A 44,803-nucleotide genomic window follows, 5' to 3' on the forward strand; every position below is an offset into this window, starting at 1 on the left:
AGTTCGATGATGCCCATCGTGAAGCGCGGCGCACCGGTGACCAGGTCGAGCCCGATGGCGCCCACGAACAGCCCCAGCAGCGCCGACACCAGGCCCTTGACCACCGACCTGCCCGCCAGCCCGATGACCAGGCCGAGCGCCAGCAGGCTGAGCGCGAAGAGTTCGGGCGGGCCCAGCGCCAGCGCCAGGTCGGCGAGCTGGCTGGCGAAGACCATGCCGACCAGCGCGACCATGCCGCCGATGAACGACCCGATCGCGGCGATCGACAGCGCTTTGCCCGCCTGGCCGCGTCTGGTCATCTCGTAGCCGTCCAGGCAGGTCGCCACGGAGGCGACCTCGCCGGGCACCCGCAGCAGCACGGAAGTGATCGTGCCGCCGTACATGGAGCCGTAGTAGATGGCCGAGATCATCACGATCGAGGCGGTGGGACCGACGACGAAGGCCAGCGGCAGCAGCAGCGTGGTGGCCGCGGACGGGCCGAAACCCGGCAGCACGCCGGTGATCATGCCCAGTGCGCAGCCGAGCACCGCGTAGCTGAGGTTCTGCGGGGTCAGGACGTGGGAGAAACCCAACGCCAGATCGCTGATGATGTCCATCGGCCTCACAGCCCCAGCAACTGGATGATGTTCAGCGGGTCCGGCAGCACGATGCCGAGCGCGTTCGCGCCGTAGGCGGTGCCGAGCACGCCGACCGCGGTCGCGGGCAACGCGATCCAGATCCGACTGCGGGCGATGAAGATCAGCAGCCCGGCGACGTAGACCGTCAACGAGATCAGGTAGCCGACCGTTTCCAACAGCAGCAGCGGGACCAGGGTCCAGGCGACGACGAACGCGATGCGCCGGAACCCGGCGGAGTCGATGGGCGGCTGCTCGTCGATCGGTGCGTCCGCATCTTCGGGGTCGTCCGCGGGCGTCGCATTCTCTTGCTGGGCTTGGCTTTCCGCTCCGGTGATCAGCCAGGTCAGCGAGACGAGCAGCAGCCCACCGGAGATGATCGCCGGATACATGCCCGGTCCCGGCCGGTTCCCGTCGAAGAATCCATAACCGAGCGAAACGGTCAGCAGCAGCACCGACAGTGCGAGCAGCACGCCTGCCGCGATCCGTTCGGCGATGGGGCGTTTTCCGCGTACGGCGACCGGCATCACGGCTCCTGTGGACGGAAGAACGCGCGGTGGTCCGCACGAAGATTCCTAAATGGACGTCCGAGATTCGTCCGGGCAACCGAGAAGTCCGGGCTATGCGGGGGAATTGGACAGATCAAGGCTGCTCGCATCTCCTCTCCGTTGAGAGACGCATGGCGTTCACACGGACGGACCCAGGTCATCGGCTCGGTGTCGCCATTGGTGGGAGCCAGGCGGTGGCTCGGCAAACGCTAAGCCATGACTCTCAATATGAACAACACATTCTTGTAGAGTGAGAGGATGGCGACGAGTGCTGATCGGGCGTTGGACCTGCTCGACGAGATCGCGGCCCGGCCCGCGCCGACCGGCTTGATGGAGTTGGCCACTGCGGCGGGTTTGGACAAGAGCACGGCGTCTCGGCTGCTCGCGGTGCTGTGCGGCCGGGGATTGGTGACGCGCGACCCGGACACCCGCCGGTACGAACCCGGTCCCGCGCTGCTGCTGTTGGCCACCCGCGTGCTGGACAACTCGCCGCTGCGGGCCACGGCGCACAGCCACCTGCAACGGCTGCGGGATGCCAGCGGCGAGACGGTGACGCTGCAACTGCGGGTCGGCCTGCAACGGGTGTGCGTCGATGGCGCGGACAGCTCGCAGCCGGTGCGCCGCGTCGCGCACATCGGCGAGGCCAACCCGCTCTACGTGGGCGTCACCGGCAAGGTCATCACCGCGTTCCTGCCGTCGGAACAGGTCGCCTCGGTGCTTGCCGACGGTGCCTCAGCCGGACGGGACATGAGCCGCCTGCCGCGCGAGCTGGAGCTGATCCGCCGCCGCGGTTACCACGCGAGCATCGGCGACAAGGGCGTGGGCATCGCCGGGATCTCCGCGCCGGTGCTGACTTCTCGCGGGGTGATCGCGGGTCTGACGGTCAGCGGACCGCACGACCGCTGGACCGTGCCGCGGATGGAGGAGTTCGCCCCGACGCTGCTCGCCGCGGCCCGCGAAGTCAGCACCGCGCTGGGCGGCCGGTAGCGCGGTTCCTGGTCAGCGCGGCGAACGCGAGTGCCGCACCTACTCCGGACACCGCCAGCACGATGATCGGGATCGACATCCCGAACCGCTCGTAGAGCCAGCCGAGCAACACCGGACCCAGCACCGTCGCCAGATCGCCGCAGGTGCGGAAGATGCCGGTGGCCACGCCGATGCGGTTCGGCGGCGCGTGGTCGGCCAGCATCGCCGCTGGCAGCGGCCCGCTGATCGCGGTCAGGGCGCCGACCACCAGCAGCACGCCGAGCAAGCCCATCGGTTCGTCGACCGCCAGGTACAACCCGGTGGCAGCGCCGCTGGCCAGCAGCGACGCCGCGAGCACCGGCCGTCGGCCGAACCGCTCGGCCAGTTGCACGGTCAGCGGCAGCAGCAACAGCGACAAGCCGGTCACCACGCCCAACCCCAGCCCGAACAATTGCGGCGAAACACCGATCCGCTCGTAGGCGATCAGCGGAACCAGCGACTGCTGGCCGCCGAACCGGGCGAAGAAGACCGCGAAACCCACGATGTTCACCGCCAGCAACGCGTTGCTGGCCAACGACCGGGGTGGCGGCGCGTCGTCGAAATCCGGCGGCGTGGCGCCATCCTGCGCCGTCGGCCCGTCGTCGGGTCGGATCAGCGCCCAGCAGACGAAAATCGCGGCGGCCCCGCCCGCGAGGCCGAATACCAGCGTCGGACCGCCGAGCGCCATCGCCAGACCGCCGAGTGCGGGCCCGCCCGCCCCGCCGACCAGCTGCATCGCCTGCAACGTCGCCATGTCGCGACCACGCCGCCACTTCGGCGTGCGCTGCGCCAACAAGGTCTGTCCGCTGGTGATCGCCACCGCGCCGAGCACCCCGTTGACCACGCGCGCTGCGACCAGCTGCGCCAGCGAGGTGACGAAGCCGGTCGCGACGGTCACGACCACCACACCAGCAACCGAGATCAGCAGCAGGTGCCGCGCTGGCACTCGGGCCAACAGCAGCCCCGCTGGCAGGTTCGCCAGCAGCCGACCGACCCCGAAGATCCCGACCACCAGGCCGAGCATCGCCGGTCCGGCACCGAAGGACGCCGCGTACACCGGCAGCACCGGGACGACCGAGCCCCAGGTCATCTGGGTAGCCGCGACGAGCCCGCAGCAGATGACCAACTGCTCCCGCCGAAGCCCGACCGGCAGCAGCCGTTGTTGCGTTGTGCTCATCGGCCGAGGACTACTTCGGGGCGGCGGCCCGGACGAACTCCGGGTCGACGACATCCGCGTAGGTCACCGGCTTGTCGCCGTCCTTGAGCACACCCGCGCGGCGCACCACGTTCAACGCCGTGGCCACGGCCGGTTCGGTGATGTCGCCGGAGTACTCCCACAACTGGTCGGCGTAGGCCCGTTCCAGGGTGGCCTCGACGACCTCCGGCGGCAGGTTGCTGAACTGCTTCTTGGCGACCTCGGTCGCGGCCTGCCGATCGTCGCGGACCACCGCGAGCGCCTCCAGCATGCCCTGCACGAACTTCCGGGTGGTCTCCGCGCCGTCGCCGGTCGCGGTGTCCATCCGGACGTTGACGGTCGAATAGGCGTAAGGGCCGAGCCCATTCGGCGGGCTGAAGAACGGTTCCTGCCAAACACCCTGCCGCACGCCCTGCGCCAACACCGGATCGGCGACCACCGCGACGTCGGCTTGGCCCTGCGCCACGATGCTCATCGGTGCGGCGGCGTCCACCGCCTCGATGAGCTTCACATCGGATGCCTGCAACCCGCCCTCGGCCAGCACGTAGCGCAGGATCGAGTTCGGGGTACCGCCGTAGGCACCGGTCACCACGCGCTTGCCGCGCAGGTAGCTCGCGACCGACCGCACGTCGGTCATCGGCGGCGCGGGTTGCCCGGCAGCCGCGGTGAAGTACACGTTGCCCCGGTTGACCACGTTGACCACTGCCTTGATCGCCGCGCTCTGCGACGGGTTCTGCGCCTGCACGAAGCCGTTGTGCTCGGGACCGCCGATGAAGCCCCAAGCCTGCCTGCTGAGCACGGCGTTGGTGTGCGCGGCGCCGCCCTGCAAGGTCAGCGCGCGCACGTTGAGGCCGTGCTTGGCGAAGATGCCCCGGTCGATGCCGACGTACAGGGGCAGGTAGCCCAGGCTGTGCGCGGGCTCGGCGATGACCAGCTCACCGGAGTCGCCGCCCGAAGCCGCACCGCAGCCGGTCAGCACCAACGCCGCGGCGGCGCTGGCCGCCGCGAGCCGCAGTACCGCGCGGCGCGAGCCGTACCACATAGGCCGCATGTCAATTGCCTCCGTGCAGTAGTTGGGCGCGCAGTCGGCGCTCCACGAGTCCGACGACCAGGTACAACACCAGCGAGAGCAGTGCGAGGATGACCACGCCGACCCAGATCAGCGAGATGTCGTACACCGTGCCCGCGTAGACGACCAGTCGCCCGAGCCCGCGCTCGGAGCCGATGTACTCGCCGACGATCGCGCCAGCGAGCGCGAGCCCGATGGTGACCCGCAGCCCGGAGATGATCCACGGCATCGTGCCGGGCACCACGACGCTGCGGAACACCTTCCACCTGCTCGCCCCGAGGCTGTTGAGCATCCTGGTCAGGTCGGGGTCGATGGCGCGCACCCCGGCGGCGGCGTTGAGCGCCTGCACCGCGACCACCAGCGCGGTGGCCATCGCGATCTTCGAAGAGATCCCGATGCCTAGCACCAGCACCACGATCGGCGCCAACGCGAGTTTCGGAATCGCCTCCAGCGCCACCACGAACGGCTCGGCGACCTTGGCGTAGGTCCGCGACCACCAGAAGGACAGGCCGATGGCCACGCCGAGCACGGTGCCGAGCGCGAATCCGGCGATGGCGCTGCCGAAGGTGTAGGCGGTGTCGCTGATCAGCGTGGCCGACGAGAACTGCTGCACGGCCTTGGCCCAGATCTCGCTCGGCATGGACCAGAAGAACGGATCGACCACGCCCAACCGCGCGCACCACTCCCAGCCGCCGACGGCGGCCGCGATCACCACCACGCGCAGCAGGATCACCACCGCCCGGTTGGGTGGCGCGGCACGGCGTTCCTTGCGCGGTCGAACCTTGTCCCTGGAGCCGAGCAGTTCGTCCAGAGTGGACAGCACCTGGGAAGGTGTGCTGGCGGTCATCGCGGTTCCTCTGCTCGCTTGGCTTCCCGCAGCAGCGCGCGCACCCGCGCCCGGATCGCGGTGAACTCCGGCGTGCTGGAGAGGTCCGGATGGTGCTGCCGGGGCTTGGGCAGATCGACCGGCACGGTGTCGATCACCCGGCCGGGCCGACCGGAGAGCACGTAGATGGTGTCGGACAGGTAGACGGCCTCGTCGATGTCGTGCGTGACGAACACGATCGTCTTGCCGAAGTCGGCCTGGATGTCCAGCAACCAGTTCTGCATCTGCTCCCTGGTCTGCGCGTCCAGCGCGGCGAACGGCTCGTCGAGCAGCATCACGTCCCGGTGGAACAGCAGGGTGCGCAGCAGCGCGGCGCGCTGCCGCATGCCACCGGAGAGCTGCGCGGGATAGGAGTCGACGAACTCGCCCAACCCGTAGTGCCCCAGCAGCGGGCGGGCCAACTCCGCGGCCTGCTTCCTGGGAACTCCGCAGACCTCCGCGGCGAGCACCACGTTGTCCAGCACGGTGCGCCAGGGCAGCAGCATGTCCTTCTGCAGCATGAACCCGACCAGGCCGGTCTTGCCCGTGGTGTCCTGCCCGCCGATGAGCACCGAGCCACCGCTGGGCCGCTCCAACCCGGCGATGATGGAGAACAGGGTGCTCTTGCCGCACCCCGAGGGGCCGACCACCGAGACGAAGCCGCCAGCGGGCACGTGCAGGTCGATCGGCGCCAGCGCCGGGACCTCCTCGACGCGCTTGCGCGCGACCTGCCGCTGGTAGACCTTGCTGACGCCGTCGATCCGCAGGTCGGCGCCTCGGGAAGTGGTTGCGCGCGTGGGAGTTTCGGTCAGCGCGGTCATGGTGCGGCGACCAGTTCGGCGTCCTTCGCGGGCGTGGCGGGCGCGATCCGACCGGCGAAGAGGTCCGAGGGCAGCCCGGCGAGGTAGGCCAGGCCGGTTTCCAGGTTGATCACGTCCGCGTACTTGGCGTTCATGTCGAAGAGATTGATCGCGTGCGAGGCTTCGCCGCGGTCGAAGGTGCCTTCCTCGACGATGCTGACCCGCAGGTTGTTGGAGAACGCGTCGATGACGCTGGCCCGCACGCAGCCGCTGGTGGTGGTGCCGACCACCAGCAGCGAGTCGACGGCCAGTTCGGTGAGGTAGCTCATCAGCGCGGTGCCGAAGAACGCGCTGGGCTTGGTCTTGGCGATCAGCACGTCCTGCGGTTGCGGGGCGATCTCGGCGACGATGGTGTTGCCGTCGACGTCGGGAACGTGGGAGTCCTCGCTGTTGCGGCTGTTGCGCCACAAGCCCCGGCCGAAGCCGTCCGGGCGGCGGTCGACCCCGGTGCTGTAGAAGATCGGCACGTTCTTCTCGCGAGCGCCCGCGAGCAGTTCCGCGATCGCCGCAACGCCCTGCCAGCCCTCCTCGCCGCAGCTGTTGTGCCAGTTCTTGATCGACTCCAGGATCGGCTGCGGCTCGTGCCCTACGAAGGCGTAGTTGACGTCGACGACCAGCACCGCGGGACGTTCGCCCATGCCCAGGTAGGTGCCGTAGCCGGACGCCGCGAAGACCTGGCGATCACGTTCGGTGAGGTATTCGTCCCAGATTTTCATCTGCGCGCTCCCTGTCGTTGCCCAGCGTTTTCCGGGGTTGGCAGCGAACGCTAAGTTCGGCTATTTGCGCTGGCTTCTCGCCGCCGTAACGCTGGCGCTACGCCACGAAACTCGCCCGTGTCGGCCCTGTGACCAGCAAATATGTGACCAGGTAAGCGAACAACTCCACCAATTCTGCTCGTATGCTCCTGGTATGGAGATCAGCGCCTCGCGGCCCCGGCGGCGCCACATCGCCCGACGAGCGCGGGATTTGCTGCGCGAGGATGTGAGTTCCGGCCGGTGGATTCCCGGTCCGCTGCCGTCGGAAGAGGCGTTGGCGTCGTCGCTGTCGGTGTCGCGCAACGTGGTTCGCGAGGCCTTGGCCATGCTCGTCGGCGAAGGGCTGTTGGACAGGGTTCCCGGCGCTGGCACGTTCGTCATCTCGCGCAAGGCGATTCACCGCTTCGACATGCTGCGCGCGTTGGGCGAGGACGCTGGCGAGGACACCGCGGTGCGACGGCGGACCATCACCTTGGAGACGGTTCCGGCCGCCGAGCAGGTGGCCGCGTCGCTAGGCGTGCGAGCCGGTGACCCGGTGCTGCTGCTGGAGCGCGTGACACTGGTGCGGGACACCCCGACGGCGCTGTGGACCACCTATCTGCCGCACCACCTCGCCAAGCCGCTGCTGGACCGCGACCCGCCACCAGCGGAGAACGCCTACCAGATCATCGAATCGTTGGGGCTTGAGCTGGGTTCGTCGGAGGTGCAGACCGAGGCGGTGGCCGCCGACCCGGTGGTGGCCGAACTCCTGGAGGTCCCGACGGGCTGGCCCCTGTTGCTGCTGCGCCGAACTCTGCGGCTGGTCGACGGTGTGGCGGTGGACGTGGGCACCGGTTACATGCGAGGCGACCAGGTCGTCCTGACCACCCACCTGTCCCGAGCTCGGAGCTGAGCACCCGGTCGTGAGTGCGAAAGCGGGCTCCAACCCGGCTACGCACTCACGACCCCATTCAGGTGAGAGGTGAGGGGCACCTTTTGCGTGAATTGGTGTGCGTGGTGCTGAGTCTTGCGAGTGGTTCGTTGGGTCGGAACCGGCGTGTTCACCCACGAGCGGGTGCGGTGCGAGCCGCTTGGGGTCGTGAGTGGTTGTGGTCGCTCTGGCGACCGTTACCACTCACGACTCCGAGGCGAGCTCCAATCCGCGTGCCTTTTAAGTTGGGAAAAGGTGCCCCTCACCTCGTTCCCATCGCCCCCTGTGGTGCCCGCGCGGGGTCGGTCGAAGGCGGTATTCGGTTGTTCGTTGTTTGTCTTATTTGTCTTGTTTGTCTTGTTTGTCTTTTTAGGTGGTAATGTTCTGGTGCTTTTCGATGATCCCGACGGCGAACTGGTCGTCGGGTAAGTCGCTGATTTCCTCGTCAACGCGGTCGCCAGCCAGCCGACCAAGCAGCATCGACCACTGCAGAACGGATCGCAGACATGAGCTCGGCAACCGCGGCCAGCCAGCAGGTGGCCTTCCAATTGGCGGCGCTGACCAAGAGGTTCTCCGGCAACATCGCCGCTGATCAGGTCAGCCTCGACGTGCCGCCGGGCTCGCTGACCGGACTGGTCGGCCCGAACGGTGCGGGCAAGAGCACCTCGCTGGCGATGGCGGTCGGGTTGCTGCGCCCCGACTCCGGAACCGCCCTGGTGCACGGTGTCGACGTGTGGCGGGATCCGATGCGTGCGAAGGCGATGCTCGGTGTGCTGCCCGACGGCCTAGCGCTGCCGGAGCGGCTGACCGGCGCGGAGTTGCTGCGGCACTGGGGCGCGCTGCGGCGAATGCCCAGGGCCGAGGTCCGGGAACGGGCGCTGGAGTTGATGGAGGTCCTCGAACTCGACGGTGCCGAACGCGAGGGACGGCTGGTCATCGAGTACTCGACGGGGATGCGGAAGAAGATCGGCCTCGCGACCGCGCTGCTGCACTCGCCACGAGTGCTGGTGCTGGACGAGCCGTTCGAGGCGGTGGACCCGATTTCGGCCCGAGTGCTGCGCCGGATCCTGCGGCGGTTCGTCGACGCTGGCGGCTCGGTCGTCATCTCCTCGCACGTGATGGCCACCGTGGAAAACCTCTGCGACCGCGTCGCGATCATCGCCTCGGGCCAGGTGTTGGTGGCCGGGCCGCTGGACGAGGTGCGGGCTGGCACCACCCTCGAAGACGTCTTCGTGCGCTTGGTCGGCGAGCCTGCGCAACGGGAGCAGGAGCTGACGTGGTTGGGGAACTGATCCGGCTGCGGTTCGCCGTGCAACGGCACACGCTGCCGTGGAAGCGCCGCCTCGGCGGAGCGCTGGGCGTCCTCGCGGCGGCGGCGACCTGGGCGGCCGTCGCGATCTCCTCGGCCGGAGCGCGTTCGGACGTCATCACCTTCGTACTGCTGATCTGGCTGGTGGGATGGCTGGTCGGGCCGATCCTCACCTCCGGGGCGAGCGTGTTGCGACCGGAGTACTTCAGCCTGCTGCCGCTGCCGCCGCGTCGGCTCGGATTAGGTCTGCTGGCTTCAGTTTTCGTCGGTGTCGGTGGTGTGGTGACCGCTCTCGCGCTGACCGCGATCATCGGCCACGCGCTCCTGGCCGCCGCGTTGCTGGCCGTGGTGGTGGCGGTCGTCGTGACCGCGCTCTACTTGGTTCTGGTCATCTCGCTGTCGCGGATCGCCTACGCGCTGCTCGGGGCGGCGATGCGCACCCGGCTGGGCGTGGAGATCGCCGCCATCCAATACGGGCTGCTGCTGTCGAGCCTGTTCGCCGGTTGGCTGATCATCTGGCCAGTGCTCTCCTCGATGCCGGGATTCCTGCGCGACGGCTTCGGTTCCGCCCCGGCTGGTGCGGTGCTCGGCTGGACACCGGCTGGCTGGCCGATCCGGGCGGTGGATGCGGCGGCGAACGGCGATTTCGGCGCGTCTGCCGCCTGGCTCGCGCTGCTGGCCTGCGCCGCGCTTCTGTCGGTGCTGGTCGCGACGGCGCTGCTGAGACCGTTCGTCGGCAATCGAACCATCGCGCGCAGGCGACGGCCCATTGGCAGCCGGGTCTTCGAACGCCGCGGTCTGCTACCGGAAAGCGCCTTCGGCGCGGTCGTCGGCAAGGAACTGCGCACCTGGCTGCGGGACCCGTGGCGCAGCCTCGAACTACGCGCATCGCTGTGGTTCGGGATCTTCCTCGCCGTTTACTCGACGATCGGGGGACTGCCGCAGCTCAGCTGGCTCGGTGGCGTGGCGGTCGCGTTGATCTCCGCGATCAGCGCCGCGAACCTCTACGGCCAGGACGGCACGGCGCTGTGGCAGCTCGTGGTCACCGATGGCCAGGACGTGATCCGGGCCGATGTGCGCGGCCGACAGGTCGGCGTCGTCGTCGCCTACGGTCTGCCCGCGGTCGTGCTCGCGGCGGCGTTGATGGCGATCAGCGGCAGTTTCGAGTTCGCCGTGCCGGTGGCGACGCTCATCATCGTGCTGCTCGGCGTCGGCAGCGGACTTTCGGCGCTGCTGTCGGTGATCGCGGTGACGCCGGGCGTCGATCCGCACCGAAGGGTGAATCCCAGCGATGCGGGGGAGAACCAGTTGGTCGGCCAGTTGGGGCTGTACGCCGCGGCAGTGCTCAGCGCGCCCGCTGCGACCGTCGCGATCATCCTCATGGTCGCCCCGAACATCCTGCCGCCGTGGGCTCCGCTGGCCGCGCCGGTCCTGGCGCTGGTCAACGCTGCGGTGGTGGCCTTCGCGCTAGGCGATGTCGCGGCCAGGCGACTGCGCGTCCGCCTACCCGAGACCTTCGCCCGACTGCGCTACCCAGGAGTCCCGTTCGTCGGCGAAGAAGGCGGCGGACTCCTCGGATCGCTGGAGCGGGCGGCCGAAAAAGAGGCCATCGCCGCAACCCGAACCCGCGAGACCAAGAACTGAAAGTCGAATGTGCACAATTGCCACACGTGGTTTCGCGTTGGGATGTCGATGAGTTGAGGGCGCGTATGAGGACAAGCTACGAACTCGGCGAGACGGTAGCCGAGCGGCAGCTGGATGCCGTCGCCGAAGACGGAAGACGCGCGCCGGTTGTGGTGAAGATCGGCAAGCCGCTACCAGACCCGTTGCCCGGTGGGGATTGGTACTGCCCCCGGCAGATTCTGGGGCTGGGTGACGAGACCGTGGAGGCGACCTTCGGTGTTGATTCCCTGCAGGCGTTCTTGCTGTGCGTGTACACCTTGCGGCTGAAGCTGTCGCAGCGCGCGCAGGACGCATCGGTCCAGCTGGATTGGTTGGGACTGCCGGACCTCGGCCTGAAAGTCGACCCGGAAGTGCAGAAGGTCCTCCCCCCGACCGCGAGCTGATCCAGCCTCACGAAATCTTCGGCGGCACCTCAAGACTGACCAGCACTCCGTTGGTGCACCGCCACGGGCCGCCATCTTCTGGAGGCGGCTCAGACCGCAAGGATTTCGGTGCGCGCAAGACGCTGCTGAGAACGGCGGTGCCCTCGACCACCCGCCAACGGCGGCCGAACAGCCGACATTCCCACGACACCAGCCAGACCTCGTTGATCCGCCCACCGCTTGGTGGGCCTTTCGGAAACCGGCGGCTGTGGTGGTTTTCGTAGAGCACCCCGGCGAGCGTGATGTCTGCTGGCAGCGGTCTCGGAGCCCGCACGGCCACCGAGACGCCGCCGACTCTGGCCACGGCGGGGACGGTTTCCTCATTCCAGCCGCTCCGCGGTCATTGGGGGTTTTGGGTGTTGAGTTGGGACTCCATGGTTTCGGCGAGACGGGTCAGGGCGTCGATCACGTTCTTCCGGTTCCTTCCGAGATCCCTCAGGAGTTTCCCGTGGGCTTCGAGCTCGCGCGGGAACAGGTCATCGATGATGTTCTCGCCGGTGGGGGTCATGCTGATCAGCGCAGCTCGTCGGTCCGCCGGGTTGACCTCGCGGGTGATCAGACCTCGTTTTTCCAACTTTGCCAACGTTTTGCTGACTCCGGCTCGGGACATGCCGAGCCGGGTGGCGAGGCGACCGGCGGTCACCGGGGCGTCCGCGTGCCGGAGCGGGACGAGCAGTTCCACCTCGGCCGTGGTCAACGCAGCACCGTCGTAGATCTCCTCGACCGCTCGATCGAGCAGTCCGGTGATGCGCTTGACCAGCGCCACCACCTCCATCGGCGACGTGTCGAGACCTGGGTTGTGCTTACCCCAGAGCTCCTGGGTGCGTGCCTGGAGGGGAAGCATGGTCACCTCTTTTGTTAACCAGCGAACTACCTGCTACCTTTTTATCGTAACCTGCGGTTCCGAGGTGGGGCAGCGTGGATCGCTGCCGGTCCGCCAGTTGCGCGACCGCGTTCATTCCCGGCACGACAACGGACGTCGTTGGCCTGCCCGGCGCAGCCACGAATGTGGAGGAGATTGCGGTGGAGTACGACGTGGTCGTGGTCGGAGGCGGCGCGGCAGGGCTGAGCGCGGCGATGATGCTGGCCCGGTCCCGCCGCCGGGTGGTGGTGATCGACGCTGGTGAACCGCGAAACGCTCCCTCGGCGCATCTGCACGGATTCCTGTCCCGCGACGGCATGCACCCCGCGGATCTGTTGGCGGCGGGCTGGGACGAGGTGCTCGGGTACGGCGGCGAGGTGATCAAGGATCGAGCGCAGGGCATCGAGCGGGTTGACGAGCACGGCTTCCTCGTGCGGCGCTACGGCGGACCGGAACTGGCCACCCGCGCGGTGCTGGTGGCCACCGGTCTGCACGACGACTTGCCGGAAATCCCCGGCCTGCGCGAGCGATGGGGCGCCGACGTGCTGCACTGCCCGTACTGCCACGGGTACGAAGTGCGCGACGCGCCGATCGGCGTGCTGGGCGGGGACAATCGGCCGTTCACGCTGCACCAGGCGTCGCTCGTGCGGCAGTGGTCCGCCGACGTGGTGTTCTTCCCGAACCGGATCGTCCTGGACGCCGAGGAGCGTGAACGGCTGGTCGCCCGAGGCATCCGGATCGTTGCCGGGGAGGTCGTCCGGCTGGCGGGACGGGACGGGGAGCTGCGCGTGGCACTCGCAGACGGCCAGGAGGTGGCGAGGTCGGCGGTGTTCGTCGGGCCGCGCTTCGTGCCGCGGGACGAATTGCTCACCGGCCTGGGCTGCGAGGTCGGCGAGAACGGTTGGGTGGTCGTCGATCCCGCGGGCCGCACCAGCGTGCCGGGGGCCTGGGCGGCGGGCAACGTGGTGGCCGAGGCCGCCCAGCTGATCGGTGCGGCCAGCGCGGGATCGGTCGCCGCTATCGCGATCAACCACTACCTGCTGGCGCAGGACGTCGACCGGGCGGTAGCGGAGCACCGCCGAGCCGCACCTAGCGAGCCGTGAGCTTTTCCGCCGCCGCGAGGAGAACGCAGGTGGCCAGCGCGCGGGTGGCGGCGGTGAGCTCGTCGATCGGCGGGAAGCTCGGCGAGATCCGGATCGTGCGATCGGCCGGGTCGTTGCCGTACGGGTGCGTGGCGCCAGCGGGCGTCAACGCGACCCCGGCGTCCTTCGCCAGCGCCACCACGCGGGAGGCGCACCCGTCGAGCACGTCGAGACTGATGAAGTACCCGCCGTCCGGTCGAGTCCAGGACCCGACACCGGAATCGCCCAGCCGCTCGGTGAGGATCTCGTGCACCGCGTCGAACTTCGGCCGCAGGATCGCCGCGTGCTCGTCCATGTGCGCCCGCACCGCATCCGCGTCGGGCAGGAACCGGGCGTGCCGGAGTTCGTTGACCTTGTCCGGACCGATCGTGCGCTTCTGCAAGTGGGCGAGCAGCCACTCGACGTTCGCGGGTGATCCGCCGAAGAACGACACTCCACTGCCCGCGAGCGTGATCTTCGAGGTGGAGGCGAACAGCAGTGGCCGGTCGGGGCTGCCCGCCTCGGTGGCCAGCGCCAGCACGTCCGCGATCTCCGCCCGCGTCTCGCCGTGGTGGTGCAAACCGTAGGCGTTGTCCCAGAACAGCCGGAAATCGGGCGCCGCCGTCGGCATCGAAGCCAGCCCGCGCACCACTTCGTCGGAATAGCTGATCCCGGTGGGGTTGCTGTACTTCGGCACGCACCACATGCCCTTGATCCGGGCGTCACCAGCGGCGAGTTCCCGCACGGTCGCCAGATCCGGGCCGTCGTCGTTGAGCGGCACCGGGATCATCTCGATGCCGAACCGTTCGCAGATCCCGAAATGCCGGTCGTAGCCGGGCACCGGGCACAGGAACGCGACCGATGGCGCGTCCACCCAGCGGGGGCCGTCGGTGGTGCCGTTCAGCAGCGCGTTGACCACGCAGTCGTGCATGACCGCGAGGCTGGAGTTGCCGCCGGTGATCAGCTGGTCGGCCGGAACACCGAGCAGCGGCCCCCAGATGGCCCGCAGTTCCGGCAGTCCCTGCAGCCCGCCGTAGTTGCGCGCGTCGGTGCCATCCGCCGTGCGGAACCCGTCCTCGCCGGGCAGCCCCAGCAGCGGATTGGCCAGGTCGAGCTGCGCGGCGGACGGTTTTCCCCTGGTGAGGTCGAGCGAAAGTCCCTCGTCGAGCAGTCGCTTGTAATCGGCGCGGTACTGCTCCAGACGAGCGCTCAGGTCTTCGGTACCAAGTGCCATCCGGCTCACCTTCCTCGGGGCGACACGACGAGCTTGTCACCGCGTCCAACTCGACCGACGCGCGGGTCAGCGGTCCGTGGCACTCGGGTGGGGTGCGGCGGCAACGGGTAGGGACACCACGATGGTCAGCCCGCCACCCGGCGTGTCTTCGGCGCGGATCTCACCGTTCATCGCCTCGACGAATCCCTTCGCGACGTGCAGCCCCAGGCCGATGCCCTTGTGGTTTCGGTCGTCCAGGCGTTGGAACGGGGCGAACAGCGCTTCCGCGGTGTACTTGGGCAGGCCGGGGCCGTGGTCGGCGATCCGGAGTTCCACGCGCGCCGCGTGTTCGCTGGCATGCACCAGCACATCGGGGTTTTCGTCGTGCACGCGACCGTAGGTCAACGCGTTGTTGAGCACGTTCGCCACGACCCGCTCCAGCAGTCCCGCGTCGGCGAGCACCGCGGGCAGCTGTTCGTTGACGTCGACGGTGACGAAGCGCCTGCCGTCCAGCGCGGCGAGGGCGCGCGCGACGACCTCGTCGTAGGTGATCGGATGCAGCAGCGGCACCACGGCTCCGGTGGCCAGGCGGGAGGAGTCGAGGAGGTTGTGCACCAAGGCGGTGAGCCGGTCGAGGGATTCGTCCATGCCGATCAGCAGTTCGCGGGTGTCGGTGTCGTCGAGTTCGACGTCCGGCGAGAGCAACGTGCTCACCGACGCCTTCATCGACGACAGCGGTGTCCGCAGGTCGTGGCCGATCGCCGACAGCAGCGCGGTGCGCAGCTGGTTCGCGTCCGCCCGGCGCTGTGTTTCCGCCGCCTCGTCGGCCATCCGCTGCTGTCGCAGCGCGATGAGAGCTTGGCCCGCGGCGGCTTCCAGCACGGTTTGGTCGGCGGCGGGCAGCGGACCGGAGCCGTCGCGCCCGCGCAGCGCGAGGTGCACTTCCGGACTGACTTCGACGTCGACATCGGACTCCGCTGGCTTGGCGCACGGATTCGGCCCGGTGCAGGCGGCGATCTGCCACCGGCCGTCGGTCTTCTCCAGCAGCGCCGCCGAGGATTGGCCGAAGTTCTCCACGATCTTTTCGAGCAGCCGTTGCAGCGGATTCGGGTCGGTGAGCACCGTGCGGGCGTACGAGGCCAGCAAGGCCGCTTCGGTGCGCGCTCGGGCGGCCTGGCTGGTCAGCCGGGCCGCGCGGTCGACCACGATCGCGACCATGACGCCGACGACGAGCATGACCCCGACCGTGACCACGTTCTCCGGGTCGGCGACAGCCAGCGAGTAGCGCGGCTCGGTGAAGAAGAAGTTCATCAACCCGCCAGCCAGCACGGCCGCGACGACGGCGGGCGCGGTGCCACCGACCAGCGCCACCAGCACGGTGGCCAGGATGTAGCCGCCGACGTCGGTGGACAGCGAGAGCTGGCTCTCCCACCAGTAAGCGGCCGCGGTGACGATCACCGGCAGCAGCACGGCCAGCGCCCAGCCCCAGACCTGCCGGGGCAGCGGGAGCGGGTTGCGGGGCGCGCGCGGGAAGCGCAGGCCCAGGCTGGCTTCGTCGTGGGTGACCATGTGCACGTCGATGTGGCCGGACTTCTGCACGGTGGTGGCCCCGATACCTTCCTCGAACACCCGTGCGAATCGGGGACGCCGGGACGTGCCGACGATCAGCTGCGTCGCATCCACGCCCCGCGCGAACTCCAGCAGCGCTTCGGACACGTCGTCGCCGACGACCGTGTGGAAGGTGGCGCCGACGTCTTCGGCCAGCCGACGGGCGCGGGCGAGGTTGGTCGGTGAGGTGCCTGCGAGCCCATCGCTGCGCAGGACGTGCACGACCAGCAGTTCGGCACCGGCCCGAGCGGCGATGCGCCGGGCTCGGCGGATCAGCGTTTCGCTCTCCGGGCCGCCCGTGACGGCCACCACCACCCGCTCGCGGGCTTCCCAGGTCTTGGTGATGTGCTTGTCCGCGCGGTAGCGCTGCAGGGCGACGTCGACCTGGTCGGCCACCCACAGCAGCGCGAGCTCCCGCAGCGCGGTGAGGTTGCCGGTGCGGAAGTAGTTGCCCAGCGCGGCGTCGATCTTGGTCGCCGGGTAGATGTTGCCGTGCGCCATCCGCCGCCGCAGCGCCTCCGGTGTGATGTCGACGAGTTCGATCTGCTCGGCCTTGCGCACCACCTCGTCCGGCACGGTCTCCCGCTGGCGGACCTCGGTGATCCGCTCGACCGCGTCGTTGAGGCTTTCCAGGTGCTGGATGTTGACCGTCGACAGCACCGTGATCCCCGCTTCGAGCAGCTCCTCGATGTCCTGCCAGCGCTTGGCGTTGCGGCTGCCGGGCACGTTGGTGTGGGCGAGCTCGTCGACCAGCGCGACCTCGGGGTTGCGCGCCAGGATCGCGTCGACGTCCATCTCGGTGAACTCGACACCCCGGTGCTGCATCCGGCGGCGCGGAACGACCTCCAGCCCTTCCAACTGCTCGGCGATCTTCGCCCGACCATGGGTCTCCACGAACCCGACCACCACATCGGTCCCTCGGGACAACCGGCGGTGGGCCTCCCCGAGCATGGCGTACGTCTTGCCGACGCCGGGCGCCGAGCCGAGGTAAATGCGCAGCTCACCGCGCCGTGTTGAGGTGGTGCCAGTCACCCGTCCAGTGTGCTACGCCGATCGGTGCATGCCCATCGGCGCGCGTGGCCTATCGCGGCAGGGCGTCCAGGGCGAGGTTGAGGTTGAGGACGTGCACCGCCGGTTCGCCCAGGAAGCCCAGGTCCCGCCCGTCGGTGTGCTCGTCGACCAGGCGCTGGACCTGGTCGAGGGCGAGCCCGCGGGCCTGGGCGACCCGAGGAGCCTGGAGGCGGGCGTTGGCCACCGAGATGTGCGGGTCCAGGCCCGAGCCGGAGCCGGTGACGGCGTCCACCGGGACCGGCGTGTTCGGGGCCAGGCGGTTCTCGGCGCGGTAGGCGGCGACCCGCTGCTGGATGCCCTCGTACGACTCGTCGTCGGCGGTGGCCGGATCGTCCGGAGCGCCGTAGAGCAGTTCGCCGTTGGTGGGGCCGAGGTTCGAGCCCGAGCTCGCCGTGGCGTCGTAGCCGTCACCCGCGTCGGAGTGGCGCGGGTGGAAGTACTGGGGCTGGGTGAAGGGCTGGCCGATCAACTTCGAACCGACGGCCCGGCCGTCCCGTTCCACCACGGACCCGTTCGCCCCGTCGGGGAAGAACAGTTGCGCGATGCCGGTCACCACGAGCGGGTACACGCCGCCGGTGAGGACAGTGAACACCAGCACCATGAACAGTGCGGGCAGCAGTTGGCGTCGCATCAGGACACTCCCAGGGCCGCGAGGAGCAGGTCGATGAGCTTGATCCCGAGGAACGGCACGACGAGCCCGCCGAGCGCGTAGACCAGCAGGTTGCGGCGCAGCATCCCCAGCGCGCTCGCCGCCCGGAACTTCACCCCGCGCAGCGAGAGCGGGATGAGCGCGACGATGATCAGCGCGTTGAAGACGACCGCGGCCAGGATCGCCGAGTTCGGCGAGTTCAGCGCCATGATGTTGAGCCGGTCCAGCACCGGGAAGACGCCGGAGAACATCGCCGGGATGATCGCGAAGTACTTCGCCACGTCGTTGGCGATGGAGAAGGTGGTCAGCGCGCCGCGGGTGATCAGCAGCTGCTTGCCGATCTCGACGATCTCGATCAGCTTGGTCGGGTCGGAGTCGAGGTCGACCATGTTCCCGGCTTCGCGCGCCGCCTGGGTGCCGGTGTTCATCGCGACCCCGACGTCGGCCTGGGCGAGCGCGGGCGCGTCGTTGGTGCCGTCGCCGGTCATCGCGACCAGCCGCCCGCCGCGCTGCTCGGTGCGGATCAGCGTCAACTTGTCCTCCGGCTTGGCTTCGGCCAGGAAGTCGTCCACCCCGGCCTCCGCGGCGATCGCCCCGGCGGTCTGCGGGTTGTCCCCGGTGATCATCACCGTGCGGATGCTCATCCGGCGCATCTCGTCGAAGCGCTCCCGCATGCCCGCCTTGACGATGTCCTTGAGGTGGATGACCCCGAGCGCTCGGGCCGGTTGGCCAGTGACGTGCTCGGCCACCACCAGCGGCGTGCCGCCACTGGAGCTGATCCCGTCCACTGTGGATCCGACGTCCTCGGTGGGGTGGCCGCCGTTGTCGCGCACCCACTTCATCACCGCGGACGCCGCGCCCTTGCGGACCCGGCGGACGATGTCGCTGTCGGAGATGTCCACACCGGACATCCGGGTTTCCGCGCTGAACGGCACGAAGCGGGCGTGCGGCACGAAGCCCTCGTCGCGAGCGCGCAGGCCGTGCTCCCGCTTCGCCAGCACGACGATCGAGCGGCCTTCCGGGGTCTCGTCGGCCAGGCTGGCCAGCTGCGCCGCGTCCGCGATCTCCTCGACGGTCAACCCGCTCGCCGGTACGAACTCGGTCGCCTCCCGGTTGCCGAGGGTGATCGTGCCGGTCTTGTCCAGCAGCAACGTGTCCACGTCCCCGGCCGCTTCCACCGCGCGCCCGGACGTGGCGAGCACGTTGTGCTGCACCAGCCGGTCCATGCCCGCGATGCCGATCGCGGACAGCAGCGCCCCGATCGTGGTCGGGATGAGGCAGACCAGCAGCGCGACCAGCACGATCAACTTCTGCTGCGCACCGGAGTAGATCGCGAACGGCTGCAACGTCACTACCGCGAGCAGGAAGATCAGCGTCAACCCGGCGAGCAGGATGTTCAGCGCGATCTCGTTGGGGGTCTTCTGCCGGGCCGCGCCCTCCACCAGCGAGATCATCCGGTCCAGGAACGTCTCGCCGGGCTTGGCCGTGATCCGCACGGTGATCTGGTCGGACAGCACCCGCGTCCCACCGGTCACGGCCGAGCGATCCCCACCGGCCTCGCGGATCACCGGCGCGGACTCGCCGGTGATCGCCGACTCGTCCACCGACGCGATGCCCTCGATGACCTCGCCGTCCGACGGGATGATCTCGTCGGCCGAGATGAGGACGACGTCGCCGGTGGTCAGCTCCGCCGACCGAACTTCCTCGACCTCACCCGAACTCCGCCGACGCCGGGCCATCGTGGTGGCCTGGACCTTGCGCAGGCTGGCGGCCTGAGCCTTGCCACGCCCCTCGGCCATCGCCTCGGCGAAGTTCGCGAACAGCACGGTGAACCACAGGAAGGCCGTGACCAGCACGTTGAACACGTTCTCCGAGGCGGTAGCACGGCCGAGATCGCGGACGAAGAGGATCGTCGTCAACACGCTGCCGACCAGGACGACGAACATGACCGGGTTGCGGGCCTGCACCCGTGGGTTGAGCTTGCGCAGGCTGTCCACCAGCGCGGGGCGCACGATCACGGGGTCGAACAGCGACCGCTTGGTCGGCAGAAGTGTTGCGCCCTCGTCCGGCGTCCTGCGGGCAGCGCTGCTTTCCATGCTGTCGTCGTTCTCCTAAAGGGACAGTTGTTCGACGATTGGGCCTAGCGCGAGGGCAGGCACGAAGGTCAGGCCCGCGACGATGATCACGATTCCGAGGACCAGCACGGCGAACAGCGGCGTGTGCGTCGGGAACGTCGCGGCGCTTGCCGGTGCGATCTGCTTGCGGATCAGGGAGCCCGCGATGGCCAGCACCGGGATGATCAGGAAGAACCGCCCGACCAGCATCGACAGCCCGATTGTCGTGTCGTACCAGGGAGTTGACGCGGTCAGCCCGGCGAACGCCGAGCCGTTGTTGTTCGAGCCGGAGGTGAAGGCGTAGAGGATTTCGGACAGTCCGTGCGCGCCGGGGTTCTTCTGCGCGGCGACCGCGCTGCTGATCAGCACCGACGCGGCGGCGAAGGACAGCAATGCCAGCGGCATGGCGAGGACGTGCAGGACGACCAGTTTCATCTCGGTCGCCTGGATCTTCTTGCCGAGGTATTCCGGTGTCCGGCCGACCATGAGCCCGGCGACGAACACCGACAGGATCACCATGACCAGCAGCCCGTTGAGGCCGACGCCGGTGCCGCCGGGGCTGACTTCGCCGAGCATCATGTGGCTCAGCGGGATCATCCCGCCGAGCGGGGTGTAGCTGTCGTGCATCGAGTTGACCGAGCCGTTGGAGGTGCCGGTCGTCGACGCTGCCCACAGCCCGGACGCAGCGGCGCCGAAACGCACCTCCTTGCCCTCCAGGTAGCCGCCGGACTGCTCCGCGGTGGTCTGCTGGGTCACGCCCAGCGCGTCCAGTCGGGGGTTGCCGTTCTCCTCCAGGCCCATGGCCAGCAGGGACATGCCGAACCAGAGCACCGCCATGATCGTGAACACCGCGCGGCCCTGCCGCCGGTCGCCGATCAGGCGCCCGAAGGTGAAGGCGAGCGCGAACGGGATGATCAGGATGCACCAGTTCTCGACGAAGTTGGCGAACGTCGTCGGGTTCTCGAAGGGGTGCGCGGAGTTGACGTTGAAGAACCCGCCGCCGTTGGTGCCCAGCTGCTTGATCGCGATCTGGCTGGCGACCGGTCCGCCGGGGATCTGCTGCGCCGCACCTTCGAGCGTGCTGACCGGGGTGAACCCGCTGAAGTTCTGGATCACGCCCTGGCTCACCAGCACCAGTGCAACCACGATCGACAACGGGAGCATGATCCGCACGACGGTGCGGGTCAGATCCACCCAGAAATTGCCGAGCGTGGTGGCCCGCCTGCGCACCAACCCGCGGATGAACGCGGCCATCACGGCCATGCCGACCGAAGCGGACACGAAGTTCTGCACCGTCAGCCCGGTCATCTGGGTGAGGTGGCTCATCGTGCCCTCACCGCTGTAGGACTGCCAGTTCGTGTTGGTCATGAAGCTGATCGCGGTGTTGAACGCGACGTGGTCGGTGACCGCTGGCACGCCCGTCGGGTTGAGCGGCAACACCGCCTGCAGGCGTTGGATCGCGTACAGCACCAGGAACGACACCAAGCTGAACGCCAGCACTGACACCGCGTAGACCGTCCAGCGCTGTTCGCCTTCGGGCTGCACCCTGCACAGCCGGTAGATGACGCGCTCGACGGGCCGGAACACCCGGTCGCCCGGCGCCTTGCCCTCGTCGCTGTAGACCTTGGCCATGTACCAGCCGAGCGGGGGAGCGGTGACCAGCAGGACCGCGATCAGGACGGCGAACTGCAGCCAGCCAGCAACCGACATCAGAACCTCTCCGGGAACAGCAACGCCACCACGAGGTAGACCGCCAGGCCGACCGCGATCACCAGCCCGACGACGTTGTCTACGACTGCCACGACGTCTCGGCCTCTCCAACGGGCTCGGCCGTGGCCGCACCGATTTCGTCGCCGCGGATGATCCGCTCGCAGCCGCGCACGTACAGCAGGCTGAGACCGAAAAAGGCGAGTGCGACGAGTACCAGGACAACGTCAACCACGTGCCAGCACCTCCTCAAGCTCTCCGCGGCCGGGGTTTCAGTTGCGCCAGCGACGTGTCCGGTCGACGCGAATGCGGACAGCGCAGGTCGACGGCCGCGGTTCATGACACCGTGGCGACGTCGCGGCGGCCACCCGTGCGACTGTTGGGCGGCACGCCGCGCAGGTGGCGCTCAGACGTGGAATTCCGAGGCTCGGCAACCCGATGGCCCTTCTGGGCCGGGCAGGTCAGCACCACGAACTCCACTCGATCGAGTGATCATTTCGAGCGAGGACGTTGTGCCGCAGCGCAAAAAAAAGCGGCTCCGGCAGGTCAGAGGCTGCCGGAGCCGCGAACCGCCCCGCTCAGCTGGGGCGCTTTCCGTGGTTGGCCTTCTTCTTGCGCCGGGCGGCTTTCTTGCGTGCTCGCTTCGACACGACCGGATCCTTTCCAGATGCGACGGTGCAGCGGTGCTCGGGCGGATCAGGACAGCCCGGTGAGCCGCGCGCTGAGCTTCCACAACCGGTCGGCCGCACGCTGATCCTCGATGCGCTAGGGGGCGCGAGAAGTGCAGGAGAAGTGGATCAGCTCAGGGGCGATGAGCATGTCGGAGGCCCCGATAGCGCAGGACGAGGCCGCGCAACGCCGTGTGCCGGTCCGGCACACCACGCGCGACACGAAGCCCGTTCCTAGCCACGATGTTCATGCAACCGGAACAGCCTCTCGGGCACAAGCTCGCGGACGCGACCCCAACGAACCCTTATCGCATCGCGGTCTTGCAGCGGACCACTGTGGACTGTTCGGTTGCTCGCGTGGTCAGGGGAGGCGCTGACCGATGAGCAGGGACCACCCGGCGGCGATGAGCGCGGTCAGGGTGCCCAGGATCAGCCAGGGTTTGCTGGCGTCGGTGTGCTTGGTCTCGTAGCCGATCTGCTCGCTGAGGGTGTCGTAGACCCTGCGGAGTTCCGGTGCGCTGGCCGCTTCGTAGTACTCACCGCCGGAGAGCTTGGCGATCTCCTGCATCGCGGGGATGTCCGCCGGGACCGGTTCCTGCTTGCCATCGATCTCGACGGTGCCGTGTTGGGTGCCGAACGCGATGGTGGAGATCGGGATGTTGGCGTCCTTGGCTTCCCTGGCGCGGGTAAAGGACCCGTTGGGTGAGTTCTCGCCGTCCTGCGGGATGGTTTGCTTGCCGTCGCTCATCAACACGATGCGGGCCGGGGCTGGGCCGGTCGGGCCGCTGAGCATCTTGCCGAAGGAATCGATCGCGTTCATCGCGGCGTGCAGGCCGTCACCCGTGGCGGTGGCCTCGGACAGCTTCAGCGCGTCGACGGCCTGGATCATCGCGGTGCGATCGGTGGTGGGCATGACGAGCGTCGTCGCGGTACCGGAGAAGGCGACCAGACCGAGGTTGATGCCCGGCGTCATCTGCTGGACGAACCGTTTCGCGGCATCCTGGGCGGCCACCAACCGGTTCGGCTCGATGTCCGTGGCCTGCATGGATAACGACACGAGCAACACCATCGCCACCCCCAACAGCGCCACCGGCGCGTGCCGCAGCCATCCCCGCCGACGGGGCATGACCCGGTCCAGCATCGCCAGGTTGGCGAATCGCAGCACCCTGCGCCGTCGGCTGCGCTGCGCCAGCAGGTAGCCCACCACCAACGCGCCCAGCACGGCCAGCAGCAACAACCACCACGGCGAAGCGAACCCCGCCAAACTCAGGCCCAACCCGCACGCCACCCTTCCGAAACCGACCGCATCCACCACCGGCACGCCCATCGCCGATGGAACATCAGGATGCATAGAACCGCTGTGAAGTCACAACGGCGGTTTCCGGTAGGAGGGTCAGAATCGGTAGCGGAGCACTGCGGTGCCTTTCCGGGATACCGCCGCGCTGCGGCTGGCCAACCGGCTGAGCACCCTTGTCAGCAGCGGCGTTTGGGCGACTTCGGGCATCCGCGTCGCGAAGATCTCCTCGACCAACTCGAGGTCGGGGTCCCAGCGCTCGGGGTCGCGCGGGTCGTCGAAGCCGCTGTTGCGCACCAAGTCGGCGATGGAGCGGGTGCCGCGGAAGTGCTTGATGGCCCAGACGGCGAACTTGGGGTAGGTGTTGAACGCCACCTCTCCGCTGGGGAAATGGCTGGTCAGCCGGTTCAGCAGGGCTGAGAAGTCGGCGTCGGCGAGGAACGCGACCAGTCCGTCGGCGACGATCACCGCTGGCCGGTCCCCTGGCACCTCGTCCAGCCAGTGCGGATCGGTCAGGTCCGCGGCGATGCCGTGTTCGTTCGGGCGCGTCGGCATGGTCTCCCGCCGCACCTTTATGACCTCGGTGAAGTCGATGGCGTACCAGTCCGTGGTGTGCGGCGCGTCGATGCGGGAGCTCCTGGGGTCCAGCCCCGCGCCCAGGTCCAGCACCACGGCGTCGGGGTGCCGGGCGACGACCCCGCGCACCACGTCGTCGAGCATCTTGGTCCGCAATGCGATGTCGAAGGACTTGCTCGATGGCATTGGGAAGTCGGCGAGGTCGTACCCGATCTGCCGGACGATCTCGGCGGAGGCGGTGTCGCCGAGGACGGGGTTCGGTGCGCGGCTGTCCAGTGCCCGGCCAGCCAGAGTCAGGTACAGGCTCTCTTCCACCGGCGTGAAGGCCGGGAGTGCGCTCGCCATGGCGCGATCCTCCGAGGTGCGGTTGCGCGTCGAGGTTTTCGACAGTTGGAAACTATGTTGCGTTTCCGGTCAAGTCAACGGTAATGGTGCACAAATATGCCACATTTACAAGGAAAATCGCAGAACGTTGCAATGACTGAGGCGATTGCAATGCGTTGGGTCGGACGGCTGGGGCGTTGCAACGGGGATCGGCGCGCGGAGGTGCGCATGCCTGGCTGGGCGGCGGTCCGCCGCAGACCACGACATGCGATCTCGGCTGGTCAGGGGTACGCAGGACCCCTCGGGGCGCAATCCGGCGTCCGGCGCGACCAGTCTGGTCGGAGAAGATCGTTGGAGGTTCACAAATGACACGTCAGATGAGCACCGAAATGCAGCAGTGCATCGAGATGTGCAACAAGTGCCACGACATGTGCGAGCAGATGTTGTCGCGTTGCATGGAGACGCGCGGTGAGCAGGCCATGCAGATGAGCATGATGATGATGTCCTGCGCGGACATGTGTCGGATGTGCGCGGACATGATGATGCGCTGTTCGAGCATGGCGAAGGCCGGTCCGGACATGGTGCAGATGTGCGTCCGAATGTGCGGGATGTGCGCGGACATGTGCGAGATGACGGCCGAGATGTGCAACCGGATGGGCACGAAGGAGATGACCGAGCTGGCGGACATGATGACTCGCTGCGCGGACATGTGCCGCCAGATGAAGCCCCAAGCAATGCAACCGGCCTGACCGAAACCACGCCGCGCCCGCTACCACCGGAGCAACGGGCGCGGCCCGGTGGCCGCGCGTCGCGGAACCGCTGCGGCTCGCCGCTCAACGCAGGCGTTGTGCCCTCAGGACGATGTCGTGTGCGTGGTGCGTGCCCGCAGGCGCCGGAGCGGTTCGCGGGCGGGTTTCGTGAACCTGGACGGTCCAGTTGTCGTCGAGGAACCGGGCGATGTCGGCGGGCAGGTAGTAGTCGTTCGGGTCGAAGCCGTGGTCGCGGTCTGGCGGTAGGTCGGCCGGGTCGTGACTGGCGATGAGGAGGGTGCCGCCGGGCGCGACGGCCGCCAGCAGGCCGCGCAGCGCGGTGTGGTCGGGCTGGTGTTGGAGCGGGAAGTACTGGGCGGACACCAGGTCGAACGCACCGGCGGGTGGTGGCGTGGCGGTCAGGTCGGAGCGCGTCCACGCCACGCGGCCGGTGGTGTCCGCGGCTGCGGCGCGTTGCAGGGCGACCCGGGAGATGTCGGCCGCGGTGACCAGCCAGCCGAGCCGGGCCAGCCAGAGCGCGTCGGCGCCTTCGCCGCATCCCACGTCCAGCGCTTGCCCTGGCGGTAGGTCGGTGACTTCGGTGACGAGCACCCCGTTGGGTGCGCCGCTGAATAGCTGGTCACGGCTGAGGTAGAGCTCGTCCCAGGTCTGTTGGTTCGTCATCTTCGCTCCTGGTGTGGATCAAATGCCGTGGCACCGGTCGCCCGCGATGTGTTCGCAGCTGCGGGCTTCCGATTCGGGTGAGGGGGCCGCGCCGACCACCTCCGACACCAACCTGCCCGCACCGGCAACCGGTTGACAAAGATCTTTGCGGAAACTGCAAAATGGCAGCATGAGCGACGAATTCGACGCCGTGCTCGACGCGGTCGGCCCGCGATTGCGCGAGTTGCGCCGCCGCAGCGGAGCCACCCTGACCGCGCTGTCGGAGACCACCGGTATTCCGGTCAGCACCCTGTCCCGGTTGGAGTCCGGACACCGCAAGCCGGGCCTGGAACTGCTGCTGCCCCTGGCGCGCGCCTACCAGGTGCCGCTCGACGAACTCGTTGGCGCACCGGCCAGCGGTGACCCACGGGTGTATCCGCGGCCGATCGTCCGCAACGGCATGACCGTCATCCCGCTGACCCGCAAACCCGGCGGGCTGCAGGCGTTCAAGCAGATCCTCCCGGCCAGTTCGGACGAATTGGAACCAGAAACCCGATCGCACGAGGGCTACCACTGGCTGTACGTCCTCAATGGACGATTGCGCCTGGTGCTCGGCGATCAGGACCTCGTCCTCACCGCCGGTGAGGTCGCCGAATTCGACACCCATCTCCCGCACTGGTTCGGCAACGCCGACTCCCGACCGGTGGAATACCTGAGCATCCTCGGCCCGCAAGGCGAACGCTTCCACCTCAGAGCCCGCTACCGCCGCTCCTGAGATGCCGTCCAGTCGCGCCTGCGCACGACGCGGCCAGCTCAGGGGATGTGAGTGCCTGCGGTGTCGGCGCGGTCGGCGGCCTCGCGGGCGGCACGCCAAGCGGCGTACAGCGCGTCGTAGTGCAGGGCCCGTTCGTGGGCGGGATCGAGCTGTTGGAACTCGCAGGCGATCCGAGCGCGGGCGTCGTCGAGGTCGTGGGCCAGTCCGGAGCCGACCAGCGCCAACGCGGCGGCGCCGAGCAGGGTGACCTCGGGTTCGGCGCACACCAGGGTGGTGCGGTGCAGCACGTCGGCGCGCAACTGGGCGGTCGTCCGCGAACGGGCCGTGCCGCCAGCGAGAACGATCGGCAGCCGGGCCGCGCCCAGGGCCGGGGAATCGAGCAGGTCGATGCCCTCCCGGACGGTGTACGCGGCACCTTCCTGAGCGGCGCGCAGCAGATGTGCCGCGGAATGCTCGGGGCGCTGCCCGATGACTCCGCCGCGGTCCGCGGGCCGCCAGCGGGGAAACCTGCTGCCGGTCATGGTGGGCAGGACCAGCAGTCCATCGGCGCCGGGCGGGATCCTGGTGAGTTCGCTGTCGTCGACCGCGCCGACCAGCGACCGCCACTGGGCGACAGCGCCACCGGTCATGCCGCTCGCGCCGCCAGCTATCCAGCGCTCGGCGACCAGCGCGGGGTTGACCATGGCCTGGGCCGGCGCCTGATCGGGGTGGTCGATCAGGCGGCCGACGACGTCGGTCGTGCCAGCGACATCGGCGATGGCGGCGGCGTTCGAGCCCAGCAGCAAGCCGATCCCGACCGAACCGTCCGGGCCACCGGCGACCACGGGCGTACCGGCCGGGAGTCGGCAGGACTCGGCCGCTGCCCGGCTCAGCCTGCCGACGATCTCCGACGGCGCGGCCTGTCTGGGAAGCCAGGCCGTGTCGAGGCCGAGTGCCTCGGCCACGGCGGTGTGCCACGCGCGGGCGGTGACGTCGGAGATGAGCGTGTAGGCGGCGTCGACGGTGTCGGTGACGACTTCCCCGCTGAGCCGGGCGATCAGGAAGTCCTTCGGCGAGAGCAGGTGGCGGACCCGCCTGGCCAGATCGGGGGAGCTGGCCAGCGCGAGCGCGTAGGCGAGGGCACCTCCGGTGAGGGCGGGCCGTCGCGCGGCGTGCAGCAGGCTGGTCTGCAACCGCTCGTCGATCGCGTGCAGTTCGGGGATGCCCCGCTGGTCCGACCAACCGCCGCTGGCCTCGACCGGGCGGATGTTGGCGTCGACAGCGACAGTGCCGATGTGCGCCGAGATCCCGATCGCCGCAGGCGCGGGCCGTGGGCCGGGGGCGCGGTCGGTGTCGGCCAGCGCGGCGATCGCGGAGCGGACCTCTTCGAGCAGCGTCTCGGCGTCGAAGTATTCGCCGCCGACCGAGGCCCGCTCGACGCGCGAGCTGACCGCGACCTCGCCCCGTGCGGTGACCAGCGCGGCGCGAACCGCGGAGGTGCCGACATCGACCGCGACGACAGTGCCGCCGCACGCGGCGGTGGCGGCGCTGCTGCCGCTGGCGGCTGTGGTCATCGGACCCTGCGCATTCTTGGAGCCTCTCTTCGAAGTGGCTGTGGGACTCGACCGCTGCGGGTTGGTGGGCGATTTCGCGCGAAATCGGCTGGTCCACGACCCGCACCGGCATCGTCGTGCTACCGCGCGGCGGTGTTCGGGGTCAAATGACGCCGTCGTCGGCGAGCGCCTTCAGCTCGACGTCGGTGCGGCCGAGGATGTTGCGGTAGACGTGCTCGTTGTCCTCGCCGACCAGTGGTGGTGCCTTGCGGACGGTGGGTGGGGTCTTGTCCATCTTCACCGGGTTGCCGGGCAGGCGGATCGCGCCGAGGTCGGGGTGCTCGGATTGCACGATCATCTCGCGGGCCGCGATCTGGTCAGAGGCGGCGATGTCGGCGATCGTCTCGACCTTGGAGAACGGGATCCCGGCGGCATCGAGCACCGCGGCGATCTCCTCGCAGGTGCGGGTGGCGGCCCAGTCGGCCACGGCCTGTTCGAGGGCCGCCTGGTTGGCCATCCGGCCCGGCACGGTGCGGTGCTCGGGGACCTCCAGGAGGTCCTCGCGACCGATGCCGCGGCACAGCTTCGGGAACAGCCCGTTGGTGCCCGCCTGGATGTAGATGTCGCCGTCGCGAGCCTGGTAGACGTTGACCGGGGCGGTCAGCAGGTCGCGGGATCCGCTGCGCGGCATGTCCATGCCGAGCATCAGGTGCGCGATCAGGCGGGTGCCGAGGGTGGCGAACATGGCGTCCAGGGAGGCCACGTCGACCCGTTGCCCTTCGCCGGTTCGCTGTTTGTGCATGAGCGCGGCGAACGTGCCGATCGCGGCCTGGTAGCCGGTGACGTAGTCGGCGATGTAGGTACCGGTCAGGGTCGGTTTGCCGTCCGGCTCGCCGGTGATCGCCATCAGCCCGGACGCGGCCTGCGCGATCGCGTCGAACAGCGCCCGCTTCGACAGCGGGCCGGTCTGCCCGAACCCGGAGATCGAGACCAGGATGATGTCGGGCTTGAGCTCGACCATCCGCGCGTAGCCGATGCCCATCTTCTCGATCGTGCCGGGCCGGTAGTTCTCCACGACCACATCGGCCCAGCGGATCAGGTCTTCCAGGATCGCCAGCGCTCGCGGGTGTCGGGTGTCGAGCGTGGCGCCGTACTTGTTGCGGTTGTAGAGCATCGTGTAGACGCTCTCGCCCTGGTAGTACGGCTCGTGGTGGCGGGCGTCCTCCCCGTCGGGCCGCTCGATCTTCACGACTTCCGCACCGAAGTCGGCGAGCACCTGCGCGCAGCTCGGCCCGGCGATGAACCGCGAGAGATCGAGCACCTTCACCCCGTCGAGCGGGCTGGGCGATCCGGACATCAGTTTTCCTTCCCTGGCCGACCGGTGTTCCCGGTCTGGATGAGCTGACCGGCCGGTGCCGCAGCCAACCACGCGACCGGACCGGTCGCGTGGTCCGGCGGCCGGAGAGTCAGTCGGCGTCCTGCCGCGGTGTCGGCGCGGCGGCCTCGAACGGCACGAACGCCGGATAGGTCCAGGCGTTGGCGGCGCGGTCGAGGACCACGTCGATGACGAACGGCTGGGAGCTGGCGAAGGCGTCCTTGACCGTTGCGACGAGGTCGTTGACGTCGGTGACCCGTTCGGCGGCCAGGCCCATGCCCCTGGCGACCTGGGCGAAGTCGACGTCGTGGAAGTCGACGCCGATGGTGCGGCCGTTGAAGTGCAGGACCTGCTCCTGGCGGATGTTGCCGTAGCTGGAGTCGTTGAGCACGACGATCACGACCGGGCCGCCCCTGCGGGCCAGCGTCTCCAGCTCGCCGAGGCTCATGCCCAGCGAGCCGTCGCCGATCAGGGCCAGGACCGGTCGGTCCGGCTCGGCGGAAACCGAGGCGATGGAGGCGGGCAGGGCGAAGCCCATGTTCCCGAACCCGACCGGCTTGATGTACCGGTAGGGCTTCTCCATCTCCCACAGGAACGACCACACGCCCGGATTGCCCGCGTCCGGGATGAGCACCGTGTCGGTCGGCGTGACATCGCGCAGCGCGCGGACGACCACCGCGGGTGAGATGGTGCCCTCGTTCTCCGGCTCCAGGGAGGCGGAGAGGTCCCACCACTCCCGTTCGGCCTGCTGCAACGACTGGATCCATCCGCTCCGCTTCGACTTGGCCTCGGTGGCTCGATCGGCGGTGGCGGCGACGAGGTCGTTGCTGAACGCCGCGAGGTCGCCGACCACGCCGGTGGTGACATCGGCGTAGTAGCGCCCGATCATCGCGGGGTCGATGTCGACCTGGATGACCTCGGGCAGGCGCAGGCGCCACCGGCCGGTGGACACCGCGTTGAGGCTGTTGCCCAGGGCGAGCACCAGGTCGGACTCGCCGATCACGCGCGTGGTGAGGTTGGTGCCCATCCGGGAGAGCGCACCGAAGACCAGCGGGTGGGTGGTGGGGACCGCGCCCATGCCGTTGAAGGTGGTGATCACCGGGATGTTCAGGGCGTCGGCCAGGTCGAGCACCGCATCGGCTGCTCGGGCGCGGTTGCCGCCGTTGCCCAACCAGATGACGGGCTTGTCCGCGGCGAGCAGCCGCTGCGCTGCGGCGCTGATCTGCTTCGGGGCGGGAACGGGCCGGTGGCCGACCCAGGATCGCGAGGGGTGCATCCGGGGGAGCGCGGGTGGGTTGTCGACGACCTGCTCGATCGTGTCGCGCGCGAAGTCGAGGTGGACCGGGCCGGGGTTGCCGGTCATCGCGTTGATGTACGCCTCTTCCACGGCCTGCTTGATCGCGGAGCCGTGCGCGACCAGCCGCGCGTATTTCGTGAAGGGCGCGAAGATCTGGACGTGGTCGGCGTTCTGCGCGTCGTCCTTGTGGATGTTCTCGCCGTGGTTGTTGCAGGTGATGATGATCGCCGGGCTGGAGTCGCGGAACGCGCCGCCGACGCCGGTGAGCAGGTTGGTCGCGCCCGGCCCGGTTGTCGCGATCGCGACGGCGGGACGGCGGGTCAGTCGGCCGTACGCGTCGGCCATGGCCGCGGCCGCCCCCTCGTGCCGGGTGTGCACGAACTCGATCGACGGGGTGTCGATGATCGCGTCGGTGATGGCGAGGGTCTGTCCACCCACGACGCCGAACACGTGGGTGACGCCGAGCGATTCGAGCACCTTCACGACCAGCTGACCGCCGGTGATCTTCTCCGACATTCCACTATCCCTCTCGGTTCACGGTGAGCAGGCCAGGCGTCCACCGAGGCGACGCGAGGCCGTGATCGTGCTGGTCAGGCGCAGCGGCGCAGGAACGCCGACGGTCCGGGCTGGCAGTCGAGATAAAAGTCTAGTTGACTAGATTTATGACCGTACGCAGTCATCGGCGAGGGTGTCAACGGTCGACATCCCACGCCGTCCGCCCCACGTGCCAGCACCTCCCGGCCTCTTGCCGAACAGCGGAACACCGCCTGTCGCTGACCTGTTCCCGCGGAGCGGCGCCGGACCACCTCGTCGAAGTTGCCCCTTGACGCCGTTCGCGCGGCATGGCTTTACTGTACGCATCAAAGACTAGTTGTCTAGTCTTTTTTGGTTCGCTGCTGATGTCCGGGCCGCCAAGCCCACCGCGTGTTGCACGACAGCACCAGCGAACTCCCCAGGACCTGCCCGGTGGACGTCCAACCCTTCAGATGTGACCGTCTGAACCGACATGACAACGGAGTCGGCAATGTCCATTGACCCTGCACCCGCTTCCCCGACCGGCGGGGGAACGCCCGAAGCGACCAGCGACGGCGTGACCGCGGCGACCGAGGTGGGACGCCGCACGCTCGCCCGTCGCGCGGCGGTCGCCAGTCTCGTCGGGACTGCCGTCGAGTGGTACGACTACTTCATCTTCGGGACAGCCTCCGCGCTGGTGTTCGGCAAGTTGTTCTTCCCGGGCAACAGCCCGGTGATCGGGACACTGTCCGCGTTCGCCGTGTTCGGCGTCGGATTCTTCGCACGTCCGGTCGGCGGCATCGTCTTCGGGCACCTGGGTGACAAGATCGGCCGCAAGGCCGCCCTGGTCACGACGCTGCTGATGATGGGGACGGCGACCTTCATCATCGGCCTGCTGCCGACCACCGAGACGATCGGGCTCTGGGCGCCGATCCTGCTGGTGCTGTGCCGACTGGTGCAGGGCCTTGGGGTCGGCGGTGAGTGGGGCGGTGCCTCGCTGGTGGCCGTCGAGTTCGCGCCAGCCGGGAAGCGCGGCGCGTACGGGTCTTTCCCGCAGGTCGGCAACGCCGTCGGGCTGGTGCTGAGCACCGGGATCTTCGCATGGGTGTCGACCCTGCCCGAGGAGCAGCTGATGTCCTGGGGTTGGCGCGTCCCCTTCCTGCTCAGCGCCGTCCTGATCGCCGCTGGCATGATCATTCGGCTCAAGCTGACCGAGACGCCTGCTTTCCAGGCCGCGCAGCAATCCGTCGAAGCCGAGCAGGACGCCAAGGAGAAGTTGCCGCTCGCCGAGGTGCTGCGGCGGTTCCGAAGGCCGCTGCTGCTGGCCATGGGCATGCGGGTCGGAGAGGTCTTCGCCGGATACATCATCCTGACGATCGGTTTGACCTACGCCACGACCTACACGGAGCTGCCGAAGACCGAGGTGCTGCTCGCTGGCACCGTCGCGGCGATCCTCGCGGTCTTCGGCTACTACATCGCCGGTGCCTGCTCCGATCGCTTCGGGCGCCGGGCGGTGTTCATGTTCGGCGCGGTGGCCGGACTCGTCCTCATCTTCCCGTTCTTCGCGGTCCTGGACCTCAACTCCGTCCCGCTGATGTTCTTGATCTACGTCGGGATGTACACCGTGTCGGTCGGCCCGATGTACGGGGTGGAGCCAGCGTTCTTCTCCGAGCTGTTCGGGACCAAAGTCCGCTACACCGGCGTCTCGCTGGCCGCGCAGCTGCCCAGCGTCCTGATCGGGTTCTGGCCAGCCGCCTCCACCGCGCTGCTCGTCGCCACCGACGGCCGCCCCTGGCCGGTCGCGGCGGTCACGGCCGGGTTCATGCTCATCGGCCTGATCTGCGCGTGGCGGGCTCCGGAGACCAACCGGCTCGACATCGAGACGGCTGGCGGGACCAGCGATCAGCACGCCCTGCCGATCAGCCGGGAACGTTCGTGACGGACGCCACCGCCCGCTGGGGCGGGTTACCCGACCACAGTGGACACGTCATCGGCGCAGGACGTCGCCCGGTTCCTGGCGCGATCTCCTGCCCGCGAACTGCCGAGACCTCGACGGAGGTAGCACCGCCATGCCGACAACCCCCGACCAGTCCGACATCTCGCCGCTCGGCGGGATCCGGGTCCTCGACCTGTCCCGGTTCATCGCGGGCCCGCTGTGCTGCCAGATCCTCGGCGACATGGGCGCCGAAGTGATCAAGGTCGAACGCCCCGGCGGCGAGGACTCGCGCCGCCACGTTCCCCACTACCAGGGCCACAGCCTCTACACCCTCAACTACAACCGCAACAAGTACGGGATCACGCTCAACACCCGGCACGCCGAGTCGCTGGAGGTCCTCGCGGACCTCGTGCGCCGAAGCGATGTCGTCGTCGAGAACTTCCGTCCGGGCACGCTCGATGCGATGGGACTGGGCTGGGAGCGCATCCACGAGATCAATTCCCGCACCGTCCTGGTCTCGATCTCCGGGTTCGGGCAGACCGGGCCGAACCGGGATCGGGCGCTGTTCGACGCGATCGCCCAGGCCGCGTCCGGGCTGATGAGCATGACCGGGCAGGCCGACGGTGAGCCGACCATGGCGGGCGCGTTCGTGGCCGACCACATCGCCGCCTTCCACGGCGTGATGGGCACGATGCTGGCGCTCGCCGCCCGCGCCCGGACCGGCCAAGGTCAGCACGTCGACATCGCCTGCCTGGACGCGCTGTTCGCCTGCATGGGCACCCTGCCCTCGGCTTGGCGAATGCTCGGCCAGCAGACCGGGCGAAGTGGCAACCGCGACCACATCACCGTGCCAGCCAACACTTTTCCGACTGCGGACGGCCACGTCTACCTGCACGCGGGCACCGACGCGCTGTTCCCCCGCCTCGCCAAGGCGATGGGGCGGCCGGAGCTCGCGTCCGACCCGCGCTTCGCCGGCCAGCACGACCGGCTCGCCAACGTCGAGGCGCTCGACGACATCGTTCGGGGCTGGACCCGGCTGAGCACCGTCGAGCAGGTCGGCGGGGAACTAGCCGCAGCGGGTGTTCCGTACGCGCCGGTCGCCACCGTCGCCCAGGCCAGCGACTCCGCGCAGGTCCGCGCCCGCGAGATGATGATCGACGTCGAGCACCCGGAGCTCGGCACCCTCACCCTGCCGGGGATGGCCATCAAGCTCGGGGCAACCCCCGGCTCCGTCCGCAAGGCTCCGCCGCTGCCCGGCGAGGACAATGCGGACGTCTACAGCAGACTCCTCGGCTTCACCGCCGAGCGGCTCGAAAGCATGCGGGCCGACGGCGTGATCTGACCGCTGAGCGCACCCGGTCCGAGACAAGCTTCGAAAGCGAAGGAGAGGAACCACATGACCTGGCGCGACCTGACCGACCCGAGGCTCGTGGCCCGGGGAGTCGACCACGAGGCCGGGCTGAAAGAGCCGATCTTCGAAAACCTCGAAATCCCCGAAAAGCTCGGCCCGGCAACGGTTCTCATCGACGACCACAAGATCAAGCGATACGCGTTCACCCAGGACGACTACTACCCGTGGCACTTCGGCGGGAGTCCCTTCGACGGCCGGATCGCCCACGCCGGTCTGCTGTCCAACGACCTCGTCCAGTTGTTCACCACGGTCTACGCCGCCAGCCAGACCGTCGGCCTGCACACCGAGGAGCAGCTCTGGTTCGACAGCCCGGCGCGCCTCGATGACGAGGTCACCCTCTCCGGCGCCTACGTCGAGTCCTACACCCGGCGCGGCTTGGACTACGTCGTCATGGAAGCCCAGGCCACCGGCCCCGGCGGGCGCAGCATCCTGCGCCACCGCGGGGTGGAGATCCTGCGCACCCAACCCGGCGACGTCGCGGGTCGCGGCCAGACCTCCGCGGCAGGCGGTTCTGGACGGGTCGACGGGAGCTACGACCAGACCGCGCCCACCGCCATCATCGGCACCCCCTCGCTGCGGTCCGGGGCGCCGCTGCCCGTCGTGCGCGTGACCATCACCCAGGAACAGGCATCGGTCTTCTCCCGGTCGGGCGAGTACGTTCGCAACACCCACAACGATCTCGCCGTGGCACGCGCGGGCGGATTGCGCATCCCCATCGTCCAGGGCCAGCAGCAGTGCGGTTTGGTGACTGGCATGCTCACCCGGTTCTTCGGGGCGGACTTCTTCACCAGCGGCTGGTTGCGGGTCAAGTTCGTCAACCCCGTCGAGGTCTTCGAACCACTTGAGGTCGGTGGTGCCGTCAAGACCGTCACACCGCTCGCCGACGACCGGATCGCCATCGATGTCGAGGTCTGGGTGCGTCGGGCCGACGGCGAGCTCACAACGGTCGGCTGGGCCCGCGCCACCACCCCGGCCAGCGGGGCGGTTCTCGCCCACGCACCCACTGCGGGCGGCGCTTGACCGGGCCTGCGGCAACCTCGGTCCGGATCGGCCAGCCGGGAGGTACCCTGGCACTGGCCGACCGTGCCGGTCATCCGACACGATTCCTAGGAGCATCCCGCCGTGGCCACGCGCCCGATGTACGAGGTCATCAGAGCTGATCTGGTCGAGCAGATCACCACCGGCGCGCTATCGTCCGAAACCCGCCTGCCCAGCGAGAAAGAACTCGCCGAGCAGTACAGCGTCAGCCGCATGACGGTCCGCCAGGCCCTCGACGCGCTGGAACGGGACCGGCTCGTGGTGCGCCGTCGAGGTTCCGGGACCTTCGTCGCCCCGCAGCGCGTCCGGTCCCGGCGGCTAAACCGGCTCGGGCCGTTCCGCGACGACGTCGCTGGCAATGTCGACGCCGTCACCACCATCGAGCTCCGCCGCGAAGTGCTCAAACCACCAAGCGACATCGCGAAGGTCCTGGGCCTCGGCGCCTCCGATGAAGCCGTGCAGCTGGTCCGCCTGCGCACCGTCGACGACACCCCGGCGGCCGTGCAGGATTCCTGGATCCCTTGCGCGGTCGCGCCCGGACTAGTGCGGAGCAACCTCATCGACGGCTCGTTGTACCGCACCCTCGCCGAACGCTGCGGCGTAGCTGTGAGCTGGGCTGACCAGGAGATCACCGCCTCGCCCGCCACCAAGGAACTGGCGCGTTGGCTCGATGTCAGGGTCAATGCCCCGCTCATCGAAGCCCACCGCACCACCCACGACGAAGCCGGTCGCACCGTCGAATACGCCTGCAGCTGGACACGGCCGGAGTTCCCGTTCGTCGTGCGCCTCGACGCTTGAGGGGTGGGCCCCCCGCCTGTGCGGAGCCGCGGATCTGGGACTGCGCTTGGCAAATCCCGCTTGGCACGACTCGGCACGCCGGGAGTGACCAGGTCGTATCAGGTTTGACACCCGGCGGGGCCTGCCGCAGACTAAATGTCTAGATATCTAGTCAATCATCGCATCTGGTGCCGTGATCCGTGACGGCGTTCGGGCACCGACAACCATCGATGAGGAGGCCGGTAGTGCAGACCGCGAAGTGGTGGACGGGGACGAAGGAAGCCGTCTTCGAGAACATCGAGATTCCGGAACGATTCGGCCCCTTCGAAGTTGTGGTCGACGAGCGGATGGTGAAGAACTACGCCTTCGCCCAGGACGACGCCAGCTGGCTGGTCGACGAGCACGGGCGGCCAGCCGCCCACCCGGCCGTGCTGTCGAACGAGCTCCTCTTCCTCTTCTACTCGGTCTACGACGGGAACACCGCCCAGGGGTTGCACACCCATGAGGACCTCTCCTTTCACTCGCTCATCCGAATCGGCGAGAAGGTGACGCTGAGCGGTCAGTACGTGGCGACCTTCACGCGCCGCGGGAAGGGCTACGTCGTGATGGAAGCGGAGGCGCGGGGTGACGACGGCCGCCTGCTCATCCGGCACCGCGGCACCGAGATCATGCGGGTGCGGGCGGCGGATGTGGTGGGCCGCGCCACGGCTTCGCGGCCATCGCGGGTCGTCACGGGCGAGCAGCTGGACGTCGAGCCCGCGTCGAAGGCGTCGTTCGACCTCGCCGAGCGCACTCCCATCGTCCCGGTGACCAAGCAGATCTCCCAGGAGCAGATGTACGTGTTCTCCTGGGGCGGGCGCGGATTCTCCAACATCCACACCGATTTGGCTGGTGCGCGGCGTTCCGGGATGGATCGCACCGTCGCGCAGGCCATGCAGCAGGTCGGTTACCTCGCCCAGATGCTGACCGCCTTCCACGGTGCTGCCTGGATCACCGACGGCCACCTGTCGGTGAAGTTCGTCCACCCCTTCTACGTAGAAGACGAGGTGACGGCCCAGGGCGCCGTCCTGGGTTCCGTTGACCACGAGGGACGGCGTCATCTGGAAAGCGAGGTGTGGGTGGAGAACCAGCACGGTGAGAAGACCGCAGTGGGCTGGGCCCACGCCCCGGCCTAGCTTGGCGCCGGGGTGCTGTTCGTCGTTGTGCTAGCTCTGATCGGGTGCTGGCTCCGGGCGGGTTTTCAACAGCCCTGACTGGGCGGCCCGATCGAGGAACTCGTTGTAGGTGACGTAACCGTCGCCGTCCTTGTCGAGCTGCTGCATGAGGGTTTCGACGGTCTGCTCGATCTTGTCAGCGACTTCCCGCACCAGGTCCTCGGCCCCACCGTGCTGGGAAAGCTCGTTGAGGTACTTCAGCAGCAACGCCGTGATCTCATTGCGGTCGAGCACCCCGTTGGAATCGACGTCGGACGATGCGAAGAAGCTCCTGGGATCGAATTCGTACTTTGCCTCATCTGTCATTCTGGTTCCTCCGGGGCGACCGTCGGGACCGGATGGAACCCTCACTCGCAGGCTCCAGGCGGTCGAACACGCGCGTGAGCCTAGGGCCCAGCCGTCGCCGCCGAGCGGTGAAGCCCGAAATCCGCGCCGCGAGCGGCTTCGAAACCTGCCTTATTTGTTGGGAATATCCGAATTCAGCCGGGTTGGGCGGCGAGGACTTCATCGCAGAACTGCACGCAACCGTCGCAAATGCGCGCATCGGGACCGGCGACGAGCCGACGGACCTGGCTGCCGGGCTTGTCGCAGAACGAACAGGTTAGTGCGCTGGCCTGGGACTGCGGGGCGAGTGGTGTGCGTGGCGCGGCGACCTCGTCGGCCCCGTGGACGGCCTGGCGGGCTAGGGCGACGCAGCTGTCGCAGATGAACACGCCGGGGCCAGCGATGAGCTTGCCGACCGCGCTCTTGGGGGCCTCGCAGAAGGTGCATGCCATGTCGGCGCTGCTTTCCTGGCGAGGTTTCCAGCCCGCGGTGCCGCCGGAGGCTTCGACGATCTGATGCACGCGTTGGTGGCTGATCTCCAGGGCCTCGGCGATCTCCCGCATGGAAGCGCCGGTCAGATGCAGCCGCCGGACGGCCTGGTGGTAGTCGCTCTTGGCGAGTTCGGCGAGTTCCCGCGAAGCTGCCCAACGGGCACCGGCGTCACGCGCCCGGCGCAGCAACCGCTCATCAATGACCACGCGTCTAGCATAACTAGACACCGACGCGCGGGAAAGACGCACGACATGAAAGAGACTGCACCGCAACAGGAGGAGGCGAGCCAGTGACCCGCCAACCAGCCGGATGCGCCAGTTCGAGGAGCTTCATCATCGTGTCCGGCCTGCCGGGCAGCGGGAAGAGCACGTTGTCGACTGCTCTGGGAGATGGGCTCGCGATGCCGGTGATCAGCAAGGACGTCATCCTTGAGGCCTTGTTCGATTCCCTTGGTGTGGGTGATCATGCTTGGCGGCATCGATTGAGTCGATCTGCCGACGAGATCTTGCTCGCTGTGGCGGCGAGTGCGAACCGTGCTGTGCTGGACAACTGGTGGCACCACGACTCGGCACCTGATCGGCTGCGCCAGCTCAACGCGAGGCTCATCGAGGTCTACTGCGATTGCGACGTCGAAGTCGCTTGTGCGCGCTTCCGGGCGCGAGTCGACCGCATTCGCAAGACATTCCCGGGCCCGCTCCGACTCGGCGGCCCCTTGTTCGTTGTCGACACGACCAGCACTGTCGACATCAGCTCGCTGCTCGGCGAAATCAGATGAGGTTTTCCCCGCAGCGAGCAGCGAAGTCGATCGAGCAGCGTGGTTTCCGAGAACTCGTCGGGATGCTGCCCACGCAGCCGTGGGAAGCGGCGACGCAGCGCTGCGGTGATTTCGAAGGCGCCCCCCACCGTGGTGCCGGGCACGATGACGAACGAGATCCGGTCGGGATCGAGGTGATCGAGTCCGGCCACGTCGGCGCTTGATTCGACTGGCACGGTGTCTCGGGTCCGCAGTCGTGCGGGTCGATCTTCAAAGAACTCCAGTGGTTTCCAGTCAATTGGATCAATCCGAGGCGGAAGCGGCGAACATTCCGCACGGATTAAACCAGTTCCGATCTGATCGTGTCCACAGTGGAGTGTATGGCGGATCGGGTCTGGATATGGGCGAGGTAGGCACCGAGGGTCGGGGTGAAGGCGTCAGGCCGGGGTCCGCACGTCCTGCTTTCGCCCGACGAGGAACCACAGGAGCGGGCCGAGGAACGGCGCGCAGAAGGCGAAGATGATCCAGACCACCTTCATTCCGAAGCTCTGGCTGCTGCCCAGGATGCTGATCAGTGCGCCGACGAAGAAGACGACGTAGGCCAGGACGGCAAGACCGGTCACGGCGATGACCCCCAGCCCCCAGGCGGACTCGGTGCCCGGGGCGACGACGGTGGCTGCGAACGGGAAGTTCATCGGAGCATTCCTTTGCGGTAGAAGTGGAAGTTCGCCTTTCGACGTTGATCAGTCTTGCGGTGGTGCGGGTCAGCGCACATCAGCTCAGCAGTTCGTCTTGGGGTATCCCGGAGTCGTAGTTCCGTCAGCCTGGAGGCTGAGCCGATGGGCCGGACCGTGATCTCAGGGGCTGACCTCCGACACCACGAGCTCGCGCGCCAGCAATGCCGGCACGTCGGGGCGGATGTCCAAGTCGGCTGGGGCAGCGACATTTGTCGTAGCCAACCTGTGACGCAAGCAGCTGTGATCGCGAGCGCGACATGTGCGACGGTCGTCGCCAGGCGGTGTGGCGCGGTGCGCTGGACCTGCGCGTCCGGATCGAGGTCTCCGCCGGATGTGTGCCTGGTGCCGTTCGACACCGGTGGTGGTCTGCAGAGAGGTGGACACGGTCGAATGCGGTCACATCGACGTTTCCGGTTTCCCAGGCGCAGTGCGGTGGCGTTCGTCGCGGCGTTGGCCGCCAGCCTGGTCGTCGTCTCGGCCTCGGGTGGCAGTGCCGCCGAACGCGAGGCGTCCTACCCACCAACCAAGTCCTGCGGCAGCTTGATGGGGTTGTCCCTGCCGCGCACCACGGTCGACTCGGCGGTGGAGGATCCGGGGGATGCGACCACACCGCCCTCCTGCCGAGTCACGTTGACTGTCGCCGATCCGGTCGATCAGGGCGCGGTCACGGTGTGGGTCTACCTCCCGACTCGGACTTGGAACGGGAGGTTCCAGGGCGTCGGGGGCGGCGGTTTCCTCGGCGGCGACCCCGCGCGGTTGATCGATCCGCTGCGAGCCGGGTATGCGGCCGCGGCAACCGACACCGGCCACGTGGGCAATTCCGCGGAGTTCGCGTTGGACCAGCACGGCCGCCTCAACTGGCCGGGCATCGAGGACTTCGGGCACGAGGGCATCCAGGACATGACGACCGCGGGCAAAGCGGTCGTCGCCGCGTACTACGGACGGCACCCGGCCTACTCGTACTTCAACGGCTGCTCGACGGGAGGTCGGCAGGGGGTGATGGAGGCGCAGCGCCATCCCGACGAGTACGACGGGATCCTCGCGGGCGCGCCAGTGATCAACTTCCCGGAGATGCAGACCGGCCAGCTGTGGGGGCAGATCGTGATGCTGGAGCAGCAGAACCCGGTCGCGCCCTGCAAGTTCGAGGCAGCGGTCACGGCGATGGTCGACGCGTGCGACACCGTGGGTGACGGGGTGCGCGACGGTGTCATCGGCGAGCCGCTCGCCTGCGATTTCGACCCCGCCGCGCTCATCGGCCGGGAGACGCCGTGCGGCCCGATCACCGCGGCTGACGTGGACGTCATGCGCAAGATCGGCGAAGGCCCCAGGCGCGCCGACGGTGGTTTCCTCTGGTACGGACTAGCGCCCGGTGCGCCGTTCGCGGGCCTGAACGACACCGTCGAGGTGGATGGTCGGCTCGTGGGCAAACCGTTCGAATACGACCTGTGGTGGTTCAGCCTCTTCCTCGCCCAGGATCGGTCCTTCGACTGGACCAGCCTGACCTACCGCTCGTTCGAGGCGTTCTTCGACCAGGCGGACCAGATGTACTCCGACGTGCTCGGCGCCGACGCCCCGGACCTGTCGGCCTTCCAGGAGGCTGGCGGGAAAATGCTGCTGTGGCACGGGAAGGCCGACTTCGGCGTGCCCTTCCAGGGCACGGTCGACTACTACGAGCGGGTGCAGGACCGGCTCGGCTCGGGTCGGACCCAACAGTTCCTGCGGCTGTTCCTGGCACCGGGTGTCGGTCACTGCGGAGGTGGTGCTGGTCCCGCGCCAGCTGATCCGTTGGGCGCGCTGGTCAAGTGGGTGGAAGGCGGCAAGGCACCACGGACGCTGGAGGCCTCTCGGGTCGACGACGGGCAGGTCACGCAGACCCGCCCGATCTGCATGTACCCGTTCGTGGCCCGGTGGACCGGGTGGGGCGACGCGAACGACGAGTCCGCCTACCGCTGCGTGCCGGGCACGCGCTTGGAACGTCCGCGGGCATAGGCGACCAGCCGATTTCCCGGCCGACGTCCCAGTTCGTCGGCCGGGTCCGGCGTGCCTCACCTGTAGTCGTTCTCCTTGAGCTGGACCAGGTAGGCGCGCCGTTCGGTGATCTTGTGGTCGTCGTCGAAGACGAAGACCTCGCCCGCCACCACCCGCATCAATTCCCCTGTTCCCCTCTCTTCGTGCGCGCCTGCTGCGCGCCGCAACGCCGCTGGGCTCCGACTTCGTCCGGTTGTGGTGGGCATCGGCGGTCACCAACACCGGCGACGGTGCCCTGCTGGCGGCTGGCCCACTACTGGTCGCGTCGATCAGCAGCGATCCCACGGCAGTCGCCGGTGGTTTCGCCGCCCAGCAACTGCCGTGGTTGCTGTTCGCGCTGACCTCTGATCGTGGAGGCTCTGACCTACGCGGTGCTGGCGCTGACCACCAATCCCTGGATCGCTGGCGCGACGATGGTGCTGTTCGGCGTCCACGGCGTGGTGTGGGGATCGGCGGCGGCCACGGTGCGCCAGCGCGTCACGTCTGCGCATCTGCTGGGCAGGGTCACCGGCACCTACCGCCTCGCCGACCTCGGCGGAGCAGCACTCGGAGCCCTCCTCGGCGGCCTGCTGGCGAGCACCTTCGGCCTGCTCACACCTTTCTGGATCGCCTGCGCCGCAGTGGGAGTCCTCGCGATCCTCGGGTGGAAGCAGCTGCGGCACACAGCACCAGCGCTGTGAGCATCGGAACCGCCTGCCAAACCCGAATTCGCGCAAAGCAGACCCCCCACCACCTGATCGCGTGAGTGGCGCACGCCAGAATCCGATCCCATGGACACCTCGAAGGACAACGGTGCGGTCCGTGGTCGTCGGCGATGGAACCTCAAGACCGCGTTGAACCCACGCCGGTTCACACCCAGCGCGAAACGCGCGGTCATCACGTCCGCACTCGCGCTCGTGATGCTCGTGGCGGCCACCCCGGTGAATCCCGCGGCCCTGTTCCGCGACGGCCAGCCGTTGCAGAAGGCCGCCGCTGTTGGCGGCGCCGTGCTGTTCGCCGCGCTGGGCATGATCGCCGTGCACAACATCGCCAGGGAAGTCGGCCGCCGCACCCGGATCCGGCTGAGCGCGAGCCACGCTGGGGCGATCCGCCTCGCCATCTCCATCGTCGGCTACGCCACCGTCGCGATCTTGGCGCTCGACGAACTGGGCGTTCGGGTCGACCAACTCCTGCTCGGCGGCGCCGTGACCGGTGTCATCATCGGTATCGCCTCGCAGCAGTCGCTCGGCAACGTGTTCGCGGGCCTGATGCTCGTGATCTCCAGGCCGTTCACCGTTGGTGATCACCTGACGGTTCATTCGGGCTCCCTCGGTGGGCCGCTTGAGGGGTACGTGACCGAGATGGGCCTCGTCTACCTGACGCTGGAAGGCGACGACGGCGTGATCAGAGTGCCCAACACCGCCGTCCTCAACTCAGCGGTAGCGCCCAACAGCCGAGCCCACTCGGAAGAGCCAAGCCAGTCCGCCGAAACCGACCAGGCGAACACAGCCTGACGTTCGGCGGCCCTGCTCATCGGGACGCGTCCTATGTGGAATTAGGGCTGGGCATCGATGTTCGCGGGCCTACCGAGCGGAGAGCCGGGGCAGCAGCGCGTGCGCGTTGGTGTGCATGACCTGCGCGTGCATTTCTGGGCGGTCTTCGAAGTAGGCGTCGACGTTCTTCGTGTACCAGGCCGCTACTCCCGGAGTCACGGCGGGGAAGTCGGTGCCGAACAGGATTTGTTCGGCTGGCACGAAGTTCTCCAGCGCCGCGAGGTTGGTTTCGAAGCCGGAGAGCGCCGTTTCGTAGTAGTAGGTGCGGAAGTCGCGAAGGCGGGCCTCGTGGAGCGGCGAATCGACCCTGACGACTCGCGGCGGTCACGCGTCGCACTGACCGAGGACGGGGCGCGCACCACCGCTGCCGTCGCCGCGCACGTGCGACCCAACCTGGCCGAACGTCTGCGGCGCATCGACGCCGATCGGATCCAGGTCATCCTCGAAACCCTGGAAAGCCTCCGACATCACTCGTCGCGTTCAGCTCGGGAGCGGTCCCGGAAAGTCTGGTTAGGGTGCGCGACATGCACCGGGTCGTCAAGATCGTTGTCGTCGTGGCCGTGTTCGGCAGCCTGCTGTCGTGCACGGTCGAGATCGAAGGGGACGCCAAGTCGGCAACCACCGGCTCCGCGGAAACCAGCGCATCCGCAAGAGATCCCGAGGAGTCCGGGAGCTCGGGGTCCACTGTGAACACATTGGCCGACGTCGCGGTCGGCGACTGCATCGAGTTCATCAACCGATCGCCAGCCGACGTCGAGGTGGGCACGCTCGACTGCGCTGACCCCGACGCGGTCTACGAGGTCGCCGCCGAGCTGCCCAGCCCGACCGCCGCGTGTCCGACGGACCGGTACGACCGCTACCAGCAAACCGGTCGGGACGAGTTCGCGCTTTGCCTGATGCTGAACGCCGAAGAGGGCGAGTGCTTCGACGGACTGCTCGTCGGAGCGGGTGCCACCGGGCCGGTGCGGGCGGACTGCGCGGCAGCAGGGGCCGTCGTAACGCGGATGATCAACGGCGAAGCGACCGAGAGCGCCTGCGCGCCGGGCACTCCGATGCCACTGGCCTACTCGGAGCCCGCGCCGGGCCGCACGGTCTGCGTGGACGTCCCACGGCCAAGCTGAACCCAACAACCTGGTCGTGGGGGGGGGGGGGGGGGGGGGGGGGGGGGGGGGGGGGGGGGGGGGGGGGGGGGGGGGGGGGGGGGGGGGGGGGGG

The 44,803-nt window shown here is 68.4% G+C and carries 46 protein-coding genes and 1 pseudogene (1 of these 47 running past the window's edge); 19 read left to right on the forward strand and 28 right to left on the reverse strand.

Annotation, left to right across the window (positions count from 1 at the left end):
* Positions 1-596, reverse strand: the 5' portion of a protein-coding gene (locus tag MOQ72_RS13280) for a tripartite tricarboxylate transporter permease (protein ID WP_242183656.1). 943 nt of this gene lie to the left of the window's left edge; 596 of the gene's 1,539 nt are visible here — the first part of the coding sequence; it begins with the start codon at positions 594-596; its stop codon lies off the left edge, out of view.
* A 5-nt stretch (positions 597-601) separates the two neighbouring features.
* Positions 602-1,141 (reverse strand): tripartite tricarboxylate transporter TctB family protein, encoded by a 540-nt coding sequence (locus tag MOQ72_RS13285; RefSeq protein WP_242183658.1) that lies wholly within the window; start codon positions 1,139-1,141, stop codon positions 602-604.
* Positions 1,142-1,420: 279 nt separating this feature from the next.
* On the opposite strand from MOQ72_RS13285, the gene MOQ72_RS13290 reads away from it, so the two are divergent.
* Complete coding sequence (locus MOQ72_RS13290; RefSeq protein ID WP_242183660.1) at positions 1,421-2,149, forward strand: IclR family transcriptional regulator; 729 nt, start codon at positions 1,421-1,423, stop codon at positions 2,147-2,149.
* Here the strand turns inward: MOQ72_RS13290 and MOQ72_RS13295 are convergent.
* Genes MOQ72_RS13295 through MOQ72_RS13315 form a run of 5 tightly spaced genes read right to left on the reverse strand, consistent with a single transcriptional unit; the run spans position 2,124 to position 6,872 of the window.
* Positions 2,124-3,344 carry an MFS transporter gene (locus MOQ72_RS13295; protein ID WP_242183662.1) on the reverse strand — a complete coding sequence of 407 codons (1,221 nt, stop codon included), beginning with the start codon at positions 3,342-3,344 and terminating at the stop codon, positions 2,124-2,126. The two genes, MOQ72_RS13290 and MOQ72_RS13295, sit on opposite strands and share 26 nt — an antisense overlap.
* 10 nt (positions 3,345-3,354) lie before the next feature.
* Positions 3,355-4,413, reverse strand: a complete 1,059-nt coding sequence (locus MOQ72_RS13300) for an ABC transporter substrate-binding protein (protein ID WP_242183663.1) — start codon at positions 4,411-4,413, stop codon at positions 3,355-3,357.
* Position 4,414: 1 nt separating this feature from the next.
* On the reverse strand, positions 4,415-5,278 hold the full coding sequence (locus MOQ72_RS13305; protein ID WP_242183666.1) for an ABC transporter permease: 864 nt from the start codon (positions 5,276-5,278) through the stop codon (positions 4,415-4,417).
* The gene (locus MOQ72_RS13310) at positions 5,275-6,117 is read right to left on the reverse strand and encodes an ABC transporter ATP-binding protein (protein WP_242183667.1); all 843 of its coding nucleotides are present in this window, start codon (positions 6,115-6,117) and stop codon (positions 5,275-5,277) included. Before MOQ72_RS13310 ends, MOQ72_RS13305 begins: the two co-directional genes overlap by 4 nt.
* Positions 6,114-6,872, reverse strand: a complete 759-nt coding sequence (locus tag MOQ72_RS13315) for an isochorismatase family protein (RefSeq protein ID WP_242183668.1) — start codon at positions 6,870-6,872, stop codon at positions 6,114-6,116. The genes MOQ72_RS13310 and MOQ72_RS13315 overlap by 4 nt, the downstream gene beginning before the upstream one ends.
* 193 nt (positions 6,873-7,065) lie before the next feature.
* On the opposite strand from MOQ72_RS13315, the gene MOQ72_RS13320 reads away from it, so the two are divergent.
* The 4 genes from MOQ72_RS13320 (at position 7,066) to MOQ72_RS13335 (ending at position 11,196) form a co-directional block, all read left to right on the forward strand.
* Positions 7,066-7,803, forward strand: a complete 738-nt coding sequence (locus MOQ72_RS13320) for a GntR family transcriptional regulator (protein ID WP_242183669.1) — start codon at positions 7,066-7,068, stop codon at positions 7,801-7,803.
* A 524-nt stretch (positions 7,804-8,327) separates the two neighbouring features.
* The gene (locus tag MOQ72_RS13325; protein WP_242183670.1) at positions 8,328-9,113 is read left to right on the forward strand and encodes an ABC transporter ATP-binding protein; all 786 of its coding nucleotides are present in this window, start codon (positions 8,328-8,330) and stop codon (positions 9,111-9,113) included.
* Entirely contained in the window at positions 9,098-10,774 is a 1,677-nt protein-coding gene (locus tag MOQ72_RS13330) for a hypothetical protein (RefSeq protein WP_242183671.1), read from the forward strand. The genes MOQ72_RS13325 and MOQ72_RS13330 overlap by 16 nt, the downstream gene beginning before the upstream one ends.
* A gap of 65 nt (positions 10,775-10,839) precedes the next feature.
* Positions 10,840-11,196: a DUF6968 family protein gene (locus tag MOQ72_RS13335; protein ID WP_242183672.1), complete on the forward strand. Its 357-nt coding sequence runs from the start codon at positions 10,840-10,842 to the stop codon at positions 11,194-11,196.
* A 7-nt stretch (positions 11,197-11,203) separates the two neighbouring features.
* Here MOQ72_RS13335 and MOQ72_RS13340 read toward each other — a convergent pair whose 3' ends face one another.
* Positions 11,204-11,539, reverse strand: coding sequence for a hypothetical protein (locus MOQ72_RS13340; protein ID WP_242183674.1), 336 nt, complete (start codon positions 11,537-11,539; stop codon positions 11,204-11,206).
* Between the two features lie 36 nt (positions 11,540-11,575).
* On the reverse strand, positions 11,576-12,079 hold the full coding sequence (locus MOQ72_RS13345) for a MarR family winged helix-turn-helix transcriptional regulator (RefSeq protein WP_242183721.1): 504 nt from the start codon (positions 12,077-12,079) through the stop codon (positions 11,576-11,578).
* Between the two features lie 164 nt (positions 12,080-12,243).
* On the opposite strand from MOQ72_RS13345, the gene MOQ72_RS13350 reads away from it, so the two are divergent.
* Positions 12,244-13,200 carry an NAD(P)/FAD-dependent oxidoreductase gene (locus tag MOQ72_RS13350; RefSeq protein ID WP_242183722.1) on the forward strand — a complete coding sequence of 319 codons (957 nt, stop codon included), beginning with the start codon at positions 12,244-12,246 and terminating at the stop codon, positions 13,198-13,200.
* Here MOQ72_RS13350 and MOQ72_RS13355 read toward each other — a convergent pair.
* The 10 genes from MOQ72_RS13355 to MOQ72_RS13395 all read right to left on the reverse strand — a co-directional run bounded on the left by MOQ72_RS13355 (position 13,187) and on the right by MOQ72_RS13395 (position 24,463).
* The gene (locus MOQ72_RS13355; RefSeq protein WP_242183676.1) at positions 13,187-14,452 is read right to left on the reverse strand and encodes an aspartate aminotransferase type Ic; all 1,266 of its coding nucleotides are present in this window, start codon (positions 14,450-14,452) and stop codon (positions 13,187-13,189) included. The two genes, MOQ72_RS13350 and MOQ72_RS13355, sit on opposite strands and share 14 nt — an antisense overlap.
* A 66-nt stretch (positions 14,453-14,518) precedes the next feature.
* Positions 14,519-17,071, reverse strand: coding sequence for a sensor histidine kinase (locus MOQ72_RS13360; RefSeq protein WP_242183677.1), 2,553 nt, complete (start codon positions 17,069-17,071; stop codon positions 14,519-14,521).
* Positions 17,072-17,120: 49 nt separating this feature from the next.
* Positions 17,121-17,741, reverse strand: coding sequence for a K(+)-transporting ATPase subunit C (kdpC, locus tag MOQ72_RS13365; protein WP_242183678.1), 621 nt, complete (start codon positions 17,739-17,741; stop codon positions 17,121-17,123).
* On the reverse strand, positions 17,741-19,855 hold the full coding sequence (kdpB, locus tag MOQ72_RS13370; protein ID WP_242183679.1) for a potassium-transporting ATPase subunit KdpB: 2,115 nt from the start codon (positions 19,853-19,855) through the stop codon (positions 17,741-17,743). Before kdpB ends, kdpC begins: the two co-directional genes overlap by 1 nt.
* Positions 19,856-19,870: 15 nt before the next feature.
* Complete coding sequence (gene kdpA, locus MOQ72_RS13375; RefSeq protein ID WP_242183680.1) at positions 19,871-21,583, reverse strand: potassium-transporting ATPase subunit KdpA; 1,713 nt, start codon at positions 21,581-21,583, stop codon at positions 19,871-19,873.
* The gene (gene kdpF, locus MOQ72_RS13380) at positions 21,583-21,675 is read right to left on the reverse strand and encodes a K(+)-transporting ATPase subunit F (protein ID WP_242183681.1); all 93 of its coding nucleotides are present in this window, start codon (positions 21,673-21,675) and stop codon (positions 21,583-21,585) included. Before kdpF ends, kdpA begins: the two co-directional genes overlap by 1 nt.
* A complete protein-coding gene (locus MOQ72_RS13385) occupies positions 21,663-21,815 on the reverse strand; it encodes a potassium transporter Trk (protein ID WP_242183682.1) in 153 nt (50 codons plus the stop codon). Before MOQ72_RS13385 ends, kdpF begins: the two co-directional genes overlap by 13 nt.
* Positions 21,816-22,158: 343 nt before the next feature.
* Positions 22,159-22,230 (reverse strand): 50S ribosomal protein bL37, encoded by a 72-nt coding sequence (locus tag MOQ72_RS45550; RefSeq protein WP_372495354.1) that lies wholly within the window; start codon positions 22,228-22,230, stop codon positions 22,159-22,161.
* A 379-nt stretch (positions 22,231-22,609) separates the two neighbouring features.
* Positions 22,610-23,518, reverse strand: coding sequence for a VWA domain-containing protein (locus MOQ72_RS13390; RefSeq protein WP_242183723.1), 909 nt, complete (start codon positions 23,516-23,518; stop codon positions 22,610-22,612).
* 123 nt (positions 23,519-23,641) lie between these two features.
* Complete coding sequence (locus MOQ72_RS13395; RefSeq protein ID WP_242183683.1) at positions 23,642-24,463, reverse strand: class I SAM-dependent methyltransferase; 822 nt, start codon at positions 24,461-24,463, stop codon at positions 23,642-23,644.
* 419 nt (positions 24,464-24,882) lie between these two features.
* On the opposite strand from MOQ72_RS13395, the gene MOQ72_RS46045 reads away from it, so the two are divergent.
* Positions 24,883-25,191, forward strand: coding sequence for a four-helix bundle copper-binding protein (locus tag MOQ72_RS46045; RefSeq protein WP_504980361.1), 309 nt, complete (start codon positions 24,883-24,885; stop codon positions 25,189-25,191).
* Between the two features lie 84 nt (positions 25,192-25,275).
* Here MOQ72_RS46045 and MOQ72_RS13405 read toward each other — a convergent pair whose 3' ends face one another.
* Positions 25,276-25,875, reverse strand: a complete 600-nt coding sequence (locus tag MOQ72_RS13405) for a class I SAM-dependent methyltransferase (protein WP_242183688.1) — start codon at positions 25,873-25,875, stop codon at positions 25,276-25,278.
* A 169-nt stretch (positions 25,876-26,044) separates the two neighbouring features.
* Between MOQ72_RS13405 and MOQ72_RS13410 the strand changes: the two genes are divergently transcribed.
* Positions 26,045-26,629, forward strand: coding sequence for a helix-turn-helix domain-containing protein (locus MOQ72_RS13410; RefSeq protein ID WP_242183690.1), 585 nt, complete (start codon positions 26,045-26,047; stop codon positions 26,627-26,629).
* A gap of 38 nt (positions 26,630-26,667) precedes the next feature.
* On the opposite strand, the gene MOQ72_RS13415 is transcribed toward MOQ72_RS13410, so the two are convergent.
* The 3 genes from MOQ72_RS13415 to MOQ72_RS13425 form a co-directional block, all read right to left on the reverse strand.
* On the reverse strand, positions 26,668-28,182 hold the full coding sequence (locus MOQ72_RS13415) for a xylulokinase (protein ID WP_242183691.1): 1,515 nt from the start codon (positions 28,180-28,182) through the stop codon (positions 26,668-26,670).
* 142 nt (positions 28,183-28,324) lie between these two features.
* Positions 28,325-29,518 (reverse strand): CaiB/BaiF CoA transferase family protein, encoded by a 1,194-nt coding sequence (locus MOQ72_RS13420; protein ID WP_242183692.1) that lies wholly within the window; start codon positions 29,516-29,518, stop codon positions 28,325-28,327.
* 109 nt (positions 29,519-29,627) lie between these two features.
* Positions 29,628-31,349 (reverse strand): thiamine pyrophosphate-binding protein, encoded by a 1,722-nt coding sequence (locus MOQ72_RS13425; RefSeq protein WP_242183693.1) that lies wholly within the window; start codon positions 31,347-31,349, stop codon positions 29,628-29,630.
* Between the two features lie 508 nt (positions 31,350-31,857).
* Between MOQ72_RS13425 and MOQ72_RS13430 the strand changes: the two genes are divergently transcribed.
* The 5 genes from MOQ72_RS13430 (at position 31,858) to MOQ72_RS45175 (ending at position 37,683) form a co-directional block, all read left to right on the forward strand.
* Positions 31,858-33,285, forward strand: a complete 1,428-nt coding sequence (locus MOQ72_RS13430) for an MFS transporter (RefSeq protein WP_242183694.1) — start codon at positions 31,858-31,860, stop codon at positions 33,283-33,285.
* Positions 33,286-33,415: 130 nt separating this feature from the next.
* Positions 33,416-34,624 carry a CaiB/BaiF CoA transferase family protein gene (locus MOQ72_RS13435; protein WP_242183695.1) on the forward strand — a complete coding sequence of 403 codons (1,209 nt, stop codon included), beginning with the start codon at positions 33,416-33,418 and terminating at the stop codon, positions 34,622-34,624.
* A 54-nt stretch (positions 34,625-34,678) separates the two neighbouring features.
* Entirely contained in the window at positions 34,679-35,713 is a 1,035-nt protein-coding gene (locus MOQ72_RS13440) for a MaoC family dehydratase (RefSeq protein ID WP_242183696.1), read from the forward strand.
* Between the two features lie 102 nt (positions 35,714-35,815).
* On the forward strand, positions 35,816-36,529 hold the full coding sequence (locus MOQ72_RS13445; protein ID WP_242183697.1) for a GntR family transcriptional regulator: 714 nt from the start codon (positions 35,816-35,818) through the stop codon (positions 36,527-36,529).
* 224 nt (positions 36,530-36,753) lie between these two features.
* A complete protein-coding gene (locus MOQ72_RS45175; protein WP_242183698.1) occupies positions 36,754-37,683 on the forward strand; it encodes a hotdog family protein in 930 nt (309 codons plus the stop codon).
* Positions 37,684-37,713: 30 nt separating this feature from the next.
* On the opposite strand, the gene MOQ72_RS13455 is transcribed toward MOQ72_RS45175, so the two are convergent.
* Positions 37,714-38,028, reverse strand: coding sequence for an EF-hand domain-containing protein (locus MOQ72_RS13455; protein WP_242183700.1), 315 nt, complete (start codon positions 38,026-38,028; stop codon positions 37,714-37,716).
* A 173-nt stretch (positions 38,029-38,201) separates the two neighbouring features.
* Positions 38,202-38,744, reverse strand: coding sequence for a ClpX C4-type zinc finger protein (locus MOQ72_RS45180; RefSeq protein ID WP_242183702.1), 543 nt, complete (start codon positions 38,742-38,744; stop codon positions 38,202-38,204).
* A gap of 131 nt (positions 38,745-38,875) precedes the next feature.
* Here MOQ72_RS45180 and MOQ72_RS13465 point away from each other — a divergent pair, with 131 nt between their 5' ends.
* Both MOQ72_RS13465 and MOQ72_RS13470 read left to right on the forward strand, forming a co-directional pair.
* A complete protein-coding gene (locus MOQ72_RS13465; RefSeq protein ID WP_242183703.1) occupies positions 38,876-39,313 on the forward strand; it encodes a P-loop nucleotide/nucleoside kinase family protein in 438 nt (145 codons plus the stop codon).
* Entirely contained in the window at positions 39,310-39,516 is a 207-nt protein-coding gene (locus tag MOQ72_RS13470; RefSeq protein WP_242183706.1) for a hypothetical protein, read from the forward strand. The genes MOQ72_RS13465 and MOQ72_RS13470 overlap by 4 nt, the downstream gene beginning before the upstream one ends.
* A gap of 213 nt (positions 39,517-39,729) precedes the next feature.
* On the opposite strand, the gene MOQ72_RS13475 is transcribed toward MOQ72_RS13470, so the two are convergent.
* A complete protein-coding gene (locus tag MOQ72_RS13475; RefSeq protein ID WP_242183707.1) occupies positions 39,730-39,987 on the reverse strand; it encodes a PLD nuclease N-terminal domain-containing protein in 258 nt (85 codons plus the stop codon).
* Positions 39,988-40,461: 474 nt separating this feature from the next.
* Here MOQ72_RS13475 and MOQ72_RS13480 point away from each other — a divergent pair, with 474 nt between their 5' ends.
* The 3 genes from MOQ72_RS13480 (at position 40,462) to MOQ72_RS13490 (ending at position 43,550) form a co-directional block, all read left to right on the forward strand.
* Positions 40,462-42,018, forward strand: a complete 1,557-nt coding sequence (locus MOQ72_RS13480) for a tannase/feruloyl esterase family alpha/beta hydrolase (protein ID WP_242183708.1) — start codon at positions 40,462-40,464, stop codon at positions 42,016-42,018.
* 389 nt (positions 42,019-42,407) lie between these two features.
* Positions 42,408-42,737 carry an MFS transporter gene (locus MOQ72_RS13485; RefSeq protein WP_242183709.1) on the forward strand — a complete coding sequence of 110 codons (330 nt, stop codon included), beginning with the start codon at positions 42,408-42,410 and terminating at the stop codon, positions 42,735-42,737.
* Positions 42,738-42,827: 90 nt separating this feature from the next.
* Positions 42,828-43,550, forward strand: coding sequence for a mechanosensitive ion channel domain-containing protein (locus tag MOQ72_RS13490; protein WP_242183710.1), 723 nt, complete (start codon positions 42,828-42,830; stop codon positions 43,548-43,550).
* Between the two features lie 69 nt (positions 43,551-43,619).
* Here MOQ72_RS13490 and MOQ72_RS13495 read toward each other — a convergent pair.
* Positions 43,620-43,838 (reverse strand): annotated as a pseudogene (locus MOQ72_RS13495) (amidohydrolase family protein); the annotation flags it as partial.
* A 75-nt stretch (positions 43,839-43,913) separates the two neighbouring features.
* A complete protein-coding gene (locus MOQ72_RS13500) occupies positions 43,914-44,057 on the reverse strand; it encodes a hypothetical protein (protein ID WP_242183712.1) in 144 nt (47 codons plus the stop codon).
* A gap of 56 nt (positions 44,058-44,113) precedes the next feature.
* Here MOQ72_RS13500 and MOQ72_RS13505 point away from each other — a divergent pair, with 56 nt between their 5' ends.
* Positions 44,114-44,710 (forward strand): LppU/SCO3897 family protein, encoded by a 597-nt coding sequence (locus MOQ72_RS13505; protein WP_242183713.1) that lies wholly within the window; start codon positions 44,114-44,116, stop codon positions 44,708-44,710.
* The last annotated feature ends 93 nt before the right edge of the window (positions 44,711-44,803 follow it).

Source organism: Saccharopolyspora soli (assembly GCF_022678645.1).
Lineage (GTDB): Bacteria > Actinomycetota > Actinomycetes > Mycobacteriales > Pseudonocardiaceae > Saccharopolyspora > Saccharopolyspora soli.

What these genes read in the sequence shown, in the direction of transcription:
- MOQ72_RS13285 (WP_242183658.1), bottom strand. Translation starts at nt 1,141, where the DNA reads ATGCCGGTCGCCGTACGCGGAAAACGCCCCATCGCCGAACGGATCGCG.
- MOQ72_RS13290 (WP_242183660.1), top strand. Translation starts at nt 1,421, where the DNA reads ATGGCGACGAGTGCTGATCGGGCGTTGGACCTGCTCGACGAGATCGCG.
- MOQ72_RS13295 (WP_242183662.1), bottom strand. Translation starts at nt 3,344, where the DNA reads ATGAGCACAACGCAACAACGGCTGCTGCCGGTCGGGCTTCGGCGGGAG.
- MOQ72_RS13300 (WP_242183663.1), bottom strand. Translation starts at nt 4,413, where the DNA reads ATGCGGCCTATGTGGTACGGCTCGCGCCGCGCGGTACTGCGGCTCGCG.
- MOQ72_RS13305 (WP_242183666.1), bottom strand. Translation starts at nt 5,278, where the DNA reads ATGACCGCCAGCACACCTTCCCAGGTGCTGTCCACTCTGGACGAACTG.
- MOQ72_RS13310 (WP_242183667.1), bottom strand. Translation starts at nt 6,117, where the DNA reads ATGACCGCGCTGACCGAAACTCCCACGCGCGCAACCACTTCCCGAGGC.
- MOQ72_RS13315 (WP_242183668.1), bottom strand. Translation starts at nt 6,872, where the DNA reads ATGAAAATCTGGGACGAATACCTCACCGAACGTGATCGCCAGGTCTTC.
- MOQ72_RS13320 (WP_242183669.1), top strand. Translation starts at nt 7,066, where the DNA reads ATGGAGATCAGCGCCTCGCGGCCCCGGCGGCGCCACATCGCCCGACGA.
- MOQ72_RS13325 (WP_242183670.1), top strand. Translation starts at nt 8,328, where the DNA reads ATGAGCTCGGCAACCGCGGCCAGCCAGCAGGTGGCCTTCCAATTGGCG.
- MOQ72_RS13335 (WP_242183672.1), top strand. Translation starts at nt 10,840, where the DNA reads ATGAGGACAAGCTACGAACTCGGCGAGACGGTAGCCGAGCGGCAGCTG.
- MOQ72_RS13345 (WP_242183721.1), bottom strand. Translation starts at nt 12,079, where the DNA reads ATGCTTCCCCTCCAGGCACGCACCCAGGAGCTCTGGGGTAAGCACAAC.
- MOQ72_RS13355 (WP_242183676.1), bottom strand. Translation starts at nt 14,452, where the DNA reads ATGGCACTTGGTACCGAAGACCTGAGCGCTCGTCTGGAGCAGTACCGC.
- kdpC (WP_242183678.1), bottom strand. Translation starts at nt 17,741, where the DNA reads ATGCGACGCCAACTGCTGCCCGCACTGTTCATGGTGCTGGTGTTCACT.
- kdpB (WP_242183679.1), bottom strand. Translation starts at nt 19,855, where the DNA reads ATGGAAAGCAGCGCTGCCCGCAGGACGCCGGACGAGGGCGCAACACTT.
- kdpA (WP_242183680.1), bottom strand. Translation starts at nt 21,583, where the DNA reads ATGTCGGTTGCTGGCTGGCTGCAGTTCGCCGTCCTGATCGCGGTCCTG.
- MOQ72_RS13395 (WP_242183683.1), bottom strand. Translation starts at nt 24,463, where the DNA reads ATGGCGAGCGCACTCCCGGCCTTCACGCCGGTGGAAGAGAGCCTGTAC.
- MOQ72_RS46045 (WP_504980361.1), top strand. Translation starts at nt 24,883, where the DNA reads ATGTTGTCGCGTTGCATGGAGACGCGCGGTGAGCAGGCCATGCAGATG.
- MOQ72_RS13405 (WP_242183688.1), bottom strand. Translation starts at nt 25,875, where the DNA reads ATGACGAACCAACAGACCTGGGACGAGCTCTACCTCAGCCGTGACCAG.
- MOQ72_RS13410 (WP_242183690.1), top strand. Translation starts at nt 26,045, where the DNA reads ATGAGCGACGAATTCGACGCCGTGCTCGACGCGGTCGGCCCGCGATTG.
- MOQ72_RS13415 (WP_242183691.1), bottom strand. Translation starts at nt 28,182, where the DNA reads ATGACCACAGCCGCCAGCGGCAGCAGCGCCGCCACCGCCGCGTGCGGC.
- MOQ72_RS13420 (WP_242183692.1), bottom strand. Translation starts at nt 29,518, where the DNA reads ATGTCCGGATCGCCCAGCCCGCTCGACGGGGTGAAGGTGCTCGATCTC.
- MOQ72_RS13425 (WP_242183693.1), bottom strand. Translation starts at nt 31,349, where the DNA reads ATGTCGGAGAAGATCACCGGCGGTCAGCTGGTCGTGAAGGTGCTCGAA.
- MOQ72_RS13430 (WP_242183694.1), top strand. Translation starts at nt 31,858, where the DNA reads ATGTCCATTGACCCTGCACCCGCTTCCCCGACCGGCGGGGGAACGCCC.
- MOQ72_RS13435 (WP_242183695.1), top strand. Translation starts at nt 33,416, where the DNA reads ATGCCGACAACCCCCGACCAGTCCGACATCTCGCCGCTCGGCGGGATC.
- MOQ72_RS13440 (WP_242183696.1), top strand. Translation starts at nt 34,679, where the DNA reads ATGACCTGGCGCGACCTGACCGACCCGAGGCTCGTGGCCCGGGGAGTC.
- MOQ72_RS13455 (WP_242183700.1), bottom strand. Translation starts at nt 38,028, where the DNA reads ATGACAGATGAGGCAAAGTACGAATTCGATCCCAGGAGCTTCTTCGCA.
- MOQ72_RS13470 (WP_242183706.1), top strand. Translation starts at nt 39,310, where the DNA reads ATGAGGTTTTCCCCGCAGCGAGCAGCGAAGTCGATCGAGCAGCGTGGT.
- MOQ72_RS13475 (WP_242183707.1), bottom strand. Translation starts at nt 39,987, where the DNA reads ATGAACTTCCCGTTCGCAGCCACCGTCGTCGCCCCGGGCACCGAGTCC.
- MOQ72_RS13490 (WP_242183710.1), top strand. Translation starts at nt 42,828, where the DNA reads ATGGACACCTCGAAGGACAACGGTGCGGTCCGTGGTCGTCGGCGATGG.
- MOQ72_RS13500 (WP_242183712.1), bottom strand. Translation starts at nt 44,057, where the DNA reads ATGTCGGAGGCTTTCCAGGGTTTCGAGGATGACCTGGATCCGATCGGC.
- MOQ72_RS13505 (WP_242183713.1), top strand. Translation starts at nt 44,114, where the DNA reads ATGCACCGGGTCGTCAAGATCGTTGTCGTCGTGGCCGTGTTCGGCAGC.